The organism is Amedibacillus sp. YH-ame10 (assembly GCF_053848885.1).
The window spans coordinates 1-57,671 of the sequence record NZ_JBSPFA010000001.1; the positions used below are offsets into that span (position 1 = coordinate 1).

A 57,671-nucleotide genomic window follows, 5' to 3' on the forward strand; every position below is an offset into this window, starting at 1 on the left:
TCCGATGCCTGATTGGCTTGCGGAAGAAGTCTTATCAAAGAAACGTTTTGGATTGAAAAAAGTTTATGTGAATGCTTGTATTAAATGCGATAGCGAAATGCTTCCTAAAGATTTTCTAGAGAACCAAAAGTAAAAACTTGTAATGTCCTTCTTTGGCTCTTCTTAGAGCCTTTTCGTCATGTTTTTTTCGTTTTCTCTCATTTCCACTTAAATTATGCAAGTTCCTAATAGATAAAAAAACCAGAATTTCTCTGGTTAGTCTGTCATATCGTTTGTTGTGTTGTTTTCTGTGGAAGAACCTGTACCATTCATATCTTCATTTGCATTACTTCCATGAACACCTGTTGGTTGATAATTTGGAAAGGCTTTTTGTAAATCTGCAGTATTAGCAGTTGTATCATACAACAATAAATAATCACCATTTACTTGTGCACCATACTCCTGTTCCTTACCATCTACCTTCACTTTTACTTTTCCATTATTTTTAGCTTCATCCATGACCTTTTTCATACTTTCATCATCAGACTTCACACGATACAAATATGCTGTCTTATCATTCATCATGAAAGACCTACCTTCATAAGCAGCAAAATCCATATTCTCAATTGCTTGCATATTATTATAGGCAATACCCTTAGTAGTGAAATAGTTCATCACATTATCAATACTATCCTCAGTTGTGGTCTTTGCCTTATCAGCAGCCTTCTTTGTATCATCTGCAGCTTTCTCGGTGGATTTATTCACCTTATTCATATCTTCTTTTGCAGTATCGTTCATACTACACCCTGCTAATAGTCCTGCCATCAAACATAGACAGCCAAATTTTTTTAGATAACTTTTCATGTTTATATCCTCCTGTCAAACATATTATGAACAACTACCAAGTGCTTTATACCAACATTTGCAACAATATCAAACCAGCTATTTCATCTACTAACTGCTCTCTAGTGGCAATACGATAGATTGCGGATACAAAAAGTGAAGAAGACGTATTCTTTTCACAATAGTTTTCCATCATTCGTATGTAAAGTTTCATAGAACGCTCACTAACGATATCTTGCCAATTTCTCTTTATGAATTGAAATAGCATACGATAATTTTCATTCATCACTTCTTCACGAAGATAACGTTCTGCCAGTTGATAAAAATCCATACGATCGATATCCTTATGCTCACTAAACAAGTACTCATAATACGTATAATCTGCTAAGGAATGTAAATAGAACAAATATTTATAATACTTCCATTCCTCATAAAAACATGCAATATTAGGCTCTAACAAACATTGTATCTTACAAGCTGAAATATTCTTATCTTTTACTTCCAACATCACATCCACATCAAAAGGTACTTGCGCAAGAAATGAAAAAAACACATTACTAGTAACATGTTGTGCATGCGCACCCAATCGCTTCCCTACAGCCTGTTCACTATAATGAACCTTTTGTACACCATCCTCCTTCTTCCATGTATCACGTACCAACGTTAACCATTCACCTATACTTTTATATTCTTCAGGAGGTAGAATTTCATGGTGCAAATTATCAAACACGACTGGTATATGTGTATATGAAGATATTTTCAAAACATCTTCAACAGTATAATAACGATCATCATTTTCGATAACCAATCGTCTTTGTATATGTTCTGGAAGTGTACGATACACATCTATAAAACGTTGCATTGCGCAATCTTTATCATTATAAATCCCACCAATATGCAATACCATTTTATGTGAAGAATCTAATCCCATCATATCTAAGATACTGCAGTGGTATTCTAAATCTAATTTAGAGCGTTCTATAATCTCCACATTCAACGCATTCAATATGGTATATTGCCCTGGATGAGAGGAAACCCGCATCCCCTTCTCCTTTACAAAATTGCCAATCTCCTCCAATTCCTTTCGATATATACTTTGCCAAGGTAACGTATTCACTGGACTAGAACCAAACGGTATGATATCCGATGATAATCGATACATCATAATGTTATGTGCTGCATTAAACGCCAAAATACGTCGCAATGCTTGTAAATTATGAGATATGATTTCTTGTAGTTTCTCTTCTGTAATATATTTTAAAGTACAAGTTCTTTGACGTGATTGTTCATCCCCTAAAAATATACATGCATATCCAATCTTCATACAGACCACTCCTTTTCTTCTAGTATGGATTCTTTTTATTTTTATCATGCATGCATTAGGATTACCTACATTCACAATATTCATTCGCATATGGTAAAGAGGGGTGAATTTATGGATGACATAGTATTGCAATCCGAAATGGGAATTACAGGACCAACGGGTCCTACAGGTCCAACTGGACCAACTGGTCCGACAGGTCCTAGAGGAAATACTGGTCCAAATGGTGCCACTGGTATCACGGGACCTAAAGGTAATACAGGAGCTACTGGAGCCAACGGAGCAACTGGTATCTCAGGAGCGACGGGTCCAACTGGTGCTAATGGTGCCACTGGTCCTACTGGGGCTCGTGGAGATACTGGCCCAAATGGTGCCTCTGGTATCACTGGACCTAAAGGTAATACAGGAGCTACTGGAGCCAACGGAGCGACTGGTATTTCAGGAGCAACAGGTCCTACTGGCGCTAATGGTGCCACTGGTCCTACTGGGGCTCGTGGAGATACTGGTCCAAATGGTGCCACTGGTATTACTGGACCTAAAGGTAACACTGGTGCAACAGGAGCCAACGGAGCAACCGGTGCTAATGGTATTACTGGACCAACAGGTCCTACTGGAAACACAGGAGCTAATGGCGCTGATGGTGCGACTGGACCAACAGGTCCTACTGGTAATACAGGAGCAAATGGCGCTGATGGTGTGACTGGACCAACTGGTCCTACTGGAAACACAGGAGCTAATGGCGCTGATGGTGTAACTGGACCAACAGGTCCTACTGGTAATACAGGAGCTAATGGTGCTGATGGTGCGACTGGACCAACAGGTCCTACCGGAAACACTGGAGCAAATGGCGCTGATGGTGTGACTGGACCTACAGGTCCTACTGGTAATACCGGAGCGAATGGTGCAGATGGTGTCACTGGACCAACGGGTCCTACTGGAAACACAGGAACCACTGGTGCAGATGGTGTCACTGGACCAACGGGTCCTACTGGAAACACAGGAGCCACTGGTGCAGATGGTGTCACTGGACCTACAGGTCCTACTGGAAACACAGGAGCTAATGGCGCTGATGGTGTAACTGGACCAACAGGTCCTACTGGTAACACAGGAGCCACTGGTGCAGATGGTGCAACAGGACCAACAGGTCCTACTGGTAACACAGGAGCCACTGGTGCAGATGGTGCAACAGGACCAACAGGTCCTACTGGAAACACTGGAGCAAATGGTACAGATGGAGCGACTGGTCCAACTGGTAACACAGGAGCTACTGGAGCAGATGGTGCAACCGGTCCTACAGGTCCTACTGGAAACACAGGAATTGATGGTGTCGATGGTGCAACTGGACCTACTGGCGCAACCGGAGCGACTGGTATAGATGGAGCAACTGGTCCAACAGGTGCAACTGGAAATACTGGAGCTGATGGAGCAACTGGTCCAACAGGTGCTACAGGAAATACTGGAGCAGATGGTGAAGTAGGTCCTACTGGAGCTACTGGAAATACTGGTGCAACTGGTACTACTGGTAATACAGGCCCTACTGGTGCAACTGGAAATACAGGTGCAGATGGGGCAACTGGACCTACTGGTGCTACCGGAAATACTGGAGCTGATGGAGCAACTGGTCCAACAGGTGCTACAGGAAACACAGGAGCTAATGGCGCAACAGGTGTCGCTGGTCCTACTGGTGCTAATGGGGCAACTGGTCCTACAGGTCCTACAGGTCCTCAAGGAGAAGAAGGTGCTGCCGCAATCATTCCTTTCTCTTCAGGATTACCAATTACAGTAACAACTATTGCTGGTGGTTTAGTAGGAACTCCTGCATTTGTAGGTTTTGGTTCTAGTGCCGCTGGATTAAGTATCGTAGGTGGAGTTATTGACTTAACCAATGCAGCAGGAACACTTACCAACTTTGCATTCTCTATGCCTAGAGCAGGTACGATTACTGGTATAAGTGCATTCTTCAGTACAACTGCTGCCTTGAGTCTTGTTGGTTCTAACGTTACTATCACTGCAACACTTTATAGATCAACAACACCAAACAACAGTTTTACAGCAGTTCCAGGGGCAACCTTGAATCTGTCTCCAACATTGACTGGAATCTTAGCTATTGGGACAATCACATCTGGTACACTCACTGGCTTAAATATCAATGTTACTAATCAGACACGCTTACTCTTAGTATTTACTGCGACTGCAACTGGCTTAACTTTAATAAATTCAGTTGTTGGTTATGCAAGTGCAGGTATTGCGATATCTTAGTATTTTAATAAACAAATAAGAAAGATACGTATTAGGTGATACAAAGCCTACGTATCTTTCTTTATTTTTATAGTTTATTTCTTAAATGGTTCTTTTGTGTTAGCTAGATATGGTATAATTCTAATAACGAATATAGGGGGATGTAGAATAGGAGTCAACGCACTATGAAACAAACCCTCATTCCAAAACCAGAGATTTCATTGCAGACAAAATTTCATAAAGGAAAAAGTGATTCATTAAGAATCTTATCCTATAGCAATGATGAGCTAAGAGTCTTTTTACAAGAACAAATGAATGAACATCCCTACCTGCAAGTGCAGGGTTTTCAAGTCGAACAAGATAGTGATGCATATTTAGAATATGATCATAGCAAACGCTCTTTGTATGATGAAGTGATGGAACAAGTACATCTTTATAATGGCAAAATCGATGAAGAATTATGCGAGTATTTACTCTCTCAATTGGATAGCAATGGGTATTTTAGAGTAAAAAAAGATCAGCTCTATCATCATTCTCCTTATCATAAAGCACAAATACAAGCACATCTGAATATTTTACATACGTTTGAACCAGTTGGAATTTTTGCCTTTGATTTGAAGGATTGCCTTCAAATCCAATGTAAAAACAGTGAGGAAGCAGATGCACAGATTGCATATACATTGTGTAATTACTTAGAAGATTTAGCCCTTCGTAGATGGCAACATATCGCAGAAGAGACACATTTATGTAAGGAAGAGTTGGAAAGAGGATTCCATTTTATTCAGACATGCAATCCAAAACCAGCTGCCAATTATTCCATAGAAACCATCTTTGTGAATCCAGAGTTTAAAATCGATGTTGTAGATGAAACTGTAAATATCCAATTGTTAAACGATGATTTATCACTTTCTTTTCAAATGGATGAATCTATGAAAGAAAGTAAAGAACTTACCTCTTTTATGAGACAACAACGCGCACTTGTGAAGAATCTACAACAAAGTATTCAAAAAAGAAATATGACACTTTTACAGATTATGCAATATATCTGTGATGTACAACATGACTTTTTTCTAAATCATGGACCATTACAACATTTAACACTAGCGATGATTGCCCAAAATTGTGGACTACATGTTTCTACCATTTCAAGAGCTATTGCGAATAAGTCTTTTGAATTTGAGAACAAATATTATACGTTAAAGAAAATGTTGGCAAATGGTGGAAGTGAACAAAGTGTAAAAGAAGAAATAAAGAAACGTTTATTAGTATTGATTGATGAAGAAGATAAGCATCATCCCTATAGTGATGAAGATTTAAGAAAATTGTTAGAGAATGAAGGAATTCTCATTTCTAGAAGAGCAGTTAGTAAGTATCGTGAAGCTTGTTTCATCTTTAATTCTAGTAAACGAAGGATTACATAAAAAGTATACGATAAAAAGAACACGCATTCGATAGTGAGTAAGACCACGTTTTCATAATAAAACGATGGATTATGAGTACTATGCACTGGGTGTTCTTTTTTTGTTACATCGCTTCCCTTTTATGGATTTACTTCATTTTTTCTTATTCTTCATTAAGCTCGCAAGAATGCCACCAAATACCGTTGTACCCGCAAGTAGTACTCCTTGTACAAATGAAGTAAACACAGCCATCATAAATAAAGAACGCGTTGATACATCTACATTCGCAAATGTATACAGCGTTGATAAAATGATGGATATCAATAACAAATACCATGGTATCTTTTTACTATCCATATGACTGTTGTCCATCATCTTTGCGATAATGTATAACACTGGAGTAATGATCAATAATTCACTTTTTATATAGGAATTCATAAGTTGTAGAAAGTCCATGCAAGTCACCCCCGTTTTATGGTATGTTGTGGATTCATTCTTTCTTGTTTGTCAGCCTAATTGCCATATTTAGATGTGTTATGGCATAGAATGAATTGGGTGATTGTATGCAATATAGCATTGTTGTAAAACATGTGAGTAAAAGGTATGGGAATCATATCGCAATTGATGATATTTCGTTTCAAGTAAAAAAGGGAGAAATATTTGCTTTTTTAGGTCCTAATGGAGCGGGTAAATCAACGACGATTTCCATTCTTTCTACTTTGCTTTCTTGGGATACAGGGAGCATTGAAATGGAAGGTTATACACTAGGAGTACAAAATCATGCGATACGTAAAGAACTTGGGATTGTGTTTCAAGGAAGTATGTTGGATGAAAGTTTAAGTGTAAAAGAAAACTTACTTTTGCGATGTGGGTTGTATGGTCTTTATGGAAAACATGCCTACGCTAGATTACAAACGCTAATGAAACAATGTCATATAGAAGCTTTCCTACATCAAAAAGTACAAGAATTATCTGGTGGGCAACGTCGTAAAGTGGATATTGCTCGTGCACTTATTCCAAAACCTAGTATTCTTATTCTCGATGAGCCTAGTACGGGACTTGATCCTGTTTCTAGAAAGGAACTATGGGATATGATTCGTGCACTTCACAATGAGGAACACATGACAATTTTTATGACAACGCATTATATGGAAGAAGCTGAAATAGCAGATCACATTACACTCTTACAACATGGGAAAATTGTGGCTGATGGGACAAAGGAAGAACTTCTTCGCTCCATTGAAAAAGAACATCTCTATTTGTATAGCGATGCCTTATCTACGATCGCAAAACAATTGCAGATGAAACGAATTCCATATAAAAAAAAGAATTCCTACATTGATGTGGAAGTCTTAAACTTTTATCATCTCATGTCCATTTTAAGAGGGTGTGAACAAAGTATTGATCATATTGAATTGCATAAGGGAACCATGGAGGAACTATATTTGAATATGTTAGAGGAAGATGTTTTATGAGCGTTATCGCAATTTTAATGAAGCGTAATATGATGTTGTTTTTCAAGGATAAAAGTGCACTGTTCTTTTCGTTTATGGCAGTTTTTATTGTACTGTTTTTATACATCTGCTTTCTTGGAGATATGATGATTAAACCACTGAAAGCACCGTTCCCAGATACCGCTCGAGAAATTAGTGATACATGGATTATGGCGGGTACTTTAGGTATTGTTTCTTTGACCACATCTTTAAGTGTTCTTGGTATTGTTATTGAGGATAAACAGCATCATATCCTAGATGATTTTCGTATCTCCCCTATTTCTCGTATGCAGATATCAGTTGCATATATTTGTTCTACTATTGTGATTACCTTTCTCATCTCTACTGTAACACTTGGTATCGCGGAGATGTATATTTTAGCGTATGGTGGAAAGCTTTTGGATATTGTGACGTTTATGAAATTGTTTGGAATCATGTTATTATCAATTTTATCTTGTACCTCGATGCTTTATTTTATTATGTCATTTTTTAATAGTGCTTCCTCTTTTAGTAATATTACAACGATCATTGGTACCCTATCTGGTTTTTTGATGGGGATCTATGTTCCCATTGGTTCTTTACCTCATTTTTTACAAGTTATCATCGCCTGGTTTCCACCAAGTCATGGAGCTGCGTTATTTCGCAATGTGATGATGGAAGATGTCTTACAAAGATCGTTTCCTGCAGGACAAGAAACAGCCTTGTTAGAGTTTAAGAAACAGTTTGGATTAGTCTTTGAATATGGCACACATACAACGACCTTATGGGATAATATGTTTGTTTTAATTGGAATGGGTGTTTTCTTCTTCATTTTGCTTCGTTTTCAGAAAAGAGAAAAATAAACCGATGCACATGATAACTTGATCACGTACATCGGCTTTTTTTAAATACCGATATGCAATACTTTGGATTGATAAATTTCTTCAGGATCGACACACTCCATCTCTCCTAAATGTATTGCTGGTTTTGTTTTTCCATGGAAATCGCTACCCGCTGTGATACATAGATGATGTTCTTTTGCGTAGTTGCGATAGAATTCTACTTGTTCTGGAGTATGATAGCTACTATATGCTTCAATTCCAACAACATCATAAGAGAAGATATAGTTTAATAAGTCTACATTTTCTTTCGTATTGTTTCCAGGATGTGCTAGTACAGCAATACCTCCTGCATGTTGAATTAAATGGATTGCCTCTTCTAAACTCATATAATTGATTTTTACATATGCTGGTTTTCCTTGTGAACAATAGTCCCAATAAAAGTTAACATATGGATTATCACTGCGTGATCCTCCTGGCAAATATTCTTTTAAGAACGCATGATTACGTTCATCCATTAAGGCAACCTCCGCAATCACTTCTCCTGTAATACATCCATGATGAGATAGTTCATATGCTTTATCTTCATCGATATACAATCCTAAATCACGAGCAAGTTGTAAACGTGTTCCAGCTGCGGCTTGTTCTTGTTTTAATAAAGAAGCTGTTACATTCGCGAAGGCTACATCTGCTTCATTTATGCCATATCCTAACACATGCAATTCTACATCATCAATAACACAATCAAGTTCAATTGCTGGAATTAATGTTAACCCTAATGCACTTGCGGCTATCTTCGCATCAGATACTGCTTCTACACTATTATGATCCGCAATTGCGACAACCTCTAATCCAGCATTATGACAAAGCTTCATCAATTGTTCTGGAGTATATTCTCCATCATCACTTTTCACACTATGCATATGTAAATCTATTTTTAAATAATTACCCATCTTGATCACCTCTAACTATAATTATATTGACAAAAGAGCATTCTTACCATAATAATATAGCCATAAAGTATTACAATTTGGACGAAAGGTAAGGATATCCTATGAAAACTCCTATTTGTGAAATAGAACTTGATGAACGACGCCGTGAAATTATTGCGGCTGGTAGTGATACATTTCCTATCAGTGCTTTCTATAATGACTTAAAACAAATGCCCGCAAATGAAATTCCTTGGCATTGGCATGAAACCATTGAGGTGCTTTATATCTATCAAGGAAGTGCAACGTTACAAATCCAACAGGAAGAAGTTATATTACAAGAAGAAGAGGGTGCTTTTATTAATACAAATGTCTTGCATTCCATCAAGGGACATCATGGAAACTGTATTTTTTATTCTTTTGTATTTTCTGCAAATCTTATCAGTGATAAAACTTCAGGTGTTGTACAACAACATTATATCGATCCCCTCTTACACAACAACAATCTTCCCTATATAAGAATGTCTTCTTCAAAGATGTGGGAGAAAGAAGCCGCTCAATGTGTTCTACAAGCTTTTGAGCATTATGAGAAAGGTGGATTCGCTTATGAAATGCTAGTACGAGAACAATTATCTCATATGTGGTATTTATTAGTGTCTCATGTATTATGTGAACAAGAAACTAGTAAAGAAGAGACAAACACTGTAAAACGTATCAAATATATGTTGCATTATATTCAACATCATTACCAAGAAGATATTACATTGAAACATATCGCAGATTGCGTCAACATCAGTGAGAGAGAAGCTTTGCGTTGTTTTCAAAAAACATTGCATGATTCCCCTATTTCATATCTGATGCAATATCGTATATCAAAAGCTACACAATATCTTCAAGAGAGTGATAAACCGATAACTGAAATATGTGCGTTATGTGGATTTGAAGACCCTAGTTATTTCTCTAAAGTATTCAAACGCTATATGCATACAACGCCAAGAAACTATCGGAAAGAAACTTCTTAAAAAGCTAATCTTCTAGCATTTCTATTTCACAAATATCTTCAATGGAAATTCTCGTTTGATCTTCAAAATGTAGCACATGCGCCACATCATCTATCCGTTTAAGATTCTTATTGATGGTGATATACTCACCACCATGTTTATAAATATCTGGTTCAAAATAGGTCACTTTGATACGTGGCCTTTTCTTTAAATGTAATAGAATCTTTTGTAGTTCTTCATTTAAGCGTATGTTTTCAGTTTCATCCAATATTTTTTTAGAACTTGTGATTCTTTCTTTTTCATAGACTGCCTCTTTGTGCCCAGTCAAAGCCGCAAACGGAGCGAATTGTGCAGCTCTAGAAAGACGGGGCATAGGAGCGTGTTTTCTAGATTGATGTCTTGGTAAATGGATGATATCTTCATATGTATTTGTTTTCTTTTTTTCCATATAATCGCTCCCTTTCTTTATGCTTTATGTCCACCAATTTTTTCGTTTCTTTCTTTGCTTTGTGCACCTTCTTCTAAATTCATACCCTTTAACAATGCGTTCTTACCATATTTCTTTTTGATACGAAGGGTTGCTTTCTGCAATTCTTTTTCCTTTTCTAATGCAATGGTTCGTTGTTGTTCTTGTTTTGCCAAGGCTTCATAATCTACAAAAAGATCCAATTGGTCACAACTCGTTTGATTGGCATCTCGTTGTTCGTGTAAGAGATGATTCGCTGATATATTGATACGTCGTATGGTAAGGTTCGGATTCACAATGGCATCATACACCTTCATCACAGCTTGTATGATTTCTCTTGATGAGGAAGTTGGTTTATCCAGGTTTGCGCTACCATGCGCGTGTTTGGGTAGTTTACGTCCATAATAGTCAGTTGTAAACTCTTCGACATATTGCGCAGCCTTTTCACTGTTTTCGATATCATAGCCAACATGCAATACAATTTGATCACTTACAAATTGTTTTTCTACCAAATCCAACGCTAATAAATCCAGCATTTCTTTTACAATCAAACGCGCCTTTTCAAATGGATAGGGACAACTTAAAACTTGTCCTGTTTCTATGCTATGATTCGCTGGTTGATAAGCTTTAATATCCTCCATGGTACAAGATTCATATCCCCATGCATGATCAATTAACAACTCCGCATTTACACCAAACAATTGATACAAACGTTCTTCATTGTAATACTCATGTTCTTTTCCAATGGAACATCTTGCGACATCTCCCATCGTATAGATTCCAATTTGTGCTAACTTCTTCGCATACCCTCTCCCAACTCTCCAAAAGTCAGTTATTGGTGTATGTCCCCATAACAATTCACGATATCTTTGTTCATTTAACAACGCTATTCTTACACCATCTTTATCTGGTTTCACATGCTTTGCGACGATATCCATCGCTACCTTACAAAGGTATAAATTCGTACCAATTCCTGCTGTTGCGGTAATATATGTACTTTTCTCAATATCTTGAATGATTGTTTTTGCCAATTCCTTAGGTGTCATATGATAGGTATTTAAATAGCTCGTCACATCCATAAACACTTCATCAATGGAATATACATGAATATCTTCAGGTGCTACATATTTTAAATAGATTTCATAAATCTTCGTGCTATAGTCCATATAATATGCCATTCTAGGAGGTGCCGCAATATAGCTTAAGGCAAGCGATGGATTTTGTTGTAGTTCCACAGCATCATAAGATTCTCCTTGAAACTGACGATTCACAGCTTTTCTTTTACGCATCATATTGATTTCGTTTACTTTTTGGACAACCTCAAATAAACGAGCTCTTCCTGAAATTCCATATGCTTTTAAAGAAGGTGTAACTGCTAAACAAATCGTTTTTTCCGTTTTACTCACATCCGCTACAACAAGATTTGTTGTCAATGGGTCTAATCCACGATCCACACATTCTACAGAGGCATAAAATGATTTTAAATCAATCGCTATATAAATAGAATTTTTCATATCATCTGCCTCCTTGTACTATTCTATATTTTAACAAATATAACCTCCATCAACAATCTTTTATCTTGAAAGTTTTGGATGGATTTCTTACATTAGTGTTTTCTTATTCGATTGTTTCATACTCCCCTTCTCTACGAAAGAAAAAAGATAACTTAGGCGTTATCTTTCTTCTTCATCAATGTTTTGATATCATTCACAATGCTTTCTTCCTGGATACCATGTTCTTTTAATAATTCATTTACATCATAGCGCGATGGGAAGCTTTTTTTGATGCCATATGTTTTTACCATCATGTCATCTGTTCCATAGTAACGAGCAATCTTTTCTCCAAAGCCCCCTTCTAAGATTCCATCCTCTAACGTAATGACTAGTTTGTGGTCTTTTTTCAATTCATCCAACAAGTTCGTATCCAATCCTGTGATATATTTCGGATTGATAAGAGTCGCCTTTATTCCATGTTCTTTATCTAATTGTTCCACAACATTTTCTCCTATGGAGTAAAAGTTACCAAGTGCTAAAATTGCTACATCACCTCCTCTTTTTGTCATCTGATAAGTATTTAACAAAGCATAATCACTCTCATCTTTTTTACCTGAATAACGTAGAGTTCCTACTGGAACACGAATCGCGACTGGATGTTGTTCTTGATGTAATCCCCAATGTAACATCGCTTCATATTCTTCCATACAAGTTGGTGCCAAATACACCATATTTGGTATATTCCCCATCATTGCGATATCGAATAAGCCAAGATGTGTTTCATCATTCATGCCATAAACACTCGCAGCAAACACCAATACTAATGCTGGGTTCTTATTGATGCATAAATCATGGGATAGTTGATCATAGGTGCGTTGTAAGAAGGTACTATATACGCCATATACTGGTTTCCCTCCCCCTTTCGCAATTCCAGAAGCTAAGGCAACCGCATGTTCTTCCGCAATACCTACATCTATAAATTGTTTGCCAGCCTGTATTCTTTGTTCTTTATGAAAGCCAAACACAGCAGGAGTACCAGAGGTAATCGCAACTACTTTTGGATCTTCTTTCATAGCGTTCAATAAGTATTGTGCACTGAATTCATCGTATCCCATTTCTTCCATTGTGAATTTTGGCTTCCCTGTTTCTAAATCAAAAGGCATATTCCAGTGCCAATGTTCTTTATCTGTTTCAGCTAGTTTATATCCTTTTCCTTTTGTCGTACATACATGTACGACAATTGGTTGTGTTCGATCTTTTATCGTTTCAAAGGTTGAAATAAGTCCTTCTATATCATGTCCATCTTCTACAAAACAATAGTCCAAATTCAATCCCTTGAAGTAATTGTCAACACAGGTACCTTTACTTTCTCTTAACTGTTTAAGTTTCTCATACATGCCACCATGATTTTCCGCAATGGACATGCCATTATCATTCACAATAATGATCATATTTCCACCAGTTTCTCCAATATAGTTAAGTCCTTCGAAAGCTTCTCCACCACTCAAAGAGCCATCTCCAATAATCGCAATCACATTTCCTTTTTCACCTTGTAAATCTCTAGCCTTAGCTAATCCACAAGCTAAGGAAACAGAGGTTGAAGTATGCCCAATGGTAAAGAAATCATGTTCACTTTCAGAAGGATTGGTATATCCACTTACCTCATCATATTTATCTTCATCTATAAATGCAGACTTTCTACCCGTCAATATCTTATGAACATAGCTTTGATGGGACACATCAAATACCATTTTATCCGTTGGTGAATCAAATACATAATGAAGTGCAATGCTGAGTTCTACTAAACCAAGGTTTGGACCAATATGTCCTCCATGTACACTTAATTTCTTTAAAAGTACTTCTCGAATTTCTTGACTTAATACTTCTAAAGCCTTTGTATCAAGCGCCTTTACATCCAATGGTGAATTTATCTTTTCTAAATACATTATGATTTCCTCCTATTATCTTTCTTATACATGTTCTCCAAGTTGCATAGCTTCTTGTAAAAGGGATGAGTTTTTCTTCACATCTTCAATACCAGTTAAACCAGTCCCATACACAACTCCTTTTAGTTGTGTTCTTTCAAAACATGAAATCCATCCCTCTATTCCTTTTATAGCGCCATCCATTGCGCTTCTCTCTTCTTCTGCAGCACTTGCGATCAAATAGATATCCTCAAATTTATAATCACTTCCATACAAAGGATTTGTACGATCCAATAAGGTTTTCATTTGTCCACTCATTTCATAAAAGTAAATAGGTGTCGCAAATACAAGTACATCACTAGTTCGCATCTTTTCAAGAAGCATAGCGACATCATCTTGTAATGGACATTTTCCACTCACTTGACAAGACAAACATCCTGTACAAAATTTCAAATCCATATCCTTTATGTATATCTTCTCTACACAATGTCCAACGCGTGTTGCGCCTTTTTCAAAAGCATCTGCTAGACAATCCGAGTTTCCTTGTTTTCTTGAACTACTTGAGAGTATTAAAATTTTCTTCATATGTCTCCTTCTTTCTTTGTTATTTTTGTTGTTTTTTCAGTTGATACATCAGATAATCTAAACAATCTAACTTCTTATTTCGTTCATGAACTTCTTGTAGTAATTTACATCGATGACAAGATAATAAACGAAGCTGTTCTTTAATCTGTCCGCTTTCTTCCAACTGCATGAATTGTGCAATGGTTTTCTCACTACAATCTGCATCTAATAAGTTTTGTCTTAAACTATCGATACTGGGTTTATATACCACACTTTCACCTCACATTTTCTATTGTATTCTTGAACACCTTGAATATCAAATACTTATAGCAAATACATCTTCATGCTTGACAGGCATAAAAAGGATTCATTATAATGGGGATATGAGGTGATCATATGGAAATTCGAGTATTACGTTATTTTCTTGCTGTCGCAAGAGAAGAAAACATATCCAACGCTGCACAAGTTCTTCACATTACACAACCAACCCTATCTAGACAATTGATGGATTTGGAAGAAGAGCTAGATACCCAGCTATTTGTGAGAGGAAATCGTAAAATTTCGCTTACAAACGATGGCATGTTCTTTAGAAAAAGAGCACAAGAAATCATCGATTTGGTAGATAAAACTGAATCTGACTTCCTATCTAGTGAAGATATTGTTTCTGGAGATGTTTGTATCGGCGGTGGTGAAACAAATGCGATGAGTTTTTTAATGGAAACCGCCAAATCTATACAAGACACACATCCAAACATCCACTTTCATATACAAAGTGGTGATGCTAGTACCATCACAGAATTAATAGATAAAGGATTGATCGATTTTGGTGTCTTAATAGGACCTAGTGATCTTAGTAAATATGATTATTTACGCTTACCTTTCAATGATACTTGGGGTGTCTTAATGTTAAAGGACAGTCCTCTAGCAAACAACGAATACATTCAACCAAGTGATTTATGGGAGTTACCATTGATAGCGTCTAGACAACCCTTACGTTATAATGAACTATCCTCTTGGATTGGAAAGCACTATGAGAACCTAAACATCGTCGCTACCTACAATTTGATTTACAACGGAAGTAAAATGGTAGAAAGCGGTATGGGATATGCCATCACTTTGGATCATTTAATTAGTACAGATGAACAAAGTAAATTTGTATTTCGTCCACTTTATCCACCATTAGAAGCTGGTTTAGTCATTGTCTGGAAGAAATATCAAATATTCTCAAAACCAGCTGAGTTATTCTTAAAACAACTACAAAACCGTTGTTATGCTTTTAACGAGAAACTTTAAACTACAAGAACGTTGATCTTTATAACTTTCAATACCCGCTTGAAGTCTTTGTAAGCCCTCGTTTAATCGAATCTTAGGACAAGCTATATTCATGCGTAAAAAACCTTTACCATTTTCCCCAAACATAGAACCATAAGACAGATATAACCCTGTTTGCTTTCGAATGTGTTCTACCAACGTTACATCATCCTCACAAACTTTCGTACAATCTATCCATAACAGATAGGTTGCCTCACTCTCTACAACATGTAGCTCAGGTAACTTTTCTTGGATATAAGATTGTACTTCTTTTTTGTTAGAGTCGATATACACACAAAGCTCTACTAACCAATCCTTTCCCTTTTCAAACGCCGCATTACTTGCGCTTATCGCAAAGCTATTGGGTTCACCTACTTCATCACTTTGAATTCCACGGTATACCTTATGTCGCAATTGCTCATTAGAAATAATTATACAAGAGGTTTGAAGTCCCGCAAGATTAAAGGCTTTGCTTGGTGCTACACAAGTGATGCAGTTTTGTTGATTTTCTAAGGAAGTACTCGCAAATGGAGTATAGGATGTCTTTATAGAAACAAGATCACAGTGTACTTCATCTGATACAACAAGAACATGATGTTTTACACACAACGCTCCTATACGAACTAATGTCTCTTTATCCCACACCTTTCCAATTGGATTGTGTGGATTACAAAGAATCATTAATGTTGTTTGAGGATTTGATAGTTTCCTTTCTAAATCATGAAAATCAATTTCATATTGTCCATTCATATACTTTAAATCACTTGAAAGTACATGCCTTCCATTGTTCACAATAGAATTATAGAAAATATTATATACCGGAGATTGAATCAATACATTATCTCCAATGTTTGTGACGTGACGAACGATTGATGAAATCGCAGGTACAACTCCTGTACAAAACATCATCCAGCTAGTTTCAAAGTGCATTTGATGTTGTTGTAGCCACCACTTCTGTATATTTTCATAGAATGAAATGGGTACTGTAGAATATCCAAATATTTTATGATTTACTCTTTTTTGTAAAGCTTCTACGATTTCAGGAGCTGCCTCAAAATCCATATCCGCTACCCACATTGGAAGTTCTCCATCTTTTACATCCCACTTTAAAGATGCGGTATTTGTGCGATCACTTAAGGTATCAAAATCATATTTCATATCAATACCCTCTAACAAACACAACTTGTTTGTCTATTGCTAGATTCCAATATAGGATGTTGAAGATATTGTATTTTGGTTAAGGAAGGATCTATTTTATCTTCTTCTAAAATTACTTCTCCAATACTACTCGCTTGAATACTTCCTGATATAGGGTTTTTAATACTGTCGATATGAGAAGTAATAGAAACATCCAATGTACAATACTCGAATGCCAAAGATGTATTCATCAATTTACAATTTACCATTTTCAAGTTCTCAATATAACATAACCCCTGTAGGCTCTCAATCGTACAATTTATAAATGTAATGTTCTTTGAATTCCATCCCAAATACTCTCCGATAATGGTAGAATCATATACCACTACATTCTCACAGTTCCAAAAAGCGTCCTTGGATAATAATACAGAGTTATGAACTTCAATATTCTTTCCACCATCGAAGCTATAATTACCAGTTAAATTTAAATGATCTACATAAATATCAGAACTATTCATTCCAAAGTAATCTCCTTGCGCATGTACATTTCTTAATTCAATGTCATTACAATTCCACAAGGTTTCCTGCGCATTTGCCATATGTACATTTGTTAATACAATATCGCTACTACGTCGAAATGTTTTAGGAGAATCCAATGTACAATTTATCATTTCAATATGATCTGTATACCAAATACCGGAACGTGCCGTTTCTAACAAAGTTGTATTGAATACTTTTACGTTCTTACAATACCATAATGGATATTTCCATTTAAAAATACTTTCTATAATTTCAATATTCTGACTTTCTTTTAATGGTGATTCTCCTTGTGCAAAGATAGAGCGTTCTATTGTAATATCCTTACTATTGAACAATGCTCTTTCTCCACTTACATATGCTTCTTTTACGATTTTCATAAAATTCCTCCTTATTCTCTCATTTCTAAACGTACTTGAATAACTGTGTTTCCTGCGATCTCATCCAATACGTTAAGATCTTCTATTCTTCCTATGGGGGTATATTGAAAAGTAGTTGGAAAGCTTTCATAAAATATTACAAGACAGTTGGATCCAAACAACATCACATCGCCTTTTCGAATTTGTGATATTGCTTGTGCATTTGTTGTAAAGTTTTGATTCAAATACACGAATTTTTCATTTTGGTGTAAATCTTCCATTGAAAAACTCATAGGCAATATTTCTTTAAGTTCTTTTGTAGTTTGATTCTCATACAAACTTATCTTTGAAGATTGTTCATGTATGGTAATATACAACTCTTTCAATGTTTCATCCTCTCCTTTTTCATTGTCATCTACTGTTTCAGTTTCTGTTGGTACATCCTCTTTCTTAAGCTTTGTTTGATCCTTCGAACGAGTTGGTTGTGTAAGTTGTTTCTTATCGTCACATGCGACAAGAAGTAGGCACATACAGAAAGCAATGAATATTCCTTTTCTCATAAATGACCCTCCTTATAGTTTCCAATCTTTTCTATGAAAGACTTCCTGAATTTCGGAATACCTTTCTTACTACCATTTTAAGATAGGTCTCTAAAAATATCCAATACCTATATAAAATAGAATATCATGCCTTATAAGCATATATAAAATGAGATAATAAAAATGCCTCCATCCTTTCGAATGAAGACATTTTTCTTATATATTAAATTTATCTAGACTTCTGTAAACGCAGTTACAATATCGTCCATTTCACCCTTTTCTACTTTTCTACGAAGTACTGCGATAATTGCGGCATCGTATTGGTCAAGATGTTCTTCTAAATAAGCCACCACCTCAATCGGTTTTCGAGGTTCATTATAGGTTCGTTTACATGTCATCGCATCGAATACATCCGCAACTGCGATTATTCTTGCGTCCATACTGATATGTTCCGCTGCTAGTCCATAAGGATAACCACTACCATCTAAACGTTCATGATGTTGCAAAGCCGCACGAGCGATACGTTCTCCTAGTTTATCTTTTAGAATCGTATAAGAGTCCATCGGATGAAGTTTGATGATATCAAATTCTTCATCTGTTAATCTTCCTGGTTTTTGTAGTATGGTGATCGGTACATTGATTTTACCAATGTCATGCATACATGCCGCAACACTTAAGGAAGCTACATTATATGTAGATTCATAAGCAAGGGCTAGTCTCCTTGCGTAAAGTGAAACACGTTTGCTATGTCCTTTTGTATACGTATCTTTCTCTTCCACGATTGTAAGCATTTCGTTTAATACCGTATCTTCATGAGGAGCTTGATTTACTTCACTACTAATTGCAATAATCTTAGAAAATCCTTCTGCCTCAGCATAATAACTCTCATTGATATCGGTTAACATCATCGAATCATGTGCATACAAGTCGAAACTTTTCTCCGTAGAATGAACATTTAAATGTCCTTCTAATACAAGAATCGTTGATGTAACTGGATAATCATCAGGAACGATATTGATACATTCCTTATCTAGTAATGTGTAGAATACAACTTGCATTTTATCGTCTTTTAAACACTCAACACTCACGGTTTCAGTTGTTTGAAAAAGATTCTCATCACGCCATATCTTTACTCCCATAAATTGCACCACCTTTTTTATATTATATCACAAATTATTATGTAAGAATAAAATTCCACACTCTTTACAAGGAAAAGGTGTTCTTCTATAGAAAATAGAAATGAACACCTTTATTTAATGAAGTTTACTTATGTTGAATTGCCGCTTGTGCTGCCGCAAGTCTTGCGATTGGTACACGGAATGGGCTACAAGAAACATAGGACAATCCCATACGGTGACAGAAATCAATAGAACTTGGATCTCCTCCATGTTCTCCACAAATTCCTAATTTGATATTAGGGTTTGTGCTACGTCCACCTTCAACAGCCATTTTAATAAGTCTACCAACACCTTTTTGGTCAACTCTAGCAAATGGGTCTTGTTCGAAGATTTTCTTTTCATAGTAATCATTCAAGAATCCACCAGCATCATCTCTGGAGAATCCAAATGTCATCTGTGTTAAGTCATTTGTACCAAAACTGAAGAATTCAGCTTCTTCTGCGATTTCATCAGCTAACAATGCTGCACGAGGAATTTCAATCATAGTTCCCACATGATATGTTAACGTAGCATTTTCTTTTTTCAATACTTCTTCTGCTGTACGAACAACCACATCTTTCACAAATTTCAACTCTGCTTTATCACCAACTAATGGAATCATAATTTCAGGTTCAATTTTCCAATCTGGATGTTTTTTATTTACATTAATTGCAGCTTCAATAACTGCAGTGGTTTGCATTTCTGCAATTTCAGGATAAGAAATTGCTAAACGACATCCACGATGTCCCATCATTGGATTGAACTCATGAAGACTCATGATAACACTTCGTAATTCATCTAAATCAATTTGCATATCTTTTGCCAACTGTGCAATATCATATGAACTTGTTGGAAGGAATTCATGTAGAGGTGGATCTAAGTAACGAATCGTTACAGGTAGACCATGCATTGCCTCATAGATACCTTCAAAGTCCCCACGTTGCATTGGCAATAATTTCGCAAGTGCTTTACGACGTTGTCCTTCTGTTTTTGAAACGATCATTTCACGTACTGCCTTAATACGATCACCTTCAAAGAACATATGTTCTGTACGTACCAAACCAATACCCTCTGCTCCAAAGGAAACCGCTTGTGCAGCATCTTTTGGTGTATCTGCATTGGTTCTAACTTTTAATGTACGAACTTCATCTGCCCAAGCCATGAAACGTTCAAAGTCACCAGAAATTTCTGCAGGAACGGTTTTAATTTCACGTCCATAAATATTACCAGTAGAACCATCTAAAGAAATGAAATCGCCTTTATGATAACGAACTCCACCTACTTCAAAATATGCTCCAGCATCATTAATTTTAATATCACCACAACCAGATACACAACAAGCGCCCATACCACGAGCAACGACTGCAGCATGACTTGTCATACCACCACGCACGGTAAGGATTCCTTCTGAAACATGCATACCTTCAATATCTTCAGGAGATGTTTCCAAACGAACAAGGATTACTTTGTGTCCTAAGGATGTTTCTTTAATTGCTTCTTCAGCAGTAAACACGATTTGTCCACAAGCTGCCCCAGGAGATGCAGGTAATGCGGAAGCAATTGGTTTCGCACTCTTTAAATCCGCATCTTCAAAACGTGGATGTAATAAAGAATCTAACTGTTTTGGTTCTACCATCATCAAGGCTTCTTCTTTTGTAATCATGCCTTCATCAAACATATCACAAGCAATTTTTAATGCAGATGCTGCAGTACGTTTCCCATTACGTGTTTGTAACATGAATAAGTTTCCTTTTTCAATTGTAAATTCCATATCCTGCATATTTTTGTAATGTTTTTCAAGTGCAGTACAAATTTCTGTAAATCTTTGATATGCATCAGGTGCAATCTCTTTTAATTTATCAATTGTGTTTGGTGTACGAATACCCGCAACAACGTCTTCACCTTGTGCATTCATTAAGAATTCACCATATAGTTTATTTTCACCAGTACTTGGATTTCTTGTGAAGGCAACACCTGTACCACAATCATCACCCATATTTCCAAATACCATCATTTGTACATTAACAGCGGTTCCCCAACTACCTGGAATATCATTCATCTTACGATAGAAAATCGCTCTTTGATTATTCCATGAACGGAACACCGCCTCAATGGAACGATACAATTGTTCTTTAGGATCACTTGGAAATTCTTCACCTAAAGAATCACGATAGAACTTTTTGAAAAGTTTTACCATTTCTTTCATATCATCTGCATCTAAATCCGTATCTTGTTCAACGTGTTTTTTCTCTTTCATCTCATCGATGATTTCCTCAAATTTGGCCTTACTTAATCCCATAACTACATCCGCAAACATTTGAATAAAACGGCGATAAGAATCGTATGCAAAACGTGGATTCCCCATCAGTTTTGCTACTCCTTCTACAACTTCATCATTCATACCAAGATTTAAGATGGTATCCATCATACCTGGCATAGATGCACGTGCACCTGAACGAACAGAAACTAACAATGGATTTTTAGGATCTCCAAATTGCTTTTCAGATAGTTCCTCAAGTTTCATCAAGTACTCAAATACTTCTTTACGAATATCTTCATTGATTTTCTCACCATCCACATAATACTGGTTACAAGCTTCTGTGGTGACTGTAAAACCATAAGGTACTGGCATCCCTAAGTTCATCATTTCTGCCAGGTTTGCACCTTTTCCACCAAGAAGATCTTTCATTGCTCCTTTTCCTTCAGAGAAAAGGTAAACATACTTCTTTGACATGAAACATTCCTCCTCTATGTAATCGTTTACATTTCTAATGTTTATATTATAGCAAACTTCTCATTCAATTCCTAGTATTTATCCGATGAAAATGTTTTCATTTTTACGATTATGGTACAAAAAAAGACTATTACAGCCTTTTTTATGATGATTTCAATTATAAATCCTTAGTCATTCTTACATGACAGTATGCCGTATAAATTTGCACAAATATATACACAATGGCAAATGCAATAAATATTTCAAACGGTACATCCATAATTCCGAATACCAACAACAATATTCCAAAAGCATATGTCATCATTTGATAACCTTTTGCCATTGCTTGATTTTTTATCATGATATTACGTTCATCCTTTGTTTCTATTTCCATATTCTTTGCAATATCTGGATTCTTTTTGTAAATGTATGCTTGATAAATAGAGCCTACACTATGTCCCAATGTTCCACATCCTATCCCTACTAAAAAATATGGCACTGTTTTCATAAGACCTATTGGTTCCACTACATTGATCATATATAGTCCAGTAAGGGCTGCAATACTTCCGATGAAAACTAGTATCCAATGTTTATATTTTTTCATGCTTTTTCCTCCTCGTAAATGAATATATCTTCGATACTCATATCAAAATATCTTGCAATCTTAAATGCCAATTGTATAGAAGGATTATATCTTCCATTTTCCAAAGAACCAATGGTTTGTCTTGACACTTCTAAAGCAAAAGCTAATTCTTCTTGTCGTATGCCCTTTGATTTACGTATTTCTTCTAATCTATTCTTCAAATTATCGCCTCGCTTATGGAAAGTACGCTTTCCATACTTCTAGTATACTGCGGATTTACTAAGATGTAAAGTACACTTTCCATAAAAGTGTACTTTACAAAAAAAGAAGATGTCGAGTGACATCTTCTTAACGTATTAGTTTTTTCCCAATAAACGGAACATGTTTTTCTTGTATACTTCAACACCAGGTTGGTTGAATGGATTGATATCCAACATATAACAAGTAATTGCACATGCTTTGAAGAAGAAATAGCACATATACCCGAAGCTTTCTGCACTCATATCTTCCATTGTGATGATTAAGTTAGGCACATGTCCTGTTTCTTCATGTGCTTCTAGTGTTCCTTGGCAAGCCATTTTGTTTACCCAGTCAACAGATTTTCCACTTAAGTAATTCATACCATCAATATCTGCAGCATCACTTGGGAATGTTAAATCAAGGGTTGGTTTGTCAACTAACAATAATGTTTCATATAAGATTTTTTTACCATCTTGAACAAATTGTCCAAGGGAATGCAAATCTGTAGAGAAGTTAGCGCTTGTTGGAAGATTTCCTTTTTCTTCCTTCCCTTCGCTTTCACCGAATAGTTGTTTCCACCATTCCGCAACCATAGCCATTTGTGGTTCATAGCTAATCAACATTTCTACATCTTTATTTTGATTTTCCATAATTCTACGAGCAACTGCGTATGCATATGCAGCGTTCTTATCAACATCTGGATTACTTAATTCTTCTTTGGCTTTTGCTAAACCTTTCATGATGTCATCTACATCGATTCCAGCAACTGCGATTGGAAATAATCCTACAGGGGTAATAACAGAGAAACGTCCTCCGATATCATCAGGAATTACAAATGTTTCGTATCCTTCATTATCTGCGATTGTCTTTAAGGTACCTCTTGCTTTATCCGTAGTCGCAACAATACGTTTGCTTGCTTCTTCTTTTCCGTATTTTTCTTCCATGAATTGTTTTAATAAACGGAATGCTAATGCAGTTTCTGTTGTTGTTCCGGATTTAGAAATTACATTGACTGCAACTTCTTTGTCTTTAATGTATTCCATTACTTGTGCAATGTAAGTGGAAGAGAATGTATTTCCCATAAAAATGATTTCTGGTTTTTTATTTGCATATAAACCATTGATCATTTCAATGGCAGCTCTTGCTCCTAAATATGATCCACCGATTCCACAAACGATCAATACATCGCTTTTTGAACGGATATCTGCTGCTACCGTTTTTAAACGAGCGTATTCTTCTTTATCATAAGTTTCAGGCCAGTCTACCCAACCAACATAGTCGTTCCCTTTACCAGTCTTGTTCACGAGCATGTCATGACATTTTGTCACTTCATCTTGATAAGCTTTGATGTCTTCTTGTAAAAATGCGTGTGTAACGTCTAATTTCATCATAACCTTTTTTCTCCTTTATCTTATGGCAAGCTGAATCCATTCTTCTAAATGTGCATCCAAAGTAGAAAATCCTTTTTCCATTGGAGGCAGTTCCTGGATCAATCTGCGTTTACGCATGGAACGGGCTTTATTTGCTTCTATGGCTTTTAACGATAACTTCAAATGTACACCATCTTCATCCATATCAATGATTTTTACTTTTACACGCTCATTGACCTTGACATAGGTATGTACATCTTTCACAAATCGTTCACTGATTTCTGAAATGTGGATTAATCCGTTATGTTTATTGTCCAGATAAACAAACGCGCCATAAGGCTTAATACCTGTTATGACACCTTCCACGACTTCTCCAACCATATAATGCATAAATTCACCTCATCTCATGGGATTATTATAACATATCTTTTTTCATTTTGTGGTATAATAATATCTACAGAAAGAGATTTTCTCAATCTGCCTATGAGGTGATACATATATGGATTCTTTTTACCCCCTTGCTGTAGCTCTAATAGCAAATCTATTAGCACAAATATTAAAACCATTTTTCTTATATATACGTACGAAGAAATTTGATGTTCATCAATGTATCGCATGCGGAGGATTTCCTAGTTCACATAGTTCCACGGTCAGTGGTTTAACACTAGCTATTGGATTAAGTGAAGGATTTGATTCTACCTTGTTTGCGATTACGTGCGTATTTAGTTTTATTGTGATTTATGATGCGGCAAATGTTCGCTATTATGCGGGGAGAAATATCCAGCTAACAAAGCAACTGATCATGGACCTTGAAAAGCTAAAAGGATTGAAGTTTTCGGATCCTATTTATCATGAAAGAATTAAAAGTGTGTTAGGACATAAATACATTGAAGTATTAGGTGGTCTTGTACTAGGTACACTGGTTGCTCTTGTTTTGTTTGAAGTATCCCATCTGTTCTAAGAAAGAAGGGTAAGAAATGGAAACAAAGAATGAAGAAATACAGCGTGTGATTAATAAAATCAGACCTTATATACAGCGTGATGGTGGAGATATTGAATTCGTATCTTTCGTAGATGGAATTGTAAATGTTCGCTTATTGGGCGCTTGTGTTGGATGTATGTCCGTAGATGATACCATTCAAGGTGGCGTAGAAGCTATCTTATTGGATGAAGTTGAAGGCGTTGTAAAAGTTCAATTAATAGAATAAGAAATCCGTTATCTATATAGATAACGGACTTTTTTATAGCATGTTCATTTCTTTTAGGCGTTGTTCCATAAAACTACGAAATGCGAATTCATCACTTTCTTGCAATCCTACATAGTACACTTTATCAATGTCCTCATGTTGAAATAAGAATAGCTCACTAGGGTCTAAAATACCCTCTGGATAATAACATGCTGCATAATCATATACTTTCGCAGTATTTTTATCTTCTTGAATCCTTCCACAGATCATAATTTTTTTGGTGCCACCTAATAAGGTTACCACACTGCCAATGGGCATCACTTCTTTGATTGTTTTTTCGTTCATTTGTTTTCTTTTGCTCCTTGTCCCACGTTAATAATCAACATGTACTTTAAACCCCAAACCTGCTACCATAGAAACTTTCCCACCAAACTCAAACTCTCCTTTTTTACTGGAAAACTCTGCGCCTGCACCAGCAGCTCCTAGTTCGCCTGTTCCTTTTAGTGTTATCTTTACACCAAATATAGAAAAGACTGCTTTTACTTCGCCTTTTACAGCGGCTGCGCCTACATTTGCTTTTAAAGTAAACTCATCTTTTTTAATCACTGCCTTTGCTTCTGCACTGGCAGTACCAACCTTTACGTTTGCTTCCCCTTGTACATTGAGATAATCATTCCCAATATTTAAATAGGCACCTGCTTGTGCTAAGGTAGCACTTGCATTTGCTTCTAATTGTAAACTAGGATCTAGTTTCCCATTTTGAAAGAGGAGTGCTTTCGCATCTGCGGAAACACTCATATTTCCCACACGAAGATCCACCCCTGTTTTTAAATACTTCATTTCTTTATCTGCGCGAAATCGCCAAACATCAAAACCAGCAAATGCACCAATACACACTCCATTCTTCACATATCCAACAAGATTGCCACCTTTATTCAATGTTGAATGAACACGATGGTTGAACTTCATAACTTCAGTTTTATACGTGAAATCACTTGATTTCCTATGTTGGGTATTTTGAGAACTTTCGTAAGCTTTAGACTTTTCAAAGGAGGATATGGCATCTGCAGTTTTTTGAATATTGTTCTCACTTTGTTGAAAAGAGGAAAGAGCGCTTTGAAAATACTGCACACTATGTATTATTTTTTCATGCAGTTGGTATTCACTGGTTTTTAGTTCTTGTAGATAAATACTAGAAGCTAGGGGTGTTTGTTGAAGGCTTAATTGATATTGCAAAGATTGTAACTCTTTGGAAATTGATAGACACTTAGAAAACTCTGTTTGCAGTACGAAAAGCTTCTCAGTATCTACACGCATCATAACGAGATTACGTTATTGTCCGCATATTCTTTTACACCAAGTTTTCTGGTTTTGTATATTTCCTAACATAGTTTGAAAATGTTGTTGCATGTAAAGGAGTTCGCTTCCCTGACAAGTGGAAGGCAATAGGTTCATGTTTTTTGTAACGAGTGTTTCCATGGCACTTAATTGGTTCACATATTGATTCATAAAACGCCATGTTTCATTGGAAAGATTGTGCATGGCTGTTTAATTGATCCTCAATGGATTGGTATGTTTGAACGGTTTGATCAAGGAATTTCGCATAGTTTTCAACAATTTCACGATAGTGATCAAAGATTGGAATCATCCCTTGAAACTTTGCACGTATGGTTTGTGCAGCGGGACTTTGCCATTCATTGGTTATTTGATTCATGCATTGATGGATGTCTTTTAAACAGTTTGATAGTTGTTGATTTTCTTGTCGAATTTGCATGGAGGTATGACTTACTTCTGCTAGTGTAATTAATAACGAATCCATAACTACCTCCTAATTCACTAAACGACGTGCTTGGGCCGTTCGCTCATTTTGCGTTTCACGATAAATCTTAGCACTTGTTTTTAAGAAACTAGAGTACTCTTTCATCAATGTTGCCATTTGTATGAAGTCTGATTGAAACCCTTGTATCTGTGTAATAAATGCTTGATTGTCTTTTCCTTGCCAACCAGCACTCATGGTTTCAACTGCTTGAAATAAGCGCGCATAGCTTTTTTCATATGCAACGCCTTGTTGTTCAATGCGCAATGCCCCACTTTCTAACTTTGTGGGATCTACCTGAATTTTAATGCTCATGGTATCTCTCCTTTACCAGACTATGATTTCATCACCTGTTCTTATATCGATGTCTTTGAGAACCTGATCATCTAGTAAATTGATTTGTAGTCTACTCGAATAAAAGACACTCTCCTTGCTGAAGATAAAAGCTCCTTGGCTGCACTCTTGCAACATCAAGAATAATTTGTCTTTGATTTGAGAAATACGAAATGATATAGGTAACACAACATCCAATGATAGCTGTGCCGCAGGTATATATACCTCCACCAATATCTTTTCATCCATGTTATGTCACCTCCCATAATTGTAGTTTGATACATGTATCTTCCTCCATAAGATAAGCTTGATTAGCTTTTAGTTCTTGCGATGCGATATTTTGACATTTAAACATATACGCATAATCTTTGAATCCTTTTCCCATCCAAAGAAGAAAAGCATCGTATAAGGAATCTTGAAACCAATCATATTGTAAATAATAGGAATGTTCCTTCATCGTATATAGAAAGATATGTTTATGATGATCTTCCATGAGTTTCTCTCGTAGGTATTCTTGAAGTTTAAAATCTGTAAATTGATAAGGTCTCTTCCAAATAAAGATATGCTCTTTTTCATCTTCTAACTTCATCATAAGTTCTTCATCATTATCTATCGTTTCATCACGAACAACATAAACATCGTTACGATATAAAGCTAATTGTTGAAACGTTACGTATAGAAAAGATGAAAGAAAACGAAAAGCACAAATTACATAATGAATATGATGAGAAAATGTACAAAATACATCTTCTTTACTATCCACCTGTTTTCCTAAATATAACCCTTTCGAAATATCTTCAACGGGATACCTTACTTGTTTTGGTAATACAGGAATTTGATAAAGATTTCCTTTCTCATAAGGCAACTGTTCTATATCCTCTTGCGTACATTGTAGTACTTGAAAGTTAAGAATCCTTTGTTGGTACTGTAGAAGTCCACTCCCTTTGTTTGTTGGATAAAAAGGACAACCTCCACTAAATATCATGTGATAATCGTTTTGTTCATGTAGAGGAAATGCAATCGCAGAAGAAATGTATTGTTGAATACGATAAGATACAGTACTTGGATTGCTTGCGCTAATATATATACGAAGATGAAGTTTTGCATGCTCTCTTAAAAGATAAAGCAAATCTTTTTCATACTCTTCATATAGTTCATGAAACGCCTCATAATTATGTACAACGAGAATCTTTTCTTCTCTCTTATCTTCTTGCTTTTTTGTTTTCATTTGATAAAAGAAGCTCTCCACTTTTTCTCGTTGTGTTTCAATCACAACATCACAAATACAAGCTCGATGTTGGAAACATAACAAGTGATGTTGATCAAAATCGAAGATATACATATGTACGTGTTCTTCTTGTATTATTTGGTACAGTAATGTCTTAAGTAAGGTTTCACGATCACTTGTTGACTTTCCATAAACCAACAGATGAGAAGTCCATACTTGATCATAGAGGAAGGGAAACTGTTTTTGATTTTCCATATCATCTATAATCCCTATCGCTTTGGGATACTCTTTCACATACATATCTTGCGACAAGGATTCTTTCCACAGCGATTGTGCGTACAAGTGTTGACGTTTTGCAATATGTACCATATGTTCTACAACCGCATCCATCTGAGTAATATCTGTTTTCTCATTTAATGGGCTTATATGTTGCGTACTTCGATAATCTCCAGTATCCTTTAGAATTGCGATTTCATCAAATGTATGTTTTTCAACCTCTTCCCTTTCAAAATAAGAACACTGTGACCAAGCAATTAACCCCTTTTCATAAATCTCATCAAGTCCTACTTGTAAACAACACTCCCCTGCTCTTTTTAAATACGCTGCGTCTTCTTTACGTAACATATCTTGACTATCTTGGATACTTTGTACTTTCATACAAAGATGAAAATGTGCATTACTCCATATTTGATCATCGATAACTCCGGATGGTTTTTGTGTAGCCAACAACAAATGAATCCCTAAACTTCGACCAATACGCGCACTTTGTTTCAGTTGTTCAAGGAATTCTGGTTGTTGACTCTTTAATTCCGCAAATTCATCCGCGATGATAAAGAGATGCGAAAGTTTTGGTAAATGTTCATATTTTTTGCACAGTTTGCGATATGTTTCGATATTCATATTCCCAACATCGTACGTCAAACAAGCTTGTGCAAAGAGTTGTTGTCTTCGTTGTAGTTCGCTTCGTAAGGACATACAAGAACGTTGTATGATATCTTGATCAAGGTTTGTCACAATTCCAGCAATATGAGGTAGTTTCCCACATGACTTTGCCATGGTTCCACCTTTGTAATCAATCAAAAGAAAGGAAACATCCTCTGGTGAAAAACATATCGCAAGGGATAAAATATAGGTTAATAAACATTCACTCTTCCCTGAACCTGTCATTCCCGCAAAGAGTCCATGTGGTCCATGATAACGCTCATGCGCATCCAAATACAAAGGCTCATGATAAGCATTAATACCAATTCTAACCTCTAAAGAATCACTCACATCATTGGTTTGCCAACGCTCCCACACATTGAGTTGTTCAACATTTCCACACTCATACATTTCCAACAAATGATAGCTTTTAGGTAACCTAACACTAGTTCTTCTACCACTCCTTTGATTCGCTAATTGAAAGGCACATAGACTTCGTTTCGTAGTAAATTGATACGTAAATCTTAGGGTTGTTTCTTGATGTACATATCCTTGATTGCTTGCTACCTGTATCTTTGTAGGTATGATATTTACATGATTGTTAAAAGAATCATATATCTTGAAACATATACAACGCTCATTCGCTAAGAGTGTTTTCATTTGTAGTTTACTCGCAAGTAATCCATTTAATATAAAGAACGCATACACCTTTGTACTTGTTGCCATTTCTTCTTCCAACGTGGAATAAATGAGCTTTCCATCTTGTTCATCACTGACAAGATAACGTATCGATCCATCCTCACTAAATATCTGAGGCATAAAAGCTATCTTATTTACATGTGCTAATTTTGTATTCATACATACCACTATTTTTATATCATTTTGATATGCTAGTACCATTTGAAACAATAAATCTAGCATAAATACACTTGCATCTTCCCCATCCACTTGTACATAGCGATGCTTTTTCAAATCAATCACAACAGGTACATTTCTTGCATAATAGCTTTGCAATGTAATTTTCTCTAATTCTTCTTGTAGTGGGTCTTGATATAGCTTGAACTCTTCTCTTGGCTTTTCCATTTGTAATGTATATGGAATATCCCCAATCCCTAAAGTCACGCTACAATCATCTTTATGATTTGATACCAAAGTATGTTCTAAGAATAATTCAATATAGCGCGTAGTGGTAAGATGGTATGTTCTAAGCATGGTTTCATATGCATGTATTTCTTCATACATTCGTTTTTGCATCTCGTTAAGATATGAACCATAGGTACTATTACGAACTTGATTTTGTTTTAACGCAAGTTTTTTTTCATATAGACGTGTTAATAGAGGCCAAAGAATGGTACCCGTTGCCATACTAAAGGACATAATCAAGGTAGGCATAACTTGCGTCATTTCTTGTTTTTGTTGTAGAGCTTGTAGAAGTGAAAATACACCCATGGATAAAGAAGATAACCCCATTGTAACTGCAGGACCCAATAGGAAGATCATAGGCATCTGCTTACGATCAAATGGTGCAGGATAAGTATCGATTGTATACATTCTCTTTTGAAAGTGAAAAGCATCTTTTTCAACCCATGTATAAATGTCTTTATCTTTGCGTTTACAAGCAGACATCTGAGAAAATTGATACGTACAAATAGATGTTTTCTTAGAAACCTGCTTTACCTCATTCATGAAAATACACGTAGGTCCAACAAGAATTTTTAACTGTAAAATTTGGATACAATCTTTCATTTTTAATGATTGTTTTTTTATACGTTTTCCATTTACATAAACACCATTACTACTTTGTTCATCCACAATCCAAAAACCATCATCATCGTAGTATAAGCTCGCATGTAGCGTAGATACAGCTTCATGTGCATACACGATATCACAAGTATCTCCTCTTCCAATTTGAAGCCTTCTTGTAAAGGTAAATGCCTTATATTGATGATGAACTCTTTCATACGCAAAGCTAAATAGAAATACAGTATGCTTTTGAAAGTTGAGAATATATCGTTTCCCATTTTTCACTTCTACAAAATGTTCTTTTTCTTCATTGATTCTACATTCATCGTGTTGAACAAAATACCATTTCTTCTTTCTTGCCATAACCTCTATAAGTTTTACTCGTTCTTTATTTACACTATGATATATCCAAAATCTACCTTCTTTTTGTTTCGGAAGGATACATTCTTCAAGTTGATCAAATCCATAAATATAAAGCTGTGTCTTAAGTTTTTCTTCGTCCATGAATATAAAGTGTAACTGCTATACTAGATACCATGACAATTACAAACCCTATTTGTTCTACTTTAAGATACTGTGTAAGCATTGGCTTTTTAGATACATGAAACTTCCAAGCTTTTATTTGTTCATTTCCAGCGTCATCATATACCTTACAAGATATCGTGTATTCTTGTGATGAATCCAGTGTAAATTCATAGCTTTTTTCATCGCTTAAATCGACTGCTTTCCCATTGATTTTAATATATGCAAAATGTTCTTCTCGTAGTTTTTCATTATCCTTTTGATGTAAGGATAATGTTAATGTATCTTTGACATAGAGGGTCTTTGGAATTGGTTTTTTATTTTTGGTTAGCGTAACTAAAGGAGGTGTTTTATCAATTGTAAAATAGAAGGTATTTGGTAATGATGTAGGATTCATAGCACGATCACTTCCAATTATCTCTAGTGCATAATTTCCTTCTTCTTTGATAGCATCCCCCCATTGGTAAGGTACTGGTAAATGGTCTTTGTAAAGCAAGGAACCTATCACATGTAATTGAGTTCCATCATCTTTTATTTGTGGAGTCCAACTGTTCGCATAGGGTTTGTTTTTAAAGACATCATTTTCTATCACTAGAGGAGAAACTTTTTTATAGATGGAAAAACGCACTTGTTGAACACTTTGATTTCCAGCCGCATCACTCGCACTCAAGGTCACCACATAGTCATCATTTTTCTGATTCTCTCCTTTAAAATGCATACGTTCTAAATTTGCTTGTTCCACTATTTTCTGTTTGTTTTTATAAACAGTAATGGTATGCGAACGCAGTGTTTCATCATGAACTGAAAATGCTACCGTAACATCTTTATTGGTTGTGTATATGTCCTCACCTATCATCGTTTGCTCATTGCAAAAGATACCTAATTTTGGTGCGCTATGATCAATCGTGAAGGAAAGATTTTGCGAACTTGTTTTATTTCCAGCGAAGTCCCTTATGACGAGTGTCACTTGGTAATCCCCTTCATCATCAAATGCAAATAAGCCTTGGTATCCTTTCTCAGTACTATTACCATCTAGTTTTCGATATTCTTCAACCCCATTATGTAACATGTATAGATAACTATTTTTATAGTCAAAGTAAGATTCCTCTATTGTATAAATAAGTTGCTGTTGCGTTGAAATCTCAAAGTTCTTCCTTTCAAATGTAACCTTAGGAACTGTTGTATCTATTGTGGTTACAGGTAGCGTTTTCTGTGTTAAGTGTCCTAATGTATCTTTTATCTCATATGTAATTTGATGGCTACCTTCATATAGTTTCATTTCTCCAACATACCTTGAACCTTCTTTTGTCCAAGCAATTTCCTCGTTTGAATCATTCCTATATAGCTTGCTATTTTCCATATCAAACAAAACATCTTCCACATAAAGTTTAAGAACGACATCTTTTGAATAAAATTTTTGTAGCGTATCTATTTTTTGATCATCCAAATAAAGTTCAACACCAGGACTTTTTCGATCGATAATTAAATGATAAAAACCTTTCTTCTCATTCCCTAATTTGTCATACCATGTATAAGCAATTTCATATTCCCCTTCTCCTTCAAATAGTGTTGTTGTTTCTTTTTCATCCTTCTTCCATGAAAGTTCATTCTTATCTCCATTGATATACAACGAACTTTTTTCTTTATTAACAGCTTCATCAAATACAAATTTCATAGTTACATCTTCAACACTAGTAAAGAAATCCCCTTCAACTTTTTTATCATTCATATATATCACTGGTTCATGAATAGAAGTATCGATAGTAAACTTTTCTGATTCATATAACTTATGTTCACCCAACATTACCACGAGACTTCCATTGTTTAACTCATGCTCGTATGTTCCTTCACCCATCCATTTTTCATCTTGTAATATCCATACAACATCAATTTCATCCAGTTCCTCACCTTGTTGATTCAATATTGCTACTTTTATAGAAGGATCATATACATCTTTATCAACTTCTAGCGTAAATGTAGGATACGCTAAATAGCCTTCTTTTAATTCCTCTTTATCTACAAGTAACACTATGCCTTTTGAATTTGTACTTGTATCTGTCATTTCCATTGGGTATATCTTTGGAGAAGGAATCATCCCCACCAAAAATAAACATACACATAGTTTCCACACCTTCATTTATATATCGTCCTTTCTTAATACTTCTGTTTGTTCATCATTTATTTGTATAACTTCATACTCATATACAATTTCTTTTTTCTTAACAATCCTCCTTAATAAAAACCATTCACGCATTGCGCCCAACATACAGATTCCCGCAATACAAAAACTAATATAAACACTTACCCTTTCCATTCTAATTCACATAACTCCTTAACTTTCTCTCTATCATTTCTTCCATATACAAGCGTGTGTTCTCTTGCGGTATTTGAGCTGCATATTTTTTAGCTTCTTGTAGTATAGATACATAGTTTCTTTTCTCTTGATCATCAATTGCATATTCAAATATCTGTAAATACATAGAAGATAATATTGAGAATCGATCCTTTGTCTCACTATTTAAAAAATAAGATATCGATTGTTCGTAATGTTGTTTCATTGGTGTATACATCTGTTTCGTATAATCGTTCATTCCCATGCGATAATACGCATAGGCAATACGTTCATCCAAATACGTTAACTTTGTCATATCCAATCCATTCTGTGTATCTTGTATTTGTGATTTCATCTTTGTACATATCCTAAGGATGGTTTCATTCGCCTCATCAAGTACAAGATGTTGTTGTTCGTAAAGAATTAGCAAGATATGTTCATAAACATACTGCTCTTCTATATCCTTTCGTGAGTTTGCATATGCCTCCAGTTCCTTTAATGCCTTAGATAAAGGTATTTGTTGTGAAGTATTGAGTTGTCTTTGTGTTAACACTTGCAAGATATAACGAAGATTCTCAATCGCATTCCTCTCTATATCTTGTTCACTCTTCACATATCCTAAATATTTGTATGCCATTTGAAAATAAAAAGTATCTTGTTGTTCAATTGCTTTAGAAGCAATAAAAAATGCTACCTGCGAATATGTATCATGCTTCCATTTGATGGCTTGAGATTCCATTTCTAACAGTGCTTTTTCACATGTGTTCTCTATCGTACACTGTTGTTCATAATATCTACGATATGGTTCTACCTCTCCATTCGATAACTTCATTGCCTCCAAATAATTTTCCTCTTTCATAGCATTTAAATAATCAACACTTACACTCTCTTGTACCCTACGCTCTTCATAACACCCCACCCAACCCATGAGCAAACTCAAAATTATCAATAGGATCATTTTATACAAGTGCATAGAACGCTTCATCATCTGTTTACGAACATTCTTCTTCACTTCTTCAAAGCTTTGAAATCGTTTCTTCACATCCTTTTCACAACACTTTAACAACGCTTTATCAAGAGGTGATACTTTCTTTGCTTCCTTTGGAAAATGTCCGTGCAGTAAAACATAAAACGTAACTCCAAAACTATAAATATCACACCCTTTACTAACTTGATGTTGTTTCATAAGTTCCTTGGGAGCATATCCTTTCGTGGCTGAAATTGGAGTAATCTGCGTACCTAAGGTACTTGAACCAAAATCGATCAAATACAACTTACCACTCTTCGATATCATGATGTTTTGTGGTTTCAAATCCAAATAAAGCAATGGTTCTGGCTTGAGATTGTGAAGATACAAGAATATATCAATGACAATTAACATCCAAGACAGCACTTGTTTTTCATGTATGTTTCCATGTTCCAACACATAATCTAAAACAGACATCCCCTCAATATGTTCCATAATGACATACGCATATGATTCCTCTTCGAATTGATCTATTACACGAGGAATATTGGAGTGATGCAGGGTTGTTAAAATCTTTAATTCACGATAGAAACTCGTTTTATTTTTTTCATCTTGTAGTGCGATACATTTACATGCAAAGTGCATTTGTAGCCGTAAATCGAAAACTTTATATACTTTTGCACTTCCCCCTTTACCAATTTCGCATAGTATTTCATAACGATCATGAAGCAACATTCTATCCATCCTTTATTTTTACAATGAATGAGGATTTCGCAAAACTGATTCTATCTTTATCTTGCAAGGTTTCACGTTTGATTCTTTGTTGATTGATAAAGGTTCCATTCGATGAAGATAAATCTTCTATTTCTCTTGTGTTTCGATAAATACAAGCGTGATGTTGTGAAATAAACTGTTCTGGTATACATAAATCATTATCTTTCGCCCTACCTATTGTAAAGGTATCCTTATGTATCAAAACCTCTTCTTTCGCTGTTTCATCATAAAGCGATAAAGAACTCTCCTGCAACAATACAACCGTGTGCGCATGGATGGATTGTGGTTCTTCCTCTTCTTTCAAATAAGGCCCTTGTTCCTCCATAACAGCATTTAAGACTTGTAGTTGTGGATATGCTTTCGGTAGAGGAATATCTTTTATCATGTACTCTTCCTCTTTATGTAAATGAAGCAATTTTTCTAAGAGGGTTGGTTTTGGTCTATGTTGTTCTCGTAAATCATGTAACCCTTGTAATATCATTGGCAATGAAACTTCTTCATAACGTTTCATATAGGTCAAATAACCTATCGCTTCATACCCTTGTGATATACGCATTTCAAATATCAACTCTTCTAAAAACTCTCTACACTCCTTTTTTTGAAACACCCACTGATCTACATCGGCAGGTATTACAAGAAAACGCAAAACACCTCCATCATAACTCAAGAATATATAAGCAGGATCCATTAAAATAGGCTTTGCTGTATTTACCCGCACCATATCCTCTAACAAATAAATCAGGAATTCAATACTCTCCACTTCATCAAACATATGTGCTTTTAGATACGTTTGCAAACTAACATACCCCTTTGTATCATAATATAGTTTACTTTTCATTCGTGGATCTCTTACACAAGACAAACACCCACTATCCTTTTGCATCTGTTGATAAATATAATCATCAAAATCTTTTCCTTTTTTTAGAGTAACTTCTAAAAACCCATCTTCCCTTAATTCGATTTTTTTCAAACGTTCATCCACGCATGTCCCTCCTTCTTATCCCTTACACTTATTACATACGAGATTTATTTCTAAAAATCCTAAATTTTTATTCATTTCACATTTTTTCACAAAATTAAATGTTATAATAATCACACTGAAAAGGCGGTATTGTATGAAAAAAGAAAGCATAAAAAAAATCAAGCTCATCGCTTTGATTCTCATCATACTATGTAATTTAGGGACACTGTTCTATGTCGCCCCTTTAAAAGAAAACCTTTCCTATTTAGGAAATGAACTTGGTCACAAGTTCTACTTAATTTTATGGGGAGCAAGTGCAGGGTTATATTTCTATTCTTATACATATACCTTTATGAAACGAACTTCTTATTCATCAAAACTTGGTAAGTTACTTTTATTGATCGCTTGTTTAGGAATGATGATATCTGTGCTTCTTCCCTATCATCCAACCTCTTATCCAGAATTATCAAAATGGCACATCCGTATTGCCATGTGGGCAACCGCACTTTATGTTGCTGTATTCTTCCATTATCTCTTTGACTTAATGAAAAAAGATTTCGTCCTATTTGAAAAGAGTATGTCCTTATATGGTTTACTTGTCTCTTTTGACTTAGTCCTCTTTATGGTTTATGGAAGTGTATCTTCATTATTGGAAATTACATTTACAATTGGAATGGCAATCCTATTGTTTTGGATGGATGTAAAGCAAGGAACAAATATATAATAAAGTTCTATCTTTCAAAAAGGGTAGGAATATTTTAAGCTACTTTATCCTATGTATTGTACTTTTAGATTATACTGCTATAATTTGTTTAGAGAAGATTTTAAATTACATATTTTTATAATAAAATTGTACACTTCTCGTGTTCATTTCATATATGTCCAAGCAAATGATATAAACAAGTTTATTACACAAAATTTCTATCGATAAATTCGTAAAAGTAGCTGAATATTTTAAAGTGATTTTGGACTATTCTTCTGACTAGTACAACAACAATATAAACTATGTTAATGGTTATCTTAAAAGTATAAAAATTAAATATTTATACTATTTCAACCATAAACACTCATCGTATTTTATTCACTATATTTGAAAAGTTAATCGCAGGAATTACTATTAAATCATTCGTAAAAAATCATACTCCAAAGAAAAAATATAAATAGAAAAAGTAACTACATCAAATGATGTTTACATATCATTCATAGGAGGGAAAAAGAATGAAAAAATTATTTGCAGTATTATTATGTTTCACAATGATAATACCTATCACCGCTTGTTCATCTGATAAAAAAGAAGACACAAGTACAAAAAACAAGGAGATAAAAAAGGATAATTTTACTAAAGCTGGACGTGCGAAAGCAAAAGATATAGTCGAGCAATTTAAAGAAAACAACTCAAACATTGATTATTATATTAATTTTGATGAAAGTAACGATTTGAATAACAAGCCAACATACATAGGTAAAGTCAGTTTTAACGATAAGAGCATTTCTGGTGATTATGATCCTAAAGACCCTACAAGTGGTACTATTGAGGTTTTCAAATCCAACGAGGAAGCTATTAAAAGAGCTGATTACTTAGCAGATCTAGATTCTTTTCTTGACATTTATGGTAATCATATCATATTCGAGAATGTATTAGTAAGGTTAAATAAGCTTTATACTAAAACTGACATTGATAAGTTTGCGAAAATATTAAATGTAGAAGTTTATAGGTATAAAGACACAAACGAAAATAAAGATACAGAAACAACTAATGAAGAACCTACCGCAGAAGCACCAACAACAGAAACTCCGAAAGAGGAGACACCTGTAACAAATCCTTCACCTACACCAGCGCCAGCTGAACCGTCTGCGCCTTCTACTCCAAATGTGAATATGGAGAATTCTAATGCTCTTAACTCTGCAAAGAGATACCTCGCTGTTATGCCATTTTCTTACTCTGGGCTAGTAAATCAATTGATTTATGAACAATATTCATCAGACGCTGCTACATATGCAGCAAACAATTGTGGTGCGGATTGGAATGCACAAGCTGCAAAAAAAGCGCAATCTTATATAAATTTTATGTCTTTCTCAAGACAAGGTTTGATAGATCAACTATTATATGACGGATTTACACAAGATCAAGCCGTTTATGGCGTAACTTCAGTTGGTTATTAACAAAAATTTGAAGCTATATCTATGATTACAGAGATTTCACTAGCAAAGTATTGCATTTCCTTTGATTGATAGTAGCAAGATAAAGCAAACTCTGCAAGACTTAAGAATATACTCTCATTTGATTTCGTAGTTAAGTTTTGAACTTGCTTCATCATTTCCTTATGATCAAAACGCATCTCCTCCATTAATATTGTTTGTTACTTTGCTCAATACACAGAAAAATCCCTACCTCTCAAAGAGAAGTAGGGATTTTCAATTAAAACATTGAATTTACTTTTGTTTGCACATCATTGGCATCATATCCTGCTGACTTTAATTTATTAATACGTTCTTGACCGTTCCCCCAATTCCCGATTCCTCTATATATTTCTAAGGCAACTTGATCAACAGATTTTTTCACACCAGGAATGTGTAAATCACTGTCAATTCCATTATCATTCGTCCAGCCAGTTCCGTTGTTTAACAAATATGGATATGGAGTTCCCTCAACAATGTGAGTGATAACACCTTCCCAATCACCTTTAAACACGTTACCACCTGTACTAGAGGTAGCTAAGATATTTGTACATACTGGAAGACCAACTCCATACTTGCTTTTTGTTAACTTATCGAACAAGCCAATATAGCATTTGGGTCTAAATGCACCAAGTAAGCATTTATAAGAAAAGCTCACTTCATTAAAGGATCCATCATAGCCTCCTTGATTTTGTCCCAAGAAAGTTCCAGTTCCATTTCCATTATCCGTAATAAATATAGCGATATGACTATATGGAGTTTCACTCGTTTCCGCAAACACAGCGATATCTCCTTGTTGCAAGGTAGAAACTACATCACAGTATTTCAGCATATCGTTATTATTTCTATTATTCCAAATATCTTTCACATAATTACTTGAGGTACAAAAAGCATATGTATAACCTAACCATTTCATATAATAAGCATATCCATCCCAACATTGAGCACCATAGTAACCATCAATATCAAATCGCTTTCCTAATACTTCATTTCTAAAATCTAAAGGTGTTTTCATTCACTTATCCTCCTTACCTTTTAAAATTTCTGGCATTTCATTTGTCATTGTATTTAAAAAATTCTCTAACCAATCCTTAAGCCATTTTGGTGCTGGTACACCAACCAAAATCATGTTCTTTAGAATACTAATTGTTTCATATAGTATAAACAAGATTCCAAAGAATTCTGTTAATCCTATTTTTTCTAAATCAAATATTTTTAACCAATCTACAGGTATCATGAATGCTAAATTTATGTGTACAATATGATCCGCTATTAGGAGAAATAATACTCCAAATATCATACCTATTTTTCTTATGCCACCATCAATTCCAAAACTAGAATTAAAACCGTGTTGTTTAAAAGATCTCAACACGCCAAAGATGGTATCTAAAACTATCCATAATGCCACTATTAGTACTACTGGGTTTGTATTGATACTGTCGATAATAAATTCCATTTTCATAATCCCTCATCTCTTTCTCCGCTATGGCGGCAATAAAAAAGCATTTTCTAATTACTATGTTAACTTTTTTACTTAATTAGAATTTGCCTTTCTTATTATTTCAAATTTATTCTTGTGATTCTTATCATGCCACAAACATTAAGTTTAAATCTCATTTTTTATAAAAGTAGAACTTCGAAATTTTCTAGTTCTCTCCTCTTTTTTGTTTTCTTAGCACATTCATTTTTTTATACACGAGATTTTGTTTCCTGTATTGTATCTTCTTTCTTTTTGTTAAATTCCAATTCAAGGGCATTTAATCTCTTTTCTAAATCGTCTATTTTAAGTTGTTGCTCATCGATTTTTATTTGTTGTTGTTGCATAGCTAGTGTTATCAATGGAATCATTGCGGATGCACTAATATTCTTGGTTTTCCCTGTTTCTTCATCACCTACTTCAAATACTGCATCTGGATAAATTTCTTGCAAATAATCAGCAATATAACCCAAATTTATATGACCACCTAAATCATTCCAATCAAAACTATAATGCTTAATCGAATTGATAATTGATAATGCATTGATATATGTTCCATAGGTAGCTGATCGCCCTCTTTTTTTATCTCTTTTCACAGGCAATTCTTTTATATTTTTCTTCAATTCTAAATCTGATGCCCATAAATCTACTCCCCATGCTTTTGTTGGCAGATTAGGAGTATATAGTTGCATATACCATTTATTCGTTTGAATAATAGTTAATTGATTTATAGTAGCACTACTATCATATGAGTCACTAGCTATTGCTAAACCTGGTCCTCTACCTTTTGGACTACGTATTTCTATATTTGTGCCCGAAATTTTATTATCGCATAAAAACATTTTGTTATTATACACCCTGACATAATTACTGTCTGTCATATAAATACCACCACCATGAGTTTCATTATACCAACCCGTATTTCCAGTAGTTCTTATCCAGTCACGACAAATTAATGAAGCAGTAGACAACGCATAATTATTGTTTATATAACCACCAAAAAATCCTCTCGAAGATACATTCAAAGAAACAAAATAGCCAAAATCAAATCTCCAAGATTCTGTCCCGATATTCCCATTTGCGCCACTTTTGTAAGGAATCAGACCATTCAAAGGTGTTCTAAGATAATCACTTATATCTGAAAACCCCCAATACCCGCCACTCATAGACATCGGCATAACACGATTATTTTTAATATAGACATCCCAAGCACTATCGATAGCATTTGCCTTTTCTGCATACTTCCCAAATCCAACTCCACTCATATCATCTCTAAAGTTTACAGGTACACTTGAAGATGGTACTTTGATTGTAATCGTTCCACTACTCTGTCCTAATGCATCTTTGACTACCCCTGTGATATCGTAACTTTTCGATATCAAAATATCTGCATTTCCTAAAATAAAACTACTTCCTGAGGAAGCAGTCGTATTCTTATAAGATGTTGTTGAAATATTAAATTCTTTACTACTTATATAATTCTTTCCATTGATACTAGCACAGCTATAGGTTGGAGTTATTTTTAAGTATGTTCCTGTATTACTCACAACACCTGATACGTTGCATCGTTCAGCTTTCAGTGTAAGCGTTGGTGCTGAGTTTGGATATACTGTAATGCTTGCTTCTCTAGTTGCTGTCTTTCCTCGACTATCTTTTATACTTCCAGTAAAGGTTATGGTTCCTGATGGTAAACTATCTGTAGTTACTGCACTTGAACTGGAAGATGTTCCATTGCTACCTACAATAGAATAACTACTAATACTACTCCCATATATTCCGCTTGCTCCCTCTATTTTAACTGTTGCTTTTGATTTTCCTTGTACATAAATCCCCCATTCTTGTGGTACGCCATTATCATTTCTTGTAATATTCAAACTCGAAAATGATGGATTTAAACTTCCTGGAATATTTAGAGTAAAACTTGATGACTTACTATCTCCTATTTTTGTAGATCCAGAATACGTTGTAACGGTAATCGTTCCCGTTCCTGATGTTGTATTTGGAATTTGTGAAGCATCACTTGCCGGTGGTGTGAATATACAAGAAGTTGCTTGTCCACTATAATCACGTACAACGTTGCCAAACTGATAACGTACAGTATGTGTAAAATTAGAACTAGCTCTAGAAATAGAGATTGTCATAGGTGAATCCATAGTGTTTCCCGAAATAGAAAATGTACTTGCTCTAGCTATCTTTGTTAAAGTAAGTGAGCCCGATGCACTTGGTGTACCTACCCATGAGTTATCTGCATAAAATGTTGCGGATGCGCTTATAGATTTAGACCCATCATTATTATGAGTAATTGTAAAAGACTTAGAGCCAAGATATTGTGAACCACCAAGTCCAATATTATATCCTCCAACAGAAAAAGAGCCACTTTGACCATCACAACTTACAGAAACCGATGTAGTATTGTTATTATACGCAGAAGAGTAAGAATCATTGGCAACACAAGTAACCCCTACTGTGACTACGGATGTATTATTCGCAATGTTTACATTACTCTCTGATAAAGATAAATTTAAATGAAATCCCATGTTATTTCCTTTCCTATGCTGTTCTTACCCACATGTAGACAGCAATATATGGTTGTAAATTTTGAGCGCTACCTGTATTTCCATGATTATGAGCTTCACCGCCTCCTACATATTTTCCATAAGGGTAATTTTCATTTCCTGCGAATTGTGTCCATCCAGATGACATATAGGAATGCATTTTTTCGTTTGTTAAGGTGTATTTACTAGTTCCTTGTCTAACATTGTCACCGCCAGAAATATCAAACAAATGTCTACCATGGCTTGGTATTTGATTAATCGATAAAGACAGACTACCTGTTGAATGAGAGTGTACTTTCACACCTCCTGTCTTTCCGGAGTTAATAAAGTCTGCATCATTTTCATCAAGTCCTACAAGTACCCTTCCTTGTGCATATCGAACCCAAGTAGTTCCCTGATATTGTGTGTTTGGATTAAAGCTTGAAAGAGTATTAGTAATAATAAATCCTATAGGAAAAGGACAGTCACTGTTCGTCATCAGTTTGTTTCCCTTTATATAAATATCCCAAGCACTATCAATAGCATTTACCTTTTCTGCATACTTCCCGAACCCAACTCCACTCATATCATCTCTAAAATTGACTGGTACACTTGAAGATGGCACTTTGATTGTAATCGTTCCACTACTCTGTCCTAATGCATCTTTAACTATCCCTGTGATATCGTAACTTTTCGATATCAAAATATCTCCATTTCCCAAAATAAAACTACTTCCTGAAGAAGCAGTCGTATTCTTATAAGATGTTGTTGAAATATTAAATTCTTTACTACTTATATAATTCTTTCCATTGATACTAGCACAGCTATAGGTTGGTGTTATTTTCAAGTATGTTCCTGTGTTACTCACAACACCTGATACGTTGCATCGTTCAGCTTTCAGTGTAAGCGTTGGTGCTGAGTTTGGATATACTGTAATGCTTGCTTCTCTAGTTGCTGTCTTTCCTCGACTATCTTTTATACTTCCAGTAAAGGTTATGGTTCCTGATGGTAAACTATCTGTAGTTACTGCACTTGAACTGGAAGATGTTCCATTACTACCTACAATTGAATATGTGTTTATACTACTCCCATAAATACCACTTGCTCCCTCTATTTTAACTGTTGCTTTTGATTTTCCTTGTACATAAATTCCCCATTCTGGTGGTACGCCATTATCATTTCTAGTAACAGTTAAATCTGAAAAAGAAGGAGATAAACTATTGGGAATATAAAGTGTAAAATTCGATGACTTACTATCTCCTATTTTTGTAGATCCAGAATACGTTGTAACAGTAATCGTTCCCGTTCCTGATGTTGTATTTGGAATTTGTGAAGCATCACTTGCCGGTGGTGTGAATATACAAGAAGTTGCTTGTCCACTATATTCGCGTACAATACTGCCAAACTGATAACGTACAGTATGTGTAAAATTAGAACTAGCTCTAGAAATAGAGATTGTCATAGGTGAATCCATAGTGTTTCCCGAAATAGAAAATGTACTTGCTCTAGCTATCTTTGTTAACGTAAGTGAGCCCGATGCACTTGGTGTACCTACCCATGAGTTATCTGCATAAAATGTTGCGGATGCGCTTATAGATTTAGACCCATCATTATTATGAGTAATTGTAAAAGACTTAGAACCAAGATATTGTGAACCACCAAGTCCAATATTATATCCTCCAACAGAAAAAGAGCCACTTTGACCATCACAACTTACTGAAACCGATGTAGTATTGTTATTATACGCAGAGGAATAAGAATCATTGGCAACGCAAGTTACCCCAACTGTGACTACAGATGTATTATTCGCAATGTTTACATTACTCTCTGATAAAGATAAATTTAAATGAAATCCCATTACATTATTCCTTTCCTATACTGTTCTTAGCCACATATAAGTAGTTATTGATGGCTGTATATTTTGAGCATCTCCACTTCCAACACTTCCAATAGAAGTTGATGCGCCATGATTATGGTCACCACCATAATTTGTGCGTAGCCCATTTGGATTTGCCACATTGTAAGCAAAATTTAATTTAAGACCAGACTGACTACCACCATCTATTGAAGTAAGGGTATCGAACCATTTAATACCCTCGTGGCGATGTGAACCACTTGTCGCAATGCTCGTAGATGCACTATGGTTATGTGCTTGTAAATTTTTATGCCCTATTTTTTTTCCTGGCACACTAAAATCTGGATCGTTTTCATCAACACCAACTAGAACTCTGCCCTGTGAGTGACGAACCCAAGTAGTTCCAAAATATATTTTATTAGGATTAAAAGTGCTCAATTGATTGGGTATAATAGTTCCTATAGGGACTATTAAATCTATGATATTCGCACCTCTTATATAAATATCCCAAGCACTATCAATTGCATTCGCTCTTTCTGCATACTTCCCAAAACCCACTCCACTTATATCATCTCGAAAATTGACTGGTACACTTGAAGATGGTACTTTGATTGTAATCGTTCCACTACTCTGTCCTAATGCATCTTTGACTACCCCTGTGATATCGTAACTTTTCGATATCAAGATATCTCCATTTCCTAAAATAAAACTACTTCCTGAAGAAGCAGTCGTATTCTTATATGATGTTGCTAAAACACTAAACTCTTTACTACTTATATAATTCTTTCCATTGATACTAGCACAGCTATAGGTTGGTGTTATTTTTAAATAAGTTCCTGTGTTATTCACAACACCTAATACGTTACATCGTTCAGCTTTCAGTGTAAGCGTTGGTGCTGAGTTTGGATATACTATTATGCTTGCTTCTCTAGTTGCTGTCTTTCCTCGACTATCTTTTATACTGCCCGTAAAGGTAATGGTTCCAGATGGTAAACTATCTGTAGTTACTGTATTCGAGCTGGATGATGTGCCATTGCTACCTACAATAGAATAACTACTAATACTACTCCCATATATTCCGCTTGCTCCCTCTATTTTAACTGTTGCTTTTGATTTTCCTTGTACATAAATTCCCCATTCTTGTGGTACGCCATTATCATTTCTTGTAATATTCAAACTCGAAAATGATGGATTTAGACTTCCTGGAATATTTAGAGTAAAACTTAATGACTTACTATCTCCTATTTTTGTAGATCCAGAATATGTTGTAACGGTAATCGTTCCCGTTCCTGATGTTGTATTTGGAATTTGTGAAGCATCACTTGCCGGTGGTGTGAATGTACAAGAAGTTGCTTGTCCACTATAATCACGTACAACGTTGCCAAATTGATAACGTACAGTATGTGTAAAATTAGAACTAGCTCTAGAAATAGAGATTGTCATAGGTGAATCCATAGTGTTTCCCGAAATAGAAAATGTACTTGCTCTAGCTATCTTTGTTAAAGTAAGTGAGCCCGATGCACTTGGTGTACCTACCCATGAGTTATCTGCATAAAAGGTAGCGGATGCGCTTATAGATTTTGAACCATCATTATTGTGAATAATTGTGAAAGACTTAGAACCAAGATATTGTGAACCACCAAGTCCAATATTATATCCTCCAACAGAAAAAGAGCCACTTTGACCATCACAACTTACAGAAACCGATGTCGTATTGTTATTATATGCAGAAGAATAAGAATCATTGGCAACACAAGTAACCCCTACCGTGACTACGGATGTATTATTCGCAATATTTACATTACTTTCTGATAAAGACAATTTTAAATGAAATCCCATATTATAACCTCCTTAATGTGAACCCAGCACTACCTTCGTCTCGAAACAACCAATTTCCGACTTGTATTTGTTGTACTATAACAGACTTCGTCACATGCAATTCATTATTTGAAATCCAAGCTACTTTCGTATCTCCCTGCCAGAATCCCAATTCTGTATTCGTAAGGATCGCTTTGAAAGGACTATTTGATTGTCCGAGTTCCAAAGATGATCCATCAAATCTTGCCCATTCTTGAATTTTAGATTCATCTACTTTTCCATTCACTACATCATTTAGTGTATCAACCGTGGTTTTTATAAAGCTTGTTTGTTCATTTGTAAGTTGTATTTGATTTTGAATACCGTTTATCTGTTCCCTCGTCTCTGTAGTTGTAGTAATCAGTTCCTCTACAGATAAATTGATTTCACTTTTCGATTGTTCTATTGCAGATTGAAAAGACTGTGTAACTCTGGATTCTACTTGGTTCACATCATCCTCAATTTTCTCGTTTATATCTTCAATGGCAGGTGTCCAATCGGTAGCGAAGTTCCCTTTCTCAAGTTTGAAGTTATAAAAATAAATATCTCCAATGCAATCTTTACATAAAATTTCAATATCTGAAACGACTTCATTTAAAACTTTATTAGTATCTGACATAAAAGTGCAAGTCACAAACTGCCACTGACCTTCTTTGCCCTCGGTTGCAAATTTACAATCTCCAAAACTAAAAGACAGCTCTTCTTCAAGCACTTTATACATCCCTTGATGACGAATACCTAAATAAAAGGCAGTATCTCCCTTTTGTATGTTTTCTAACAAGACCCAACCACTCATGGTGTATGTAGAAGATGGTTCTAGTTTTCCAAGGATACTTTGTACCACATGCTTAGTCGTATTTAGCTCCACTGATGAAATGTGTGCACATCTTTTTTTATTCTTATTCACATATTCCAAAATATCAGATTCCCAGTTTCGATCATGCATGATAAAGGAACTATTTAACAAGAGGTTTCTACCTCCTATTTCAAGACCAGTGATTACTTGCCATGAGCTATCACATGTTGGTTGACTATAGCTTACTGTAGCATCACTATAGATGATTTTGTTGCGAGTCCACATATAATGCTGAGGAATCCAAGATGGAGGTATAGGTGACCATTCTCCTCCAATTTGTGTTTCCTTTGAAGTAGAAAGAAAGTATTCAACAACAATTTCATCTACACCTTTACCTGCACTTCCATCACTTAACAAGATAAATCCTTTTGATGCAAATGCCGTATATTCTTTATATGTAACAGTACATATATAAGTAATTGATTTAGCTTCTTCATCCAAAAGTTTGTTTTGAGACACTTTCAAAACACCATTTTCTATGACTTCACCATCTATTAATTCTCCATCAAAACGCTTCCAATTAACTACACACTGATTTAAAGGTATTTGCAATAATCCGTCCTTTACTTCGGGTGTAATAATCAAAGGATTCCATGCTGGAACCAATGTTTCTGATTCTAGATTATAATGTTGATACAATGGTAAATTAGAATCTAGATACACTGTTAACTTTGGTATATCACTTTCATTTGTAATAGTTTCAAAACCGGTATACTTCGTAAATTGTGCTGTTGACAAAATACATCTAAAAGAAGCACTTATATGTACGTCATCTTTTGTAAGAGTAACCTCTTTCATTGCCTTGTGTGATATATTCCACAAATAGTCTGCTTCACTATCCTTTGACTTTCTTTCCCAATTAAAAGAAATAGCGGCAATATCATTTGTAATATCTTCATTATTCTTCAACACATTCGCATGAAGCTCTACTTTATCAATAGTTTCATCCAATAACGAACCATCTTTCATCAATAAAAATTGAATTGTGGTCATATCTAACTGTTCTATTTTTTTATCAACTTGAGCAATTGATAAATCAATATAATCATTGGTTTGCTGAATGATTGATTCTTGTTTGGTATCTACTTCTTCTTTTGAATATGTATTCTCGATACGTAACGTATTACTATCTACACTACGTTTTATTTCGTTGAGCAAATTCTCTTTTACTTTCAAATCCAAATCCAAGTCATTCAAATCAGATTTTATACGTTTGATTTCTCCTTGAATTTTCTTAAACGAAGTGCTTAACACTACTTTGTTCAATTGTTGTTGATCAGGATATTCGCTATACTCTACAATCTGATGAACAATTGACAAACCATCGGTTAATAATACAGGTTTATCATACAGTTTAAAATCTAGACATTGGTATTTTTTATTTGTCCTAGATAAATCATAGATATTACATCCCCACGACTGTTTAGGAAATGCCAACTCCTTTAATTGCTCTTTTGCCTTTCGCAACAATTCCTGCGGATCTATAATTTTATCATCTTGCCAATATGCACAAATAATTTCATCATCAATATAGTCCATGCAATCAATGTATTCTAAGCCATGATTAATTCCAGCAAAGTTCACATATTCAATATGCTTATTCCCATTCTCATCTTCAGTTTCAATCTTTTTCCCATAAGCATACAAACGATTCACTTGTACACCATATTCACCTTTATACTCTACGCTATCCAAGTTAAGTTCTTCACTTAAAAATAGACCCCTTTGTTGAATCACTAGTGGATCTATAACCTTAATACGTTTATCCACAATATGGTATTCAAATACAATGCCATATATTTTCTTACATTCCATCAATATGTCATATGCATTTACACCCGTTAACTCAATATCAAACCTTCCTTTGGCCTCTTCAATATCATCCATTGTCCACCCATCTGGTTTTATTTGTAGCAAAACATCTGAAAACAATGCATTCTCTATTTTAAAGGTACGATGAATTTCACGCTTCCACTCATTTAAATCTAAATCCGCCTGAATTGTTACAATCGATTTCCGTTTATTAATTCTAGTAACATTATATCGATTATCCAAATATTTAAGTTTAGAACGTTCCTTCAATTCGCTAAAAGCTTTATCATTTACAGCCAAATCAAAGGAGAGCATTTGCTCTCCTTCATAACTATATACAATGTTAAAATTCGTTCGATTTTTTAAAGGAATATACCCTTTCTTACTCTTTACACTTAACACCATAACCCCTCCTACATAAATACAGGATAGTATTTTATTACCACCCTGCATAGTTCGCTATCTTTTTGTATCGTATGTATCCCTGGAATAAGCTTTGGAAACTTTTGTATTTGAACTTGATCAAATGAAGATAATTCAGGAGTTGTTATATCATAAACAAGCTTATCGATACCATCTATTATCAACGTTTGATCTTTTTTCATATTCAAAATGATCATACCATCTACTTCTACTCGCTGTAGTGCATCTAAAGCATGTAGTTCATAGATGCAGCCACATGCTATGTTTCCTTGTACCATAAAGTTACTATCTTCAACTTCGATTAATGCTTTATGTTTCAAAACTTGAAAGGAATATGTAGCAGTGTATGCGTTTACGCCATCCTGCGATTCACTCTTACCATTTAAAATACAATCGTATATATATCCATCATCTACATCAATAGTACATGGGTTCATAAGTTCAACCGCAAACATACTCATATCTTCTCTACTAGTAAAATCCAAAACCAGTTCACGTACTTGTGGAGAAATTGTGGTCGCATGAACAATGGGAAGATAACTTCCAATCGGCAAGAATGTTTCATTCTCTATTTCCATTGTTTTATCATGGAAGCTACATACATCTGCATGGAAATATGTCTTAATATCTTTATCATTAATTTTCATATAATCTCCTATCTGGCTGAAAATGCCAATTCCTCACTTATGAATGGTGTCAATTGAACAGCAGTTTCGCGACCATCCATTAATATTCTGTTTTCAATTTTACCTTGAAGTACACCTTTTAACTCACCAATTTCAACTTTCAAACGACCAGAAGTGTATACCTCTTGTGATAGATTAGATTGAACAACTCCACGCATTTGTAACTGTTGCGAATCTATTGCCATACGTAATTGCTTTGCCATATTGCTAAAGTCAGCTTTGCCTATTCGGGAGAATACATCCGTAATATCCGTTGCGATTTCTTCGCTTTGATCCATTAACTCTGGAGTTTTATCATCTAATCCAACTACAGCTCCCTCCATAACATAATTAAATATTTCTCTTACTTTGCGAGATGGCGATTTTATATCAAATGATTTTCTTAATCGTCCTAAAATACCCTCTGCAATTCCTCCCGCTTTAGAAAATAAATATGGTTCTTTATTCTGCATTTCTTCCATCATAGGATCCATTACATTTTTGAAAGTCTTTCTTGAATCCTCAGGTAAATCCTTCCAACTATTCCTTACTTCTTGTGCAACTCTTCCATATCCACTCTCTGCCTCAGATGCCTGCCTTTCAGCTTCAGCAATCATAGAATCTGTTACAGATTCATCGCCCTCTTTTCTTCTTTTATTTAAATCGTTTAAAATGTCTAATTTTTTCAACGCATTTTGTCCAAGTATTTGTAAAGTACTTGTAGCTTCTCTCATTGCAATTTCCGCAGCGGCCTTCTCTTCTGTAGTAGAATTTTCATTCAACTTCGATGATAGATTTACTGCTGCATTCACTTTGTCAGTTGCAAATTGTGAATAGGTAGATAATTCAGATGCAATTTGATTTTTCAAACCCTCCGCTTTTTTCTTTTCCGCCTCCGTCCAGTCAGCTTCTTCCTTAGCATACATTTCAGTTAGTGTTGCTTGTTTATCCGCGATACATGTTCCTAAAAAATTCATATCCTCTAAATTGTTTAGTTGCTTTAATTCTGTAACCTGTTTTTGGTGTTCTGACAGAGTATCTAATTCAGCTTGATTAGAGTCTATCTTCATTTGTGCAGCATCCATTTGTGCCTGCAATTGATTTTGTCTTTCTACATCAGACTCATCAAATTTCATTTTTTGTAAAAGGGCTAAATGCTCTGTTTCCGCTTCAATCTCAGAAGCTAATATTTCCTTCTTACCTTCAACTGATGCATTTTTTGCAGATACACCATCCATTTGTACCTTAGCATAATTCTCTGCATTTCCACTTGCTATTAATGCAGCATTAGTTTCATAGTTCGCCATGTCTTCATAGTAACCTTTTGCAATTTCACTTTGTGTATTATATGCTTCTTCTTTTTTTGCCGTGCTTGTATATAATTCACTCATTTCCTTTGAAATTCTTTCATAATCCTCTTGGCTATATTTATTGGATTTATCATTTCTCATTGCTTCAAATTCTGCTTCTTTTGCTTTCTTTTGCATTCTAAGATCACTTAATTCCATTTGTAGTTTATCAGCTTTCATCTGTGCCTCAGTTGATTCGATTAAAGCTATCTTATATGCAGGTAGTTGTGCCTCCAAAATTGCTTCTGCTTTCATTTTATCAATTTTTCCATCAATACTATCAGAAGATTTATTATATCCTTTTACTACACTATCTTCAATTGTAATCTGTTCTCCTAGTGCTTTATTAAGTGTAGATACGATAAAAGCGGCTCTATCTTCATAGCCCGCTTTTACTTTACCATTTGCATCAGTTAAATTTCCCAATTCTGTATTTAAACTCTGTAAATTTGTGATTTCGCTAAGATTAGCATCTAGCTGTTCTTGTTGTTTTGCCTTTAAACTATTTCTAGACTCTATTTCTTTGTTCATTGCTTCCATTGTTTCATTGTGTTTCTTAGTTTCTTCACTTTGGTAATTTGATAACAATGATATTACTCCAATGATTCCTGTGATTGCTACAGTAGCAATTCCAATTGGTCCAGACATTCCCCCTATCGCACTTATTACTGAATTTGTTGAATCATTCATCATGACCATAACATTTTTGTATAATGTCATGGATGAATTTATTGTAGAAATACTTCCTGCTACCTTTGTACTTATAGATTCAAAGCTTTTATCAACATTTAAAGAATTAAGACTTTCATTCATCTGTCCAACTGCTTCACTGACTGTTTTAACAGCTAACATAAGGGTCTTTTCTAAATCAGATATGCCCATATTTAAATCTTGTAAATTGTTCTCCATATAAATTCCTCCTATAAAAAAAGCCATTGCTGGCTTATATTTTTTGTTAAACAATTCTATTTATTTTGTTCTATTTACCAAATAATCGTTGCTTATATTTATCTTCTTTTCCTGATAGAAATTTTTTTATATCTTCTCTTTTATTATTATCTTCATACATAATTAATAAACGCTCTGCCGCTACTGTTGAAACATTAGATAGTGAAGTAGATATAGATAAAATTTCACCTCCACATTCTTGTATACCACACACTATTTCGCTTAATTCATCATTTTTCCATATCCCCTTGTAACTAGAAAACACATCTTTCATATCAATTACCTCCTTATTTTCACTTTGATTTTCCTCAACACTAACATTGGTGGAAATGTTCTTTACATTTTTATTTCCTTCCTCATCAAATACAATTTGTTCTACCACAATTTATCAAAATTAAATATTTCATTTCTTAATAAATTGTCTATTGAATGAAAATTTCCATTATCCTCATACACTACATTAAATACACATGAATAACAAGCACTGTCACATGGTATTAAAAAAAATGTTTAATGGTCCCCCCTCCATCTGAATCTTTTCAATTGCCTCTGCAATTTTTTAATCCAACATTTCTGAGTATTCATGCTTTTCCGTTGGGTATTTTTTACAGGTTATAGCCTTGACATAAGATCTTATCATTTTCTTTCCTCCTGATTTTATATTCAAATCTTAGCATACTACTTCTAATCTTACAATCAATTTATCTTCTTTACTTAATTGTTTATTTTTAAAGAGTTATACCCATCTTTAGGTTATTGCTAATTCTAAATTTATCTGCCACACTTTTATAAAGCTGATTAAGCGCTATTTTATTCATATCACTTAATTCCATCTGCATTTGATTAGCTTTCATTTTATCGATTTTTTCATTGATACTTTTAGAAGATTTATCATACCCTTTTACTACACTATCTTCAATTGTAATCTGTTCTCCTAATGCTTTATTCAGGTTAGATACAATAAAAGTGGCTCTATCTTCATAGCCCGCTTTTACTTTACCATTTGCATCGGTTAAATTTCCCAATTCTGTATTTAAACTCTGTAGATTTGAGATTTCACTTAAATTTCCTTGTAACTGTTCCTCTTGTTTACTTCTTAAATCATTTCGAGCACTAATTTCATTATTCATTGCTTCCATTGTTTCATTGTGCTTCTTAGTTTCTTCACTTTGGTAGTTCGATAATAACGAAATTACACCTATGATTCCTGTAATTGCTAAAGTAGCAATTCCGATTGGTCCTGTAAGTGCACTAAATATAGAACCTAGATTTTCTGTTATTTTAGTTACATCAAATACATTTGTACCTAAATTAAATAAGACTCCAGCTGCTGAACCAACCATACTACTTACATTATTAACTATTGATCCAGTTGAGTTCATTGAGCTATTAAACTCAGCTATTGTGTTATTGACACTTACCAATGATTCTTTAATAACAGATGTCATTTCAACCATTGCTTGTTCTATTTGATCCGTATTTACACTAATATTTATCGTTTCTAAATTTGACATACATGTCTCCTTTCATAAAAAAAGTCTACTTTTCTAAGCAAACTTTTATAATTTCAATTTTTTAAAATTGAAAATTTCCTTTCGCAGGCAATTATCTATAGCTTGATAATTTCCATTATCCTCATATAACACATAAAACTGGTATTCCGCCGTAGTTGCAGTAGGTATCAATGAAGAATTTACAATGCTTCCTCCTTTGTTTTGTATCATTTCTATGGCGTATGCAATTTTTGAATCAAGTAAATCTGAACACTCAACTTTTAAACTTGCATTATCCTGCAGCCTTATAGCTTTAGTAAAAGATCTTATCATTCTCTTTCCTCCTGATTATATATTCAAATTTTAGCATACTACTTTTAATCTTACAATCAATCTGTCTTCTTTACTTAATTGTTTATTTTTAAAGAGCTATACCCATCTTTAGGCTATTGCTAATTCTAAATTTATCTGCCACACATTTATAAAGCTGATTAAGTGCTATTTTATTCATATCACTTAATTCCATCTGCATTTGATTAGCTTTCATTTTATCGATTTTTCCATCAATACTTTCAGAAGATTTATCATATCCTTTTACTACACTATCTTCAATTGTAATCTGTTCCCCTAATGCTTTATTCAGGGTAGATACAATAAAAGCGGCTCTATCCTCATAGCCCGCTTTCACTTTACCATTTGCATCGGTTATATTCCCCAATTCTGTATTTAAACTCTGTAGATTTGTGATTTCACTTAAGTTTCCTTGTAACTGTTCCTCTTGTTTGCTTCTTAAATCATTTCGAGCACTAATTTCATTATTCATTGCTTCCATTGTTTCATTGTGTTTCTTAGTTTCTTCACTTTGGTAATTTGATAACAATGATATTACTCCAATGATTCCTGTGATTGCTAAGGTTGATATGCCTAAAGGCTCACTAAATGCAATAATTTCATTACCCAAACTACTTATCAAATCAGGTGTATATCATATATTAGTAACTAAAATGGATAACACCCAGTCACTACAACAACTGTACTAACTGTGGAGTCGGTTGAGTTCATCTAACTTTCGAATTCAGTAATCGTATTGTCATTTTAGTACGCCGAATATTTTAAATTTTATCTAAAGCAAACACAACATCTTTTAGATAAGAATTTATTTCATCAAAATTCCCATTATCTTCATATATAACAAAAAACTTGAAAAGCATCATTCCCTCATCCATTGGCAAACAATTTAAAATAACCCCTCCCCTTTCTTGAATACTTTGTAAAACCTCATTATACTTGTCGTTTATTACAGTTCTATAATCTTCATTCAAGGTTGACCTTTTCAGATACACTATCGTCCTATAAGCTCTTACCATGTACAAACCTCCTTCATTTGAATTTTTCAATGGTTTCTGTTTTTAAAATCTGGTAAATTTGAATCTTCAATTTTTCAATATAGTTTACTTTTTGAATATGAAACCTAGTACATTACCTTATCATTGCCTTTCTCCTCTTTTATATTCAACTCTTAGCATACAATATCATATCCTACAATCAAGTGTTATAATCGTCTATCAATAATTCTTTAATAACAGATGTCATTTCTACCATCGCTTATTCTATTTGTGATATATTTGCATTACTATCTATAGTTTCTACACTTAATATATCATATATCTCTTTTCATAAAAAAACTTACTAGTTTAAGTAAGTTTTATCAAGTTATTTTAATTCATCAAAATTAAAAATTAAATTTCTAAGTAAGTTATCTATTTTGCTAAAATTTCCATTATCTTCATAAAGAATAAAAAGAGTATAAACGTAACCTCCTCCACCAGAAGGTATTAAAGAAGCACTTTTTATTAGACCTCCTTCTATCTGAACATTCTCTATTGCTTCAGCAATTTTCAAATCCATAATTTCTGAGTATGCATTCTTAACTGATGGAACTTTATGACATCTTAACACCTTGCAATAAGATCTAATCACTTATTCTTCCTCCTTAAATATAATAAAATTCTATCATCGTTTTATACTTTTTACAATCGTTTTATGTTTTGTAAATTATTACTCATCCTTATCTCTAAATTATAAGCTACATAAACCATCTTAAACACAACACAGAACATCCTTGATAATCAACGTCATATCCAACATTGCTTCTTCTATTTATCCTGTGTTTATATTAATACCTATCATTTCTAAATTTGACATACATGTCTCCTTTCATAAAAAAAGTCTACTTAAATTCAAGTAAACCTTTACAGATTTATTTTAATTGATCAAAATTAAATATTTCATTTCTTAATAAATTATCAATCGATTGGAAATTACCATTATCCTCATACATTACATTAAATACACAATGCCGACAAATCATGTCACATGGTATTAAAACGAAATGTTTGATGGTTCCCCCCTCCATCTGAATTTTTTCAATTGCCTCTGCAATCTTTAAATCTAATATCTCTGAGTATTCATGCTTAACCGTTGGATCTTTTTTACAAATTATAGCCTTGACATAAGATCTTATCATTCTTTTTCCTCCTGATTTTATATTCAAATTTTAGCATACTACTTCTAATCTTACAATCAATTTGTCTTCTTTACTTTATTGTTTATCTTTAAATAACTAAACTAATCTTTGTATTATTGATAATTTTAAATTTTTCTACCATACATTTGTAAAACTTATTAAGTACTATTTTATTTTTTTATATCACTTGATTCTATCTGTAGTTTACCAGCTTTCATCTGTGCATCAGTTGATTCGATTAAAGCTTTCTTTTATGCAGGTAGTTGTGGCTTAAAATTGCTTCTGCTTTCATTTTAACGATCTTTTCATTGATACTTACAAAGGATTTATCATACCCTTTTACTACACTATCTTCGTTTGCAATCTGTTCCCCTAATGCTTTATTCAGGGGAGACACAATAAAAGCGGCTCTATCTTCATAGCCCGCTTTTACTTCACCATTTCCATCAGTTTAACTTCCCAATTACGTATTCAATTTATGAGCATTTGAAATCTCA

At 34.6% G+C, this 57,671-nt stretch carries 54 protein-coding genes; 10 read left to right on the forward strand and 44 right to left on the reverse strand.

All coding sequences use genetic code 11. The features are described from left to right. Window positions 1–255 precede the first annotated feature (255 nt). Together ACWG42_RS00005 and uvsE are read right to left on the reverse strand one after the other, a co-directional pair. Window positions 256–843 (reverse strand): hypothetical protein, encoded by a 588-nt coding sequence (locus ACWG42_RS00005; protein WP_455789367.1) that lies wholly within the window; start codon window positions 841–843, stop codon window positions 256–258. 46 nt (window positions 844–889) lie between these two features. Continuing rightward, complete coding sequence (uvsE, locus tag ACWG42_RS00010) at window positions 890–2,146, reverse strand: UV DNA damage repair endonuclease UvsE (RefSeq protein WP_455789368.1); 1,257 nt, start codon at window positions 2,144–2,146, stop codon at window positions 890–892. Between the two features lie 111 nt (window positions 2,147–2,257). Between uvsE and ACWG42_RS00015 the strand changes: the two genes are divergently transcribed. Further along, window positions 2,258–4,402, forward strand: coding sequence for an exosporium glycoprotein BclB-related protein (locus ACWG42_RS00015; RefSeq protein WP_455789369.1), 2,145 nt, complete (start codon window positions 2,258–2,260; stop codon window positions 4,400–4,402). Between the two features lie 164 nt (window positions 4,403–4,566). Then, window positions 4,567–5,802, forward strand: coding sequence for an RNA polymerase factor sigma-54 (locus ACWG42_RS00020; RefSeq protein WP_455789370.1), 1,236 nt, complete (start codon window positions 4,567–4,569; stop codon window positions 5,800–5,802). A 132-nt stretch (window positions 5,803–5,934) separates the two neighbouring features. Here the strand turns inward: ACWG42_RS00020 and ACWG42_RS00025 are convergent, their stop codons facing one another. Then, on the reverse strand, window positions 5,935–6,219 hold the full coding sequence (locus ACWG42_RS00025) for a phage holin family protein (RefSeq protein ID WP_455789372.1): 285 nt from the start codon (window positions 6,217–6,219) through the stop codon (window positions 5,935–5,937). A 125-nt stretch (window positions 6,220–6,344) separates the two neighbouring features. On the opposite strand from ACWG42_RS00025, the gene ACWG42_RS00030 reads away from it, so the two are divergent. Next, window positions 6,345–7,256: an ABC transporter ATP-binding protein gene (locus tag ACWG42_RS00030; RefSeq protein ID WP_455789373.1), complete on the forward strand. Its 912-nt coding sequence runs from the start codon at window positions 6,345–6,347 to the stop codon at window positions 7,254–7,256. Continuing rightward, window positions 7,253–8,116 (forward strand): ABC transporter permease, encoded by an 864-nt coding sequence (locus tag ACWG42_RS00035; RefSeq protein WP_455789374.1) that lies wholly within the window; start codon window positions 7,253–7,255, stop codon window positions 8,114–8,116. The genes ACWG42_RS00030 and ACWG42_RS00035 overlap by 4 nt, the downstream gene beginning before the upstream one ends. A gap of 41 nt (window positions 8,117–8,157) precedes the next feature. On the opposite strand, the gene ACWG42_RS00040 is transcribed toward ACWG42_RS00035, so the two are convergent. Beyond that, window positions 8,158–9,045: a PHP domain-containing protein gene (locus ACWG42_RS00040; RefSeq protein WP_455789375.1), complete on the reverse strand. Its 888-nt coding sequence runs from the start codon at window positions 9,043–9,045 to the stop codon at window positions 8,158–8,160. A gap of 101 nt (window positions 9,046–9,146) precedes the next feature. Here ACWG42_RS00040 and ACWG42_RS00045 point away from each other — a divergent pair, with 101 nt between their 5' ends. Beyond that, window positions 9,147–10,043, forward strand: coding sequence for an AraC family transcriptional regulator (locus ACWG42_RS00045; protein ID WP_455789377.1), 897 nt, complete (start codon window positions 9,147–9,149; stop codon window positions 10,041–10,043). Between the two features lie 4 nt (window positions 10,044–10,047). Here the strand turns inward: ACWG42_RS00045 and ACWG42_RS00050 are convergent, their stop codons facing one another. The 5 genes from ACWG42_RS00050 to ACWG42_RS00070 all read right to left on the reverse strand — a co-directional run bounded on the left by ACWG42_RS00050 (window position 10,048) and on the right by ACWG42_RS00070 (window position 14,741). After that, window positions 10,048–10,470, reverse strand: a complete 423-nt coding sequence (locus ACWG42_RS00050) for a hypothetical protein (RefSeq protein WP_455789379.1) — start codon at window positions 10,468–10,470, stop codon at window positions 10,048–10,050. Between the two features lie 17 nt (window positions 10,471–10,487). Continuing rightward, window positions 10,488–12,002, reverse strand: coding sequence for a Y-family DNA polymerase (locus ACWG42_RS00055; protein ID WP_455789381.1), 1,515 nt, complete (start codon window positions 12,000–12,002; stop codon window positions 10,488–10,490). Window positions 12,003–12,154: 152 nt separating this feature from the next. Further along, on the reverse strand, window positions 12,155–13,927 hold the full coding sequence (locus ACWG42_RS00060) for a 1-deoxy-D-xylulose-5-phosphate synthase (RefSeq protein ID WP_455789383.1): 1,773 nt from the start codon (window positions 13,925–13,927) through the stop codon (window positions 12,155–12,157). A 24-nt stretch (window positions 13,928–13,951) separates the two neighbouring features. Next, complete coding sequence (locus ACWG42_RS00065) at window positions 13,952–14,491, reverse strand: flavodoxin family protein (protein ID WP_455789384.1); 540 nt, start codon at window positions 14,489–14,491, stop codon at window positions 13,952–13,954. Between the two features lie 19 nt (window positions 14,492–14,510). Beyond that, the gene (locus tag ACWG42_RS00070; RefSeq protein WP_455789385.1) at window positions 14,511–14,741 is read right to left on the reverse strand and encodes a hypothetical protein; all 231 of its coding nucleotides are present in this window, start codon (window positions 14,739–14,741) and stop codon (window positions 14,511–14,513) included. Window positions 14,742–14,866: 125 nt separating this feature from the next. Here ACWG42_RS00070 and ACWG42_RS00075 point away from each other — a divergent pair, with 125 nt between their 5' ends. Next, window positions 14,867–15,763 carry a LysR family transcriptional regulator gene (locus ACWG42_RS00075; protein WP_455789386.1) on the forward strand — a complete coding sequence of 299 codons (897 nt, stop codon included), beginning with the start codon at window positions 14,867–14,869 and terminating at the stop codon, window positions 15,761–15,763. Here the strand turns inward: ACWG42_RS00075 and ACWG42_RS00080 are convergent. The 9 genes from ACWG42_RS00080 to ACWG42_RS00120 all read right to left on the reverse strand — a co-directional run bounded on the left by ACWG42_RS00080 (window position 15,725) and on the right by ACWG42_RS00120 (window position 24,806). Continuing rightward, window positions 15,725–16,939 carry a MalY/PatB family protein gene (locus ACWG42_RS00080; protein WP_455789387.1) on the reverse strand — a complete coding sequence of 405 codons (1,215 nt, stop codon included), beginning with the start codon at window positions 16,937–16,939 and terminating at the stop codon, window positions 15,725–15,727. The two genes, ACWG42_RS00075 and ACWG42_RS00080, sit on opposite strands and share 39 nt — an antisense overlap. An 11-nt stretch (window positions 16,940–16,950) precedes the next feature. Next, the gene (locus ACWG42_RS00085) at window positions 16,951–17,835 is read right to left on the reverse strand and encodes a DUF3737 family protein (protein ID WP_455789388.1); all 885 of its coding nucleotides are present in this window, start codon (window positions 17,833–17,835) and stop codon (window positions 16,951–16,953) included. An 11-nt stretch (window positions 17,836–17,846) separates the two neighbouring features. Then, window positions 17,847–18,374, reverse strand: a complete 528-nt coding sequence (locus ACWG42_RS00090) for a cyclophilin-like fold protein (RefSeq protein ID WP_455789390.1) — start codon at window positions 18,372–18,374, stop codon at window positions 17,847–17,849. A gap of 212 nt (window positions 18,375–18,586) precedes the next feature. Further along, on the reverse strand, window positions 18,587–19,492 hold the full coding sequence (locus tag ACWG42_RS00095; protein ID WP_455789391.1) for an HD-GYP domain-containing protein: 906 nt from the start codon (window positions 19,490–19,492) through the stop codon (window positions 18,587–18,589). A 124-nt stretch (window positions 19,493–19,616) separates the two neighbouring features. Then, window positions 19,617–22,244 (reverse strand): pyruvate, phosphate dikinase, encoded by a 2,628-nt coding sequence (ppdK, locus tag ACWG42_RS00100; RefSeq protein WP_455789392.1) that lies wholly within the window; start codon window positions 22,242–22,244, stop codon window positions 19,617–19,619. 157 nt (window positions 22,245–22,401) lie between these two features. Further along, window positions 22,402–22,827, reverse strand: a complete 426-nt coding sequence (locus ACWG42_RS00105; RefSeq protein WP_455789393.1) for a hypothetical protein — start codon at window positions 22,825–22,827, stop codon at window positions 22,402–22,404. Next, the gene (locus ACWG42_RS00110; protein ID WP_455789394.1) at window positions 22,824–23,027 is read right to left on the reverse strand and encodes a helix-turn-helix transcriptional regulator; all 204 of its coding nucleotides are present in this window, start codon (window positions 23,025–23,027) and stop codon (window positions 22,824–22,826) included. Before ACWG42_RS00110 ends, ACWG42_RS00105 begins: the two co-directional genes overlap by 4 nt. Before the next feature lie 135 nt (window positions 23,028–23,162). Continuing rightward, window positions 23,163–24,437, reverse strand: a complete 1,275-nt coding sequence (locus tag ACWG42_RS00115) for a glucose-6-phosphate isomerase (RefSeq protein ID WP_455789396.1) — start codon at window positions 24,435–24,437, stop codon at window positions 23,163–23,165. Window positions 24,438–24,452: 15 nt separating this feature from the next. Beyond that, the gene (locus ACWG42_RS00120; RefSeq protein WP_455789397.1) at window positions 24,453–24,806 is read right to left on the reverse strand and encodes a CvfD/Ygs/GSP13 family RNA-binding post-transcriptional regulator; all 354 of its coding nucleotides are present in this window, start codon (window positions 24,804–24,806) and stop codon (window positions 24,453–24,455) included. A 109-nt stretch (window positions 24,807–24,915) separates the two neighbouring features. On the opposite strand from ACWG42_RS00120, the gene ACWG42_RS00125 reads away from it, so the two are divergent. Further along, window positions 24,916–25,377: a divergent PAP2 family protein gene (locus ACWG42_RS00125; RefSeq protein WP_455789399.1), complete on the forward strand. Its 462-nt coding sequence runs from the start codon at window positions 24,916–24,918 to the stop codon at window positions 25,375–25,377. Window positions 25,378–25,393: 16 nt separating this feature from the next. After that, a complete protein-coding gene (locus ACWG42_RS00130) occupies window positions 25,394–25,624 on the forward strand; it encodes a NifU family protein (RefSeq protein ID WP_455789400.1) in 231 nt (76 codons plus the stop codon). A gap of 33 nt (window positions 25,625–25,657) precedes the next feature. Here ACWG42_RS00130 and ACWG42_RS00135 read toward each other — a convergent pair whose 3' ends face one another. The 10 genes from ACWG42_RS00135 to ACWG42_RS00180 all read right to left on the reverse strand — a co-directional run bounded on the left by ACWG42_RS00135 (window position 25,658) and on the right by ACWG42_RS00180 (window position 37,221). Then, window positions 25,658–25,948 carry a DUF4176 domain-containing protein gene (locus tag ACWG42_RS00135; protein ID WP_455789401.1) on the reverse strand — a complete coding sequence of 97 codons (291 nt, stop codon included), beginning with the start codon at window positions 25,946–25,948 and terminating at the stop codon, window positions 25,658–25,660. A 27-nt stretch (window positions 25,949–25,975) separates the two neighbouring features. After that, the gene (locus ACWG42_RS00140) at window positions 25,976–26,923 is read right to left on the reverse strand and encodes a hypothetical protein (RefSeq protein ID WP_455789402.1); all 948 of its coding nucleotides are present in this window, start codon (window positions 26,921–26,923) and stop codon (window positions 25,976–25,978) included. Window positions 26,924–27,125: 202 nt separating this feature from the next. Then, window positions 27,126–27,422, reverse strand: a complete 297-nt coding sequence (locus tag ACWG42_RS00145; protein ID WP_455789403.1) for a pore-forming ESAT-6 family protein — start codon at window positions 27,420–27,422, stop codon at window positions 27,126–27,128. Between the two features lie 9 nt (window positions 27,423–27,431). Beyond that, a complete protein-coding gene (locus ACWG42_RS00150; protein WP_455789404.1) occupies window positions 27,432–27,734 on the reverse strand; it encodes a WXG100 family type VII secretion target in 303 nt (100 codons plus the stop codon). A 12-nt stretch (window positions 27,735–27,746) separates the two neighbouring features. Continuing rightward, a complete protein-coding gene (locus ACWG42_RS00155; RefSeq protein WP_455789405.1) occupies window positions 27,747–28,001 on the reverse strand; it encodes a hypothetical protein in 255 nt (84 codons plus the stop codon). A 1-nt stretch (window position 28,002) separates the two neighbouring features. Continuing rightward, window positions 28,003–32,148, reverse strand: coding sequence for an FtsK/SpoIIIE domain-containing protein (locus ACWG42_RS00160; protein WP_455789406.1), 4,146 nt, complete (start codon window positions 32,146–32,148; stop codon window positions 28,003–28,005). Further along, on the reverse strand, window positions 32,129–34,234 hold the full coding sequence (locus ACWG42_RS00165; protein ID WP_455789407.1) for an Ig-like domain repeat protein: 2,106 nt from the start codon (window positions 34,232–34,234) through the stop codon (window positions 32,129–32,131). Before ACWG42_RS00165 ends, ACWG42_RS00160 begins: the two co-directional genes overlap by 20 nt. A gap of 69 nt (window positions 34,235–34,303) precedes the next feature. Continuing rightward, window positions 34,304–34,480: a hypothetical protein gene (locus ACWG42_RS00170; RefSeq protein ID WP_455789408.1), complete on the reverse strand. Its 177-nt coding sequence runs from the start codon at window positions 34,478–34,480 to the stop codon at window positions 34,304–34,306. Window position 34,481: 1 nt separating this feature from the next. After that, a complete protein-coding gene (locus tag ACWG42_RS00175; protein ID WP_455789409.1) occupies window positions 34,482–36,200 on the reverse strand; it encodes a serine/threonine protein kinase in 1,719 nt (572 codons plus the stop codon). Between the two features lies 1 nt (window position 36,201). After that, the gene (locus ACWG42_RS00180; RefSeq protein WP_455789410.1) at window positions 36,202–37,221 is read right to left on the reverse strand and encodes an FHA domain-containing protein; all 1,020 of its coding nucleotides are present in this window, start codon (window positions 37,219–37,221) and stop codon (window positions 36,202–36,204) included. A 133-nt stretch (window positions 37,222–37,354) separates the two neighbouring features. Here ACWG42_RS00180 and ACWG42_RS00185 point away from each other — a divergent pair, with 133 nt between their 5' ends. Together ACWG42_RS00185 and ACWG42_RS00190 are read left to right on the forward strand one after the other, a co-directional pair. Further along, on the forward strand, window positions 37,355–37,924 hold the full coding sequence (locus ACWG42_RS00185) for a hypothetical protein (protein ID WP_455789411.1): 570 nt from the start codon (window positions 37,355–37,357) through the stop codon (window positions 37,922–37,924). 494 nt (window positions 37,925–38,418) lie between these two features. Then, window positions 38,419–39,363, forward strand: coding sequence for an Ltp family lipoprotein (locus tag ACWG42_RS00190; RefSeq protein WP_455789412.1), 945 nt, complete (start codon window positions 38,419–38,421; stop codon window positions 39,361–39,363). Window positions 39,364–39,619: 256 nt separating this feature from the next. Here the strand turns inward: ACWG42_RS00190 and ACWG42_RS00195 are convergent, their stop codons facing one another. The 16 genes from ACWG42_RS00195 to ACWG42_RS00270 all read right to left on the reverse strand — a co-directional run bounded on the left by ACWG42_RS00195 (window position 39,620) and on the right by ACWG42_RS00270 (window position 57,571). After that, window positions 39,620–40,393 (reverse strand): CHAP domain-containing protein, encoded by a 774-nt coding sequence (locus tag ACWG42_RS00195; RefSeq protein ID WP_455789413.1) that lies wholly within the window; start codon window positions 40,391–40,393, stop codon window positions 39,620–39,622. Further along, window positions 40,394–40,840, reverse strand: a complete 447-nt coding sequence (locus tag ACWG42_RS00200; RefSeq protein WP_455789414.1) for a phage holin family protein — start codon at window positions 40,838–40,840, stop codon at window positions 40,394–40,396. 227 nt (window positions 40,841–41,067) lie between these two features. After that, window positions 41,068–43,392 carry a DUF859 family phage minor structural protein gene (locus ACWG42_RS00205; RefSeq protein ID WP_455789416.1) on the reverse strand — a complete coding sequence of 775 codons (2,325 nt, stop codon included), beginning with the start codon at window positions 43,390–43,392 and terminating at the stop codon, window positions 41,068–41,070. Window positions 43,393–43,405: 13 nt separating this feature from the next. Then, window positions 43,406–45,247 (reverse strand): DUF859 family phage minor structural protein, encoded by a 1,842-nt coding sequence (locus ACWG42_RS00210; RefSeq protein ID WP_455789417.1) that lies wholly within the window; start codon window positions 45,245–45,247, stop codon window positions 43,406–43,408. A gap of 15 nt (window positions 45,248–45,262) precedes the next feature. Beyond that, window positions 45,263–47,083: a DUF859 family phage minor structural protein gene (locus ACWG42_RS00215; RefSeq protein ID WP_455789418.1), complete on the reverse strand. Its 1,821-nt coding sequence runs from the start codon at window positions 47,081–47,083 to the stop codon at window positions 45,263–45,265. A gap of 1 nt (window position 47,084) precedes the next feature. Further along, entirely contained in the window at window positions 47,085–50,174 is a 3,090-nt protein-coding gene (locus tag ACWG42_RS00220) for a phage tail protein (protein ID WP_455789419.1), read from the reverse strand. A gap of 8 nt (window positions 50,175–50,182) precedes the next feature. Next, window positions 50,183–50,839: a hypothetical protein gene (locus ACWG42_RS00225; RefSeq protein ID WP_455789421.1), complete on the reverse strand. Its 657-nt coding sequence runs from the start codon at window positions 50,837–50,839 to the stop codon at window positions 50,183–50,185. A gap of 8 nt (window positions 50,840–50,847) precedes the next feature. Continuing rightward, window positions 50,848–53,115: a hypothetical protein gene (locus tag ACWG42_RS00230; protein ID WP_455789422.1), complete on the reverse strand. Its 2,268-nt coding sequence runs from the start codon at window positions 53,113–53,115 to the stop codon at window positions 50,848–50,850. 70 nt (window positions 53,116–53,185) lie between these two features. Continuing rightward, window positions 53,186–53,428, reverse strand: a complete 243-nt coding sequence (locus ACWG42_RS00235; protein WP_455789423.1) for a hypothetical protein — start codon at window positions 53,426–53,428, stop codon at window positions 53,186–53,188. 454 nt (window positions 53,429–53,882) lie between these two features. Next, window positions 53,883–54,668, reverse strand: a complete 786-nt coding sequence (locus tag ACWG42_RS00240; protein ID WP_455789424.1) for a hypothetical protein — start codon at window positions 54,666–54,668, stop codon at window positions 53,883–53,885. 45 nt (window positions 54,669–54,713) lie between these two features. Continuing rightward, complete coding sequence (locus tag ACWG42_RS00245; RefSeq protein ID WP_455789425.1) at window positions 54,714–54,980, reverse strand: hypothetical protein; 267 nt, start codon at window positions 54,978–54,980, stop codon at window positions 54,714–54,716. An 88-nt stretch (window positions 54,981–55,068) separates the two neighbouring features. Beyond that, the gene (locus tag ACWG42_RS00250) at window positions 55,069–55,608 is read right to left on the reverse strand and encodes a hypothetical protein (protein WP_455789426.1); all 540 of its coding nucleotides are present in this window, start codon (window positions 55,606–55,608) and stop codon (window positions 55,069–55,071) included. A 151-nt stretch (window positions 55,609–55,759) separates the two neighbouring features. Next, window positions 55,760–56,014 (reverse strand): hypothetical protein, encoded by a 255-nt coding sequence (locus ACWG42_RS00255; RefSeq protein WP_455789427.1) that lies wholly within the window; start codon window positions 56,012–56,014, stop codon window positions 55,760–55,762. Between the two features lie 346 nt (window positions 56,015–56,360). Then, the gene (locus ACWG42_RS00260; RefSeq protein ID WP_455789428.1) at window positions 56,361–56,555 is read right to left on the reverse strand and encodes a hypothetical protein; all 195 of its coding nucleotides are present in this window, start codon (window positions 56,553–56,555) and stop codon (window positions 56,361–56,363) included. A 352-nt stretch (window positions 56,556–56,907) separates the two neighbouring features. Beyond that, window positions 56,908–57,174, reverse strand: a complete 267-nt coding sequence (locus ACWG42_RS00265) for a hypothetical protein (protein ID WP_455789429.1) — start codon at window positions 57,172–57,174, stop codon at window positions 56,908–56,910. A 238-nt stretch (window positions 57,175–57,412) separates the two neighbouring features. After that, window positions 57,413–57,571 carry a hypothetical protein gene (locus ACWG42_RS00270; protein WP_455789430.1) on the reverse strand — a complete coding sequence of 53 codons (159 nt, stop codon included), beginning with the start codon at window positions 57,569–57,571 and terminating at the stop codon, window positions 57,413–57,415. Window positions 57,572–57,671: the final 100 nt, after the last annotated feature.

What these genes read in the sequence shown, in the direction of transcription:
- ACWG42_RS00160 (WP_455789406.1), bottom strand. Translation starts at nt 32,148, where the DNA reads ATGGACGAAGAAAAACTTAAGACACAGCTTTATATTTATGGATTTGAT.
- ACWG42_RS00080 (WP_455789387.1), bottom strand. Translation starts at nt 16,939, where the DNA reads ATGAAATATGATTTTGATACCTTAAGTGATCGCACAAATACCGCATCT.
- ACWG42_RS00035 (WP_455789374.1), top strand. Translation starts at nt 7,253, where the DNA reads ATGAGCGTTATCGCAATTTTAATGAAGCGTAATATGATGTTGTTTTTC.
- ACWG42_RS00135 (WP_455789401.1), bottom strand. Translation starts at nt 25,948, where the DNA reads ATGAACGAAAAAACAATCAAAGAAGTGATGCCCATTGGCAGTGTGGTA.
- ACWG42_RS00230 (WP_455789422.1), bottom strand. Translation starts at nt 53,115, where the DNA reads ATGGAGAACAATTTACAAGATTTAAATATGGGCATATCTGATTTAGAA.
- ACWG42_RS00245 (WP_455789425.1), bottom strand. Translation starts at nt 54,980, where the DNA reads ATGATAAGATCTTTTACTAAAGCTATAAGGCTGCAGGATAATGCAAGT.
- ACWG42_RS00220 (WP_455789419.1), bottom strand. Translation starts at nt 50,174, where the DNA reads ATGGTGTTAAGTGTAAAGAGTAAGAAAGGGTATATTCCTTTAAAAAAT.
- ACWG42_RS00030 (WP_455789373.1), top strand. Translation starts at nt 6,345, where the DNA reads ATGCAATATAGCATTGTTGTAAAACATGTGAGTAAAAGGTATGGGAAT.
- ACWG42_RS00155 (WP_455789405.1), bottom strand. Translation starts at nt 28,001, where the DNA reads ATGGATGAAAAGATATTGGTGGAGGTATATATACCTGCGGCACAGCTA.
- ACWG42_RS00050 (WP_455789379.1), bottom strand. Translation starts at nt 10,470, where the DNA reads ATGGAAAAAAAGAAAACAAATACATATGAAGATATCATCCATTTACCA.
- ACWG42_RS00260 (WP_455789428.1), bottom strand. Translation starts at nt 56,555, where the DNA reads ATGGATTTGAAAATTGCTGAAGCAATAGAGAATGTTCAGATAGAAGGA.
- ACWG42_RS00005 (WP_455789367.1), bottom strand. Translation starts at nt 843, where the DNA reads ATGAAAAGTTATCTAAAAAAATTTGGCTGTCTATGTTTGATGGCAGGA.
- ACWG42_RS00225 (WP_455789421.1), bottom strand. Translation starts at nt 50,839, where the DNA reads ATGAAAATTAATGATAAAGATATTAAGACATATTTCCATGCAGATGTA.
- ACWG42_RS00045 (WP_455789377.1), top strand. Translation starts at nt 9,147, where the DNA reads ATGAAAACTCCTATTTGTGAAATAGAACTTGATGAACGACGCCGTGAA.
- ACWG42_RS00165 (WP_455789407.1), bottom strand. Translation starts at nt 34,234, where the DNA reads ATGGAAATGACAGATACAAGTACAAATTCAAAAGGCATAGTGTTACTT.
- ACWG42_RS00145 (WP_455789403.1), bottom strand. Translation starts at nt 27,422, where the DNA reads ATGGATTCGTTATTAATTACACTAGCAGAAGTAAGTCATACCTCCATG.
- ACWG42_RS00020 (WP_455789370.1), top strand. Translation starts at nt 4,567, where the DNA reads ATGAAACAAACCCTCATTCCAAAACCAGAGATTTCATTGCAGACAAAA.
- ACWG42_RS00085 (WP_455789388.1), bottom strand. Translation starts at nt 17,835, where the DNA reads ATGAAAATCGTAAAAGAAGCATATGTAAGTGGAGAAAGAGCATTGTTC.
- ACWG42_RS00015 (WP_455789369.1), top strand. Translation starts at nt 2,258, where the DNA reads ATGGATGACATAGTATTGCAATCCGAAATGGGAATTACAGGACCAACG.
- ACWG42_RS00125 (WP_455789399.1), top strand. Translation starts at nt 24,916, where the DNA reads ATGGATTCTTTTTACCCCCTTGCTGTAGCTCTAATAGCAAATCTATTA.
- ACWG42_RS00055 (WP_455789381.1), bottom strand. Translation starts at nt 12,002, where the DNA reads ATGAAAAATTCTATTTATATAGCGATTGATTTAAAATCATTTTATGCC.
- ACWG42_RS00255 (WP_455789427.1), bottom strand. Translation starts at nt 56,014, where the DNA reads ATGGTAAGAGCTTATAGGACGATAGTGTATCTGAAAAGGTCAACCTTG.
- ACWG42_RS00205 (WP_455789416.1), bottom strand. Translation starts at nt 43,392, where the DNA reads ATGGGATTTCATTTAAATTTATCTTTATCAGAGAGTAATGTAAACATT.
- ACWG42_RS00190 (WP_455789412.1), top strand. Translation starts at nt 38,419, where the DNA reads ATGAAAAAATTATTTGCAGTATTATTATGTTTCACAATGATAATACCT.
- ACWG42_RS00060 (WP_455789383.1), bottom strand. Translation starts at nt 13,927, where the DNA reads ATGTATTTAGAAAAGATAAATTCACCATTGGATGTAAAGGCGCTTGAT.
- ACWG42_RS00025 (WP_455789372.1), bottom strand. Translation starts at nt 6,219, where the DNA reads ATGAATTCCTATATAAAAAGTGAATTATTGATCATTACTCCAGTGTTA.
- ACWG42_RS00170 (WP_455789408.1), bottom strand. Translation starts at nt 34,480, where the DNA reads ATGGAAAGGGTAAGTGTTTATATTAGTTTTTGTATTGCGGGAATCTGT.
- ACWG42_RS00105 (WP_455789393.1), bottom strand. Translation starts at nt 22,827, where the DNA reads ATGAAAAAATATAAACATTGGATACTAGTTTTCATCGGAAGTATTGCA.
- uvsE (WP_455789368.1), bottom strand. Translation starts at nt 2,146, where the DNA reads ATGAAGATTGGATATGCATGTATATTTTTAGGGGATGAACAATCACGT.
- ACWG42_RS00265 (WP_455789429.1), bottom strand. Translation starts at nt 57,174, where the DNA reads ATGATAAGATCTTATGTCAAGGCTATAATTTGTAAAAAAGATCCAACG.
- ACWG42_RS00150 (WP_455789404.1), bottom strand. Translation starts at nt 27,734, where the DNA reads ATGAGCATTAAAATTCAGGTAGATCCCACAAAGTTAGAAAGTGGGGCA.
- ACWG42_RS00140 (WP_455789402.1), bottom strand. Translation starts at nt 26,923, where the DNA reads ATGATGCGTGTAGATACTGAGAAGCTTTTCGTACTGCAAACAGAGTTT.
- ACWG42_RS00130 (WP_455789400.1), top strand. Translation starts at nt 25,394, where the DNA reads ATGGAAACAAAGAATGAAGAAATACAGCGTGTGATTAATAAAATCAGA.
- ACWG42_RS00115 (WP_455789396.1), bottom strand. Translation starts at nt 24,437, where the DNA reads ATGATGAAATTAGACGTTACACACGCATTTTTACAAGAAGACATCAAA.
- ACWG42_RS00065 (WP_455789384.1), bottom strand. Translation starts at nt 14,491, where the DNA reads ATGAAGAAAATTTTAATACTCTCAAGTAGTTCAAGAAAACAAGGAAAC.
- ACWG42_RS00175 (WP_455789409.1), bottom strand. Translation starts at nt 36,200, where the DNA reads ATGTTGCTTCATGATCGTTATGAAATACTATGCGAAATTGGTAAAGGG.
- ppdK (WP_455789392.1), bottom strand. Translation starts at nt 22,244, where the DNA reads ATGTCAAAGAAGTATGTTTACCTTTTCTCTGAAGGAAAAGGAGCAATG.
- ACWG42_RS00240 (WP_455789424.1), bottom strand. Translation starts at nt 54,668, where the DNA reads ATGTCAAATTTAGAAACGATAAATATTAGTGTAAATACGGATCAAATA.
- ACWG42_RS00120 (WP_455789397.1), bottom strand. Translation starts at nt 24,806, where the DNA reads ATGCATTATATGGTTGGAGAAGTCGTGGAAGGTGTCATAACAGGTATT.
- ACWG42_RS00090 (WP_455789390.1), bottom strand. Translation starts at nt 18,374, where the DNA reads ATGAGAAAAGGAATATTCATTGCTTTCTGTATGTGCCTACTTCTTGTC.
- ACWG42_RS00235 (WP_455789423.1), bottom strand. Translation starts at nt 53,428, where the DNA reads ATGAAAGATGTGTTTTCTAGTTACAAGGGGATATGGAAAAATGATGAA.
- ACWG42_RS00040 (WP_455789375.1), bottom strand. Translation starts at nt 9,045, where the DNA reads ATGGGTAATTATTTAAAAATAGATTTACATATGCATAGTGTGAAAAGT.
- ACWG42_RS00215 (WP_455789418.1), bottom strand. Translation starts at nt 47,083, where the DNA reads ATGGGATTTCATTTAAAATTGTCTTTATCAGAAAGTAATGTAAATATT.
- ACWG42_RS00075 (WP_455789386.1), top strand. Translation starts at nt 14,867, where the DNA reads ATGGAAATTCGAGTATTACGTTATTTTCTTGCTGTCGCAAGAGAAGAA.
- ACWG42_RS00185 (WP_455789411.1), top strand. Translation starts at nt 37,355, where the DNA reads ATGAAAAAAGAAAGCATAAAAAAAATCAAGCTCATCGCTTTGATTCTC.
- ACWG42_RS00095 (WP_455789391.1), bottom strand. Translation starts at nt 19,492, where the DNA reads ATGGGAGTAAAGATATGGCGTGATGAGAATCTTTTTCAAACAACTGAA.
- ACWG42_RS00195 (WP_455789413.1), bottom strand. Translation starts at nt 40,393, where the DNA reads ATGAAAACACCTTTAGATTTTAGAAATGAAGTATTAGGAAAGCGATTT.
- ACWG42_RS00210 (WP_455789417.1), bottom strand. Translation starts at nt 45,247, where the DNA reads ATGGGATTTCATTTAAATTTATCTTTATCAGAGAGTAATGTAAACATT.
- ACWG42_RS00200 (WP_455789414.1), bottom strand. Translation starts at nt 40,840, where the DNA reads ATGAAAATGGAATTTATTATCGACAGTATCAATACAAACCCAGTAGTA.